Origin of the sequence: Amycolatopsis sp. FBCC-B4732 (assembly GCF_023008405.1) — a bacterium.
Classification (GTDB): Bacteria; Actinomycetota; Actinomycetes; order Mycobacteriales; family Pseudonocardiaceae; genus Amycolatopsis; species Amycolatopsis pretoriensis_A.
Genome location: NZ_CP095376.1, coordinates 1,379,308 through 1,436,978 on the forward strand (window position 1 = coordinate 1,379,308; position 57,671 = coordinate 1,436,978).

Genomic DNA, 57,671 nt, shown 5'->3' on the forward strand with positions numbered 1-57,671 from the left:
AGCGCGAGCTCGTCCGACGGCTTCGACGTCACCTGCGCCCAGGCCCGCAGTGCCGGGCGGAACGACTCGACGCCGTCGATGCGCGGGTGGTCGCCGAGCGGGGAGATCTCGCGGTAGAAGCCGTCGTCGTGGGTGAGGTAGGCGCCGCTGCGCAGCACCGGCAGCACGTCGAGGCCGGCCGGCCACGGCTTGGTCAGCTCGTTCGCCACCTGGTCGAAGTACGCGCTGCCGCCGGCGGTGACGATGATCTGTCCGTCGAGGAGTCCCTTGTCCGCGAAGGCGATCGCGAGGTCGCGCAGACCGTCCACATAGGAGCTGATCTTGGCGAGCGCGGCATCGTCGGTGCCGTGCGAGAGCGCGCCCTCGTAGCCGCCGGTGCCGCGCAGCCGCAGCACCGGGCTGGCGTCGACCGCTTCGGCGACGGCCCAGGCGGTCGCGGAGTCGCGAACGCCGGTGCGGCCGCCGTCGGCGCCGAGTTCGAGGAGCACGTCCACCGGCCGCTCGGTGCCTTCGAGGGCTGCGGTCATCAGCTCGACGCCGCGGACCGAGTCGACCCAGCAGACGAACTCGAAGCCCGGGTCCGCGGCCAGCTCGGCGGCCAGCCAGCGCAGGCCGGCCGGGTCGAGGAGCTGGTTGGCCAGCAGGATCCGCGAGACGCCGAAGGCGCGGTAGATCCGGAGGTGCCCGGCGTTCGCGCAGGTCACGCCCCACGCGCCGTGCTCGATCTGGCGCGCGAACAGCTGCGGTGCCATGGTCGTCTTGCCGTGCGGGGCGAGCACGACGCCGCGCGCGGCGCACCAGGCGGCCATCGTCCGCAGGTTGTGCTCGAGAGCGTCGTCGTCGAGCACGACGAAGGGCGCGAAGAACCCGTCGGCGAAGAGGTTGAGCCTGCGTTCCGCGGCTTCTTCCAGGGTCAGCCCGGTCAGGGCGGGGGCGGCGGAGCGGAACCGCCAGTCGACGCGCTCCTGGCGGAGGGCGTCGAGCGCGGCGGTGTTCATGGTGCAGGCGGCGGGTGTGTTCATCGGCGGCGACCTCTGTTGCGTATGTTGCAACGACTGTTGCGCATTTTGAGTGCCATAGGTGTAGCATCCGGGTCGCCACAGGTCAACGGGGTGAAGGGCAGGGAGACGGACAGTGACGAGCGGGCCCGAGGTGTTGTGTGTCGGCGAGTCGATGGCGCTGTTCGTGCCCGCCGAGCCCGGCCCGCCGGACGAGGTCAAGCAGTGGGTGCGCACCATCGGTGGCGCCGAATCGAACGTGGCCTGCAACCTGCCGACGCTGGGGGTGCGCAGCGGCTGGGTGAGTGCCGTCGGTGACGACCCGTTCGGCCGGGCACTGCTGCGCGAGGTCGAATCCCACGGCGTCGACGTCAGCGCGTGCACGGTCGACCCGGCGCGCCCGACCGGGCTGTACATCAAGGAAAGCGGCGCCGGCGGCAGCCCGGTGCGCTACTACCGCTCCGGCTCGGCCGCGTCCGGGATGGGCCCGTCGCTGCTGGAGCGGCTCGACCTCGGCGGCGTCCGCGTGCTCCACCTGTCCGGCATCACGCCGGCGCTGTCCGACAGCTGCCTCGCGCTCGTGCGCGCGCTGCTGGACATGCCCCGCGGCGACCGGCTGATCTCGTTCGACGTCAACTTCCGCCCCGCGCTCTGGACCGGCCGCGACCCGAGCCTGCTCGCGGAGCTGGCCGCGCGGGCCGACATCGTGCTGACCGGCGACGACGAAGCCCAGCGCGTGTGGGGGACCGGCGACCCGGCCGAGCTGCGCGCCCTCCTGCCGGGCCCGCGCACGCTCGTCGTCAAGCACGGCGAGCGCGGCGCGACCCTGGTCGAAGGCGAACCGCTGTTCTCGCCGGCGCTGCGGGTCGACGTCGTCGAGCCGGTCGGCGCCGGGGACGCGTTCGCCGCCGGCTTCCTCGCCGCGACCCTGCGCGGCGCCGCTCCGCTGCACCGGCTCCGCCAGGGGCACCTGCAGGCCGCCGCGACGCTGCTCACCCACGACGACGTCGGGGTGCCGCTGCCGCGCGAGGTGGTGGATAGCCTGCTCCAGGCGGATCCGGACGCGTGGAGTTCGGCCCGGCTGACCGGAGAGGGCGTGGTGCGCACGTGAGCCAGAGCTTGGACCGCGCGTTGACCCTGCTGGGGTCGATCGCGAAAGATGCGCGCACCCTCGACGACCTCGCCGACGAGATCGGCGTGCACAAGTCGACGGTGCTGCGGCTGCTGCGCACCCTCGAACAGCACCACTTCGTCCGCCGCGAAGGCGCCCGGTACTACCGGCTGGGCAGCGCGATGTTCGACCTGGCCAACCAGGCGCTCGACTCGATCGACGTCCGGCGCAGCGCCCAGCCCGCGCTCGCCGCGCTCAACGCGCGCACCGGCCACACCGTGCACCTGGCCAGCTACGACGACGGCGAAGTCGTCTACATCGACAAGTACGAGGGCCGCCACTCGGTGCGGATGTACTCGCGCGTCGGCAAGCGAGCGCCGCTGCACTGCACGGCGGTGGGGAAGGTGCTGGTCGCCGCGATGCCCGCGGCCCGGCGCGAGGAGATCGCGAGGTCGATCGAGTACCGGGTGCTGACCCCGAACACGATCACCACGCCGTCGGACTTCCTGGCGGAGCTGGAGCGCGTGGCGCACCTCGGTTACGCCGTCGACAACGCCGAGCACGAAGACTTCATCCACTGCATCGCCGCCCCGGTCCGCGGCGCCGACGGCGAGGTGCTCGCCGCGGCGTCGATGTCGGTGCCGAAGGTGCTGCTCGACTACGAAGGCCTGCTCGCCCTGGTCCCGGACCTGCGGGCGGCGACGCACGAAGCTTCCGTCCACAGTGGATGGACGGGGAACGGAAAGGGGCACTGATGAGCAAGACGGCAGTTTCCACCGAGAACGCGCCGAAGCCGCCGGCGAGGTTCTCGCAGGCCGTCCGCAAGGGGAACCTGCTGCAGGTCGCCGGTCAGGTCGCGTTCGACCCGGCCACCAACGAGATCGTCGGCGACGACGTCGTGGGCCAGACCCGGCAGACGTTCAAGAACATCGAGGCCGTGCTGGCGGAGGCGGGCTCGAGCCTGGCCGACGCGATCATGGTCCGCGTGTACCTGACCGACACGGCGCACTTCGCGCCGTTCAACGAGGTCTACAACGAGCTGATCGGCGACGCCCCGCACGCCGCGCGCACGACGGTGTACGTCGGCCTCCCGGGCGAGCTGCTCGTCGAGATCGACGTGCTCTGCGTGCTGGACTGAGCCTTCGGTGGGCCGGGATCGCTCCCGGCCCACCGGTTCAGCCGAGGACGCTCGTGTAGCCGTTGAGCGCGGGCTGCCCGCCGAGGTGCGCGTAGAGGACGTTGGAGTCGCTCCCGATCTCGCCGCGGCCGACGAGGTCGATGAGTCCCGCCATGGACTTGCCTTCGTACACCGGGTCGGTGATCATGCCTTCCAGCCGGGCGCACGTCTCGATCGCGTCCACAGTGGACTTGTCGGGGATGCCGTAGATCCCGGCGTGGTAGCGGTCGTCCAGCTCGACGTCGGCGATCTCGCCGGCGCCGATCAGGTCCGCGGTGTTCCGCGCGATCCGGGTGATCTGCTCGCGGGTCTCGGCCGGCTTCGCCGAGCCGTCGATGCCGAGGATCCGCCGCGGCTTGCCGCTCAGCGCCGTCCCCGCGACCATCCCGCCCTGCGTGCTGCCGGTGACCGAGCAGACGATCACCGTGTCGAAGAAGACGCCGAGTTCTTCTTCCTGCTCCTCGAGTTCGACGATCCAGTTCGCGAAGCCCAGCCCGCCGAGCCGGTGGTCCGAGGCACCCGCCGGGATGGCGTAGGGCTTCCCGCCGTGCTCTTCGATCTCGGCGACCGCGTCTTCCCACGCCTCCTTGAAGCCGATGCCGAAGCCGGCCTGCACGAGCCGGACGTCCGCGCCGAGGATGCGCGAGAGCTGGATGTTGCCGACCTTGTCGTACAGCGGGTCGTGCCAGTCGACCCAGCTTTCCTGCACCAGCACGGCCTTGAGCCCGGCCCGCGCCGCGGCGGCCGCGACCTGCCGCGTGTGGTTGGACTGGACGCCGCCGATCGAGACGAGGGTGTCGGCGCCTTCTTTCAGGGCGTCCGCGACGAGGTATTCGAGCTTGCGGGTCTTGTTGCCGCCGTAGGCGAGACCGGAGTTCACGTCCTCACGCTTCGCCCAGACCTTCGCGCCGCCGAGGTGGGCGGTGAGGCGTTCGAGCGGGTGCACCGGCGACGGGCCGAACAGCAGCGGGTAGCGGGGGAAGTCGGCGAGGGTCATCGGTCCTCCAGCAGATCGGTCCAGATGGTCGAGATCACGGAAACGGCGGTGGCGGGGTCGCGGGCTTCGAGCGCGTCGATGAGCTTCGTGTGGCGCAGGACGGAGTTCCAGGCGAGCGCCGAGCTGAACCGCGCGTGTTCGAGCCGGCGCAGCAGGGGGGTGTAGCGGTCGAGGGTCGCGGCGACGGCGGCATTGCCGGCCAGCCGAACGGGGACGTCGTGGAGTTCGTCGTCCGCCTTGACCGCCGCTTTGACGTCACCGGCCTCGATGGCTTTCGCGAAGCGATCGTTGGCGGCGCGCATGGCGGCGACGTCTTCCGGACGGCACTTCGCGGCGGCCTGCCGGACGGCGAACTCGTGCAGCACCCGGACGATCTCCCTCGCGTCGAGGACGTCGGGGGACATGACCTCGGAGACGCGGGTGTAGCTCTGCGGCTTCGAGTCGACGAGACCTTCTTCGGCCAGGCGGCGGAGGGCTTCGCGGACGGGTGCCTTGGAGAGCCCGAGCTGCTCGGCGAGGTCGCCGTCGCGCAGGGGGGCGCCCGGTGGGAGGGACCCGTCCACGATGGCTTGCCGGATGTGGTCGTACGCCTCGTCGCGCAGGAGTGGGCGGGTGACCTTCGGAAGACTCACATCTAACATGTTAGATGTCAGAGACGGGGTGGGGAAGACCTGGTCGGGTGAACTGCGAGCTGTCTTACTTCTTTAGGGCGCTGTGGGCGCGCCAATGGCGTTGTTTCGCTTCGACGTTCGCGGGCGCCCGGCGGCACGGCCAGCTGGAAGGGTTACGGATCCGCGTTGCGGACGGTGATCCCGACTCCGTGGGGGAGGAGGGTGGCGCCCGCTCAGTCCGCGGGCGGGTCCGGCTCGTACGGCGAGCAGGCCGGCGTGGCGCAACTCCGGCTGGAGGCGGAACCCGGCGCTCCTTCTCGCCGCGGGCGGCTCTGGCCCGCTCTCCAGGGGTTGGTGCGGCAAGGCCTCGAGCGTGCCCGGCGGCGAGCAGGGCCGGCGCGGTTCGGCTGGAGGCAGGGTCCGGCGCATCTTCTCGCCGCGGGCGGGTCCGGCCTGTGCTTCGGGGGTTGGTGCGGCAAGGCCTCGAGCGCGGGCCGTGGCGCAGCCCTGGCTGCGGGAAGCGCGCGGGACCTGTTCGGTCCGGGCCGTGACCCCCAGCCGGTGCCGGAAACGCCCGACCGGGCCCGGCGACGGCCGGCGTGCCCACCCCGTAGCGCCCGGCCGGCGCACCGCACCGGCCGGGCCGTCGGCTCAGTAAACGGGGCCGGTGTACTTTTCCCCAGGACCCTGACCAGGGGGATCGGGCACGACCGAAGCCTCCCGGAAGGCCTTCTGCAGCGACTGCAGGCCGTCCCGCAACGGGCCGGCGTGCAGGCCCAGGTATTCGGCGGACGCCGTCACCAGTCCGGCGAGCGCGGTGATCAGCCGGCGGGCCTCGTCGAGGTCGCGGTGCGGGGAGGTCTCCGGGTCGGCGTCGGCGAGGCCGAGCCGCTCGGCGCCGGCCGACAGCAGCATCACGGCCGCGCGGCTGATCACCTCCACGCTCGGGATCTCCTCGAGCTGCCGTTCGGAATAGGGGGGCTGTTCGGGGGGTTGTTCTGACACGTCTGGTACCCTTCCACGAGCGACCAGCCCCTGAGCGATCGGGGGCGGCAAGTGGAGCCCCGCTCCCACCCGCGTCACCGTTCAGGTGGCCGGGTCCGGTCTCGCCCGGACGTCAGTCCAGGGTGAAGAAGTGTCCTCCGGGGCACGATCGGAAACAGAGTGGGCCCCGCGCACCGAAAGGTGACCGGGGCCTTCGCTATGTGGGCACCAGGTCGAACGAGAACAGGAAACATTCCTCGGACCAAGGAGGCCCCATCAGCTCCGAGACACGCATCAACGACCGAATCCGGGTGCCGGAGGTCCGACTCGTCGGACCCGCCGGTGAACAGGTCGGCATCGTCCGGATAGAGGATGCGCTGCGCCTGGCGCAGGAGAACGATCTCGACCTCGTCGAGGTCGCGCCGCAGGCCCGCCCGCCGGTGTGCAAGCTCATGGACTTCGGCAAGTTCAAGTACGAGAGCGCGCAGAAGGCCCGCGAGTCGCGGCGCAACCAGCAGCTGACCGTTATCAAGGAACAGAAGCTGCGCCCCAAGATCGACCAGCACGACTACGAGACCAAGAAGGGTCACGTGTCGCGCTTCCTGGCGGCCGGCAACAAGGTCAAGGTCACGATCATGTTCCGCGGTCGCGAGCAGTCCCGGCCGGAGCTCGGCTACCGGCTGCTGCAGAAGCTCGCCGAAGACGTCACGGAGCTCGGCTTCGTCGAGTCGTCGGCCAAGCAGGACGGTCGCAACATGATCATGGTGCTGGCCCCGCACAAGAACGTGAAGCCGAAGGCGAAGGCCGAGGCGGTCCCCGAGCCGACTCCCGACGCGTAGGCGCCGACCAGCACGAGTCAGCGGCTCACCGGAATCTCCGGTGAGCCGCCGCACGAAAGAGGACTGAAATGCCGAAGATGAAGACCCACAGCGGTACGTCCAAGCGGATCCGCGTCACGGGCACGGGCAAGCTGCGCCGCCAGAAGGCCGGGCGCCGCCACCTCATGGAGAAGAAGTCGAACCGCCTCACCCGCCGGCTCGAGGGCACGACCGAGCTGGCGAAGACCGAGGCCGGCCGCGTCAAGCGCCTGCTCGGCATCTGATCCCGCAGAACTTGCTGTAAACCACCCGGGGCGTTTCCCCTCGCCCCCTGAGATCGACAGGATGGACCCGTGGCACGCGTCAAGCGGGCGGTCAACGCCCAGAAGAAGCGTCGCGCAACTCTCGAACTGGCCAGCGGCTACCGCGGCCAGCGTTCGCGGCTGTACCGCAAGGCCAAGGAGCAGACGCTTCACTCGCTCAACTACGCCTACCGGGACCGCCGTGCCCGCAAGGGTGACTTCCGCCGCCTGTGGGTCACCCGCATCAACGCGGCCGCCCGCGAGAACGGCGTGACCTACAACCGGTTCATCCAGGGCATCAAGGCCGCGGGTGTCGAGGTCGACCGCAAGATCCTCGCGGACCTCGCCGTCAACGACGCCGCCGCCTTCACCGCGCTGGCCGAGCTCGCCAAGGCCAACGTGAACACCGAAGCGAAGTCGGCCTGACCGGCAGCTTTCCCCGGCCCGGGGCGGATCCGTTCACCGAACGGACCCCCCGGGTCGTTGCTGCGCGCAAGCTGACGCGGCGTGCGGAACGCGACAAGACCGGCCGCTTCCTGGCCGAAGGCGCCAACGCCGTCGAGGCCGCGCTCGAGCACGGCACCGTGCACGAGCTGTTCGTCACCGCCCGCGCGGCGGAGCAACACGCGGACCTGGTCGAGACGGCCCGCGCGGCCGGCGTCGGGGTCTCGCCGATCACCGACCGCGCCGCCGACGGGCTGTCGGAAACCGTGACGCCCCAGGGCATCGTGGCCGTCTGCGCGCTGCTCGACCGTCCGCTCGAAGCGGCCGTGACGCCGGGCGCCCGGCTCGTCGTGGTGCTCGTGGACGTCGCCGACCCCGGCAACGCGGGCACGGTCATCCGCGTCGCCGACGCCGCGGGCGCCGACGCGGTCGTCCTGGCCGGCGACACCGTCGACCCGCACAACGGCAAGTGCGTCCGCGCCGCCGCCGGCAGCCTCTTCCACCTGCCGATCACGCGGGTCCGGGACGTGCCGGCCGCGCTGGCCGCCTGCTCGGCCGCGGGCCTGCGGACGTTCGCCGCCCACGGCTACGCCGACGCCGAACTCGATCGGGTGGATCTCACCGCCCCGACCGCCTGGGTCTTCGGCAACGAGGCCCACGGCCTGCCCGCCGACGTCCTCGAGCGCACCGACCTCGCGGTCCGGATCCCGCTGTACGGCAAGGCGGAGAGCCTCAACCTCGCCACCGCGGCGGCGGTCTGCGTCTACACGAGTGCGCTGGCGGCACACCGCTGACCAGCCGCTAGGCTCCGCCCGACCAGATCGTTCCGGGGGATTCATGGGCAAGCTCGCTCGTTCGTACGCGTTGTTCACCGCTTCGGTGCGGGTGTTGCGCGCCCACCGGGGCCTGGCCTGGTTCCCGGTGCTGGCCGGTCTCGCCGGGCTGTTCGTCGCCGGGGTGTTCCTGACACCGGCGTTCTTCCTCTCCCACGTCGAGATCGCCGACGGCGGCCGCCCCACGGCCGGGTCGTGGGTGCTGCTCGCCGTGTTCTACGTCGCTTCGGCGTTCGTCGCGATCTTCTTCAACGCGGCGCTGATCTCCCAGGCCGACGTCGCGCTCCGCGGCGGCGTCCCGGCGGTCGGGGCGGGCCTGGCCGCGGCCGCGCGCCGGTGGCCGGCGCTGCTCGGCTGGGCCGCCGTCTCCGCGACGGTCAGCCTGGTCCTGCGCGCGATCGAGGAGCGCCTCGGCTTCCTCGGCCAGTTCGTCGCCGGCTTGATCGGCCTGGCCTGGCGGCTCACGACGTTCCTCGTGCTGCCCGTCGTCGTGCTCGAGGGCGCGGGCGTGAAAGCCGGCGTCCGGCGGTCGGTGGAGCTGTTCCGCCGGACGTGGGGCGAGAACGTCGCCGGCGGCGTCGGGATCGGCCTGATCGGCTTCATCCTGAGCCTGGCGGGCTACGCCGTGCTCGTGCTGGCCGGCTTCCTGCTCGGCGGCGGCCCGGCCACCGTCTTCGTCTGCCTCGGCCTCGCACTCGTCTGGTCGGTGCTGGTGGCCGTCTTCACCTCGACGTTGTCCGGCATCTACCAGACCGCGCTGTACCGCTATGCCGCCGAGGGCGTGGTGGCCGGCGAGTTCGCGGACGCCGACTTCGCGGGGGTTTTCCCCGCGCGGTGAGCGGGTGGCCGCGCGGCCACGGGGCGACCGGGGGCGCGCGGACCCGATCCCATAGACTTTTCCCGCCTTTGACCTCTCGTGCGCCGCGTGTCCGGCGGCGCCCGAACGAACCAGTCCCAGCGGACGCCGAGGAGTTATGTCCGGAGCCAAGGAGAAGGAAGCCCAGGGCGCGGTTTTGGCCCCCGAAACGCTGCAGGAGGCGGTCAAGGCCGCCGAAGCGGCGTTCGCCGCCGCGACCGGGCTCGAGGCGCTGGCCGAGGTCAAGCCCGCGCACCTCGGTGACCAGGCCCCGGTGGGCCTGGCCCGCCGCGAGATCGGCGCCCTGCCCAAGCAAGAGAAGGCCGAGGCGGGCAAGCGCGTCAACGAGGCCCGGCAGGCCGTCCAGGCGGCCTTCGACGCCCGCCGCGCCGAGCTCCAGGTGGAGCGCGACGAGCGTGTCCTGCGCGAAGAAGCCGTCGACGTCACGCTGCCGTGGGACCGCGTCCCGCGCGGCGCCCGCCACCCGATCAGCACGATCTCCGAGCGCGTCGCCGACGCGTTCGTCGCGATGGGCTACGAGGTCGCCGAGGGCCCGGAGCTCGAAGCCGAGTGGTTCAACTTCGACGCGCTGAACTTCGGCAAGGACCACCCGGCCCGCCAGCTGCAGGACACGTTCTACGTCGGCGAGGAGGACTCCGGCCTGGTGCTGCGCACGCACACCTCGCCGGTGCAGGCCCGCACGCTGCTGCACCGCGACCTGCCGGTGTACGTCGTCTGCCCGGGCCGCACGTACCGGACCGACGAACTCGACTCGACGCACACCCCGGTGTTCACCCAGGTCGAAGGCCTCGCGGTGGACAAGGGCATCACCATGGCGCACCTCAAGGGCACCCTGGACGCCTTCGCCCGCGCGATGTTCGGCGAGAGCTCCAAGACCCGCCTGCGCCCGCACTTCTTCCCGTTCACCGAGCCGTCCGCCGAGGTGGACGTCTGGTTCGAGGAGAAGAAGGGCGGCCCCGGCTGGGTCGAGTGGGGCGGCTGCGGCATGGTCAACCCGAACGTGCTGCGCGCCTGCGGCGTCGACCCGGACGTGTACTCCGGCTTCGCCTTCGGCATGGGCATCGAGCGCACCCTGCAGTTCCGCAACGGGATCCCGGACATGCGCGACATGGTGGAGGGCGACGTCCGCTTCACCCTTCCCTTCGGAACGGAGGCGTAGTGCGAGTTCCAGTCAGCTGGCTGACCGAACACCTCGATCTCACCGAGGAGATCACGCCGCAGGACCTCGCCGACGCCTTCGTGCGGATCGGTGTCGAGGTCGACGACCTGAGCGAGCTCGGCCCGGTGACCGGGCCGCTGGTCGTCGGCCGGGTGGCCGAGATCGAAGAGCTCACCGAGTTCAAGAAGCCGGTCCGGTTCTGCCGCGTCGACGTCGGCGAGCCCGCCGACGAGGACGAGGCGCTGGACGACGAGGAAGACGAAGACGAGGAAGACGAAGCCGGCGAGTTCGACGAGGGCCCGCACGGCATCAAGACCCGAGGCATCGTCTGCGGCGCCCGCAACTTCACCGAGGGCGACCTGGTCGTCGTCGCGCTGCCGGGCAGCGTCCTGCCCGGCGACTTCGCCATCGCGTCCCGCAAGACGTACGGCCGCGTCAGCGACGGCATGATCTGCTCGGCCCGCGAGCTCGGCCTCGGCGACGACCACACCGGCATCCTCGTGCTGCCCTCGGGCACGGCGAGCCCGGGCGACGACGCCCAGGAACTCCTCGGCCTGAACGACACGGTCATCGAGCTGACCCCGACCCCGGACCGCGGCTACGCGCTCTCGATCCGCGGCCTCGCACGCGAGCTGTCGAACGCGCTGGACGTCCCCTTCGGCGACCCGGCGCTGCTGGAGGTCCCGGCGGCCGAGGGCGACGCCTGGCCGGTCCGCGTCGAAGACCCGGAAGGCTGCCCGCGGTTCGTGCTGCGCCGGGTCACCGGCCTGGACGCGACCGCGCCGACCCCGTGGTGGATGCGCCGACGGCTGATGCTGGCCGGCATCCGGTCGATTTCGCTGGCCGTCGACGTCACCAACTACGTGATGCTCGAGCTCGGCCACCCGCTGCACGCGTTCGCCACCAAGGCCATCCAGGGCGACCTGGTGGTCCGGCGCGCGAAGCCGGGCGAGAAGCTGACCACTTTGGACGACGTCGAGCGCGCGCTCGACCCGGACGACATCGTCATCGCCGACGACAGCGGCGTCATCTCGCTGGCGGGCACGATGGGTGGTGCGAGCACGGAGATCACGACGGAAAGCACCGACGTGCTCCTCGAGGCGGCGCACTGGAACCCGGCCGCGATCAGCCGCACCGCGCGGCGGCACAAGCTGTTCTCCGAGGCCGCCAAGCGCTTCGAGCGGTTCACCGACCCGCAGCTGTGCCCGGCCGCCGTCGAGCTGGCCGCCCGCCTGCTGCGCCAGTACGGCGACGCGTCGATCCGCCCCGGCCGCACCGACGAGGGCTCGGTCGAGCCGAACCCGCCGGTCGTCATGCCGATCAACCTGCCGGACAAGGTCGCGGGCGTGAACTACCAGCGCGGCGTCACGGTCCGCCGCCTCACCCAGATCGGCTGCAAGGTCGCGGTGAGCACGGGCGACGACGGCACCGGCCTGGTCACGGCGGTCCCCCCGAGCTGGCGCGGCGACCTGCGCCAGCCCGCGGACCTCGTCGAAGAGGTCCTGCGGCTGGAGGGCTACGACAGCATCCCGTCGACGCTGCCTGCCGCCCCGGCGGGCCGCGGCCTGACCGACGCCCAGCGGCGCGTCCGGAGCGTTTCCCGTGCGCTCGCCGAGGCGGGCTACATCGAGGTGCGCCCGTTCCCGTTCGTCGGCGACTCGGTGTGGGACGCCTTCGGCCTGCCAGAAGACGACGTCCGCCGCAACGCGGTCGTGGTCCGCAACCCGCTGGAGGCCGACCGCAACCGGCTGGCCACCACACTGCTGCCGGGCCTGCTGGACACGCTGCAACGCAACGTGTCCCGCGGGATGAAGGACGTCTCGCTGTACCACATCGGCCAGGTCGTGCTGCCCGCGCCGAACCCGCTGAAGGTCCCGGACCTCGGCGTCGACCAGCGCCCGAGCGACGAGGAGCTGGCCCTCCTCGAAGCCGCTGTCCCGCAGCAGCCCCTGCACGTCGCGGTGGTCCTCGCCGGCCACCGCCACCGCGCGGGCTGGTGGGGTGCCGGCGAGCCGGCGAGCTGGGCCGACGCGGTCCAGGCCGCCCGCACGATCGCGGAGGCCGCCGGCGTCGAGCTGACGGTCCAGGCAACGGACCTCCCGCCGTGGCACCCGGGCCGCTGCGCCCAGCTGCGCGTCGGCGACTGGCCGATCGGCCACGCCGGCGAGCTGCACCCGAAGGTGGTCGAGGCCCTCGGCCTGCCGCCGCGGACGGTCGCGATGGAGCTGGACCTCGACGCCATCCCGCTCCCGGACGACCGCCCCGCCCCGAGCGTGTCGGGTTACCCGCCGGTGCTCCTCGACGTCGCCCTGGTGGCGAAGTCGGACGTGCCGTCGGCGGACCTCGCGGCGGTGCTGCGCGAGGGAGCGGGCGAGCTCCTCGAGGACATCACGCTGTTCGACGTGTACGCGGGCGAGCAGGTCGGCGAGGGCAAACGTTCCCTGGCGTACAAGCTCCGCTTCCGGGCAGCCGACCGCACCCTGACGGTCGACGAGGCCACGAAGGCCCGCGACGCGGCGGTGGCCGCGGCCAGCGAGCGCTTCGAGGCGGCTCTGCGCGCCTGACGGAACGCACGACGCTGAAGGAGAGGGGCCGGGCAGCCGGCCCTTCTTCGCGTTCCGGCCCAGTCGTGCGCAGGCGCGGCTTGCGTGCTTGCGTTCCGCCGCGGTCGCGCGTGTCGGCTGCTTGGGTGCCCGCATCCAGGCGCGTGGTCGCCGGGCCGCGTCCCGCGGCGATCGCATCGGGCTGCCAGCCGTGCCAACGCGTTCTGGCTCGCGAGGAGCGGTCGCGCGTGGGGGCGCGGCTTGCGTGCTCACGTTCCGCCGCGGTCGCGCGCGTGTCGGCAGCCCGTCGCTTCGCGTTCTGTGCGCGCGGGATTCGCCCCCGCCGGTCAGCCGATGTGCTTGAGCGCCTCCCTCCTCGACAGTCCGGACAGCCCCGGGTGATCGTCCACGAAGGACCGCACCCAGTCCGGCGCCGTCTTCGCGTACTCCCGCAGCGCCCAGCCGATTCCCTTGCGCAGGAAGAACTCCGGCTCGGCGATCGCCGGCTCGATCGCCCGGGTCAGCAGGTCCGTGTCCGTCTCCTCCTTCGCGCCGACCTGGCAGATGATCGCCGTCCGGCGGCGCCAGAGGTCGGGGTCGGCCGCCCACCTCAGCAGCACCGGCGTCAGCCGGGGGCGGTCGGCACGCAGGATCGGGCCGATCCGGCGGATCGCGAGCTCGTCCACGTGGTCCCACCAGGCCCCGCTGACGATCATTTCCTCGTACATCGGCACCAGTTCGGCGTCCTGCCAGCCGCGGTACGCCCGATAGCCGGAAAGATCGATGGCCGCGTAGCGCTCTTCGCGGAATTCGGCAGTCCGCCACAACTCCAGGACGGTCGCTGAATATGTCACTCGATCGGGCAGTATGTGGTCGGCGAGCACCCGCTTGATCAGCACGCTGCGCTGCGGTTTCGCGACCCCGCGGAACGGCATCGCCGACTTCATGTACGCCTGCATCGCGGGCGCTTTCGCCGGGTCGGCCAGCTCCGCCAGCCCGGTGCGGAGCGCCTTGACCAGCCGATCGTCGACGTTCATCCGTCCTCCCTGCGCCTTCCGGCGACCCGCAGCGTACTTCCGGCCACCGACAGTTCCGGGACTCGACGGCGGGCGCAGGTCCCGACGAAAGGCGGATGGCGGAAGTCGCGTCGGTCGACGAGATTGTCCAAGGTTGCCGGTAGTTTCGTCGAAATACGGCGAACTCTGTCGAATGCGGACGAAAAGGACGACTGTGAAAAGAATCGTTGCCGCCGTCGCCGCCGCGGGGCTCGCGGCCGGGCTGATGGCCGCCGCGCCCGCCGCCTCGGCGGATCCCGGGGTGCAGTTCACCCCCGCGCCGATCGCCTGGGGGCCCTGCGCGTCGGCGAGCCTCAAGGCCAACGGCGCCGAGTGCGGCTTCCTCGAGGTGCCGATGGACTACGCGAAGCCGGGCGGGACGAAGGTCTCCGTCGCGGTGTCGCGGATCAAGCACAAGACCGCGCAGTCCCAGGGCATCATGCTGGTGAACCCGGGCGGCCCGGGCGGCTCCGGCCTCGGCCTCTCGGTGCTCGGCAAGTACGTGCCGAACCACGCGGGTGACAACTACGACTGGATCGGCTTCGACCCGCGGGGCGTCGGGTCCAGCAAGCCGTCGATCAGCTGCGACGGGAACTACTTCAGCTACAACCGGCCGGCGTACGTGCCGTCCACGCCGCAGCTGGAGAAGACGTGGCTCGCCCGCTCGAAGGGGTACGCCGACGCGTGCCGCAAGAACGGCGAGATCCTCGACCACATCAAGACGACCGACGTCGCGCAGGACATGGACAGCCTGCGCAAGGCGCTGGGCGAGAAGCAGATCAACTACTACGGCTTCTCCTACGGCACCTACCTCGGCCAGGTGTACAGCACGCTGTACCCGAAGAACGTCCGCCGGATGGTGCTCGACGGCAACGTCGACCCGCGCAAGGTCTGGTACGAGGCCAACCTCGACCAGGACGTCGCGTTCGGCAAGAACATCAAGATCTACTTCGACTGGCTGGCGTCCTACGACAACGTCTACCACCTCGGCAAGACCGGTGGCGCCGTCGAGAAGCTCTGGTACGACACGCAGCGCAAGCTCACCAAGAACCCCGCGGGCGGCGTCATCGGCGGCGACGAGTGGACCGACGTCTTCCTGCAGGCCGGCTACTACGTCTTCGGCTGGGTCGACATGGCCAAGGCCTTCGACGGCTACGTGCACAAGGGTGACTGGCAGACGCTCAAGGCGCTCTACGACAACTCGAACCCGCCGGGCGACGACAACGGCTTCGCCGTCTACCTCGGCGTGCAGTGCACCGACGTGCAGTGGCCGACCAACTGGAACAAGTGGCGCGCCGACAACTGGATCACCTACTTCAAGGCCCCGTTCGAGACCTGGGGCAACGCCTGGTTCAACGCGCCTTGCGTGTTCTGGCCGGCGAAGGCGGGCAAGCCGGTGAACATCGACGGCAGCAAGGTGTCCGGTGCGCTGCTGATCAGCGAAGAGCTCGACGCCGCCACGCCGTACGCCGGCAGCCTCGAGGTCCGCAAGCGGTTCCCGAAGTCGAGCCTGATCAGCGCGCCGGGCGGCACCACGCACGCCGGTTCGCTGTCCGGGGTGTCCTGTGTGGACGACAAGATCGCCGACTACCTGGCCACCGGCACCCTGCCGAAGCGCCAGCCCGGCAACCACTCGGACGTCCAGTGCAGCCCGGTCCCGCCGCCGGTGCCCGACGGTGCCGCCGCGCAGAAGTCGGACAGCTCCGCGAAGGCCGCCCAGGAGAAGCAGAGCACGCTGGCCCAGCTGCTGCACTTCTGAGCGCAAGTCCCACCCGGTGCCCCGGTCCGGCTCGTCCGGACCGGGGCACCGTCTTGTCCGCCGGTGTCTCATCGTCGCCTCCTCGTGACGCGGTGTGGTCGCCTAGCGACGCTAGAGGAGGGGTCCGACAATTTCGGAGCGAAGTCGGCCGTGAGCAGCGCGTGGCCGAAAATTGTCGGGGGTGCGCGCTAGCTTCGGGGCATGTCGATCATCGAAGAGCGCCGGACCGAGATCCGGGCACAGGAAACCACCTACCAGATCGTGGTCGCGACCAGGACGGACCTCGACCGCGCCGAACCGACCCCCAAGGTCATGATCACGCTCGAAGCCGGCGGCCCCGGCGGCGAACCGGTCGCCGAGGGCAGCCTCGACCTGGACGTCGCGGTGGCGGCCACGGTCGCCGACCTGGTCGCCGAGGAGTTGCTCTCCGCGACCGGCGCGGCCCGGCCCCCTCGGCGAAGATCCGCCGGCCGCCCCGCCCAGCAAGGCCGCCCGTGGAACGAGGAGATGGACGCGGAACTGGAGAGCCGCTGGATCGCGGGCGAGAGCGTCGCCGAAATCGCGACGTCGTTCGAGCGCACCCCCGGTGGCATCCGCGCGCGGCTGCCCCGCGTCGGCTGCGACCCGGAGAACCCGGGCTGCTACCTCCCCGTGCCGCCGAGCAGGCGCACGGACCTGGAGGGAGGTGAGCCGAGCTGAACAGCGGCGGCGGGCCGGTCCGCGGTGGGCCGGCCCACCGCCCCGAGCAGGGGAGGAAATCCCGTGCACAGACCATCGAAGAACCGGCGAACCGCGCCGGCGGTCATCGCCTGCCGCGCCCGGCCGCCGCGAGCACAGCACCCGGCCCCTCGCGGTCGGACGGCGTCCCGGTCGGTCCGGGGAGGTGACGCCTGCCGGGGCGAGTGGCCGCGCTCCCCTCGCGGCCGCGCGACATCCCCCTCAACGCGGCAGAGGCTCACCGGCCGCCGCGTGGGCGCGGGCGCCCAGCACCTTCAGGTGCCCGACCAGTTCCGCCGGTTCCTCGACCGTGAACTCACAGCCCAGGCCCAGCAGCCGGAACGCGAGCCAGTCCAGCGTGTCCGCGTGGGTCCGCCACCGGCACCGGCCGTCGCCGAGGTCGGTCAGCTCGCCGGCCGCCACGCCGAGCCGGGCCGCGATCTGCGCCGCCGGTTCGGCCAACACGGCCACCGCGCGGTACGTCGGCGCGAGGTCGTAGAGCCGGTCGAGGACGTAGGCCGCAAGGTCCGCCGCCGGTGGCGGGCGCGGGGTGGTGCGGCCGCCGGTCGCCTGGGCGTCGCGGACGCGGTCGGCGCGGAAGACGCGCCAGTCCGCCCGGTCGAGGTCGTAGGCGACCAGGTACCAGCGGCGCCCCGCCGCGACCAGCCGGAGCGGTTCGGCCCGGCGCCGGGTCTCGGCTCCGTCGTTCGCCCGGTAGCGGAAGCGGACCGTCTCGTGGTTGGTGATCGCACCGGCGAACACGGTCAGCTGCGCGGGGTCGACGACGGGCCCGGTGGCGGGCGCGGCGACCGTCGCCGTGCCGAGCGTGCCCACCCGGCGGCGCAACCGGGCGGGCAGCACCTGCTCCAGCTTGGCCAGCGCCCGCACCGACGCCTCCTCGATCCCGGAAACGGACTGCCCCGCGGCGGTCCGCAGCCCGACGGCGATCGCGACGGCTTCGTCGTCGTCGAGCACCAGTGGCGGCATCGCGGTGCCGGCGACCAGCCGGTACCCGCCCGCGACGCCACGGCTGGCCTCGACCGGGTAGCCGAGCTCGCGCAGCCGGTCGATGTCGCGGCGGATCGTGCGCGGGCTGACCCCGAGCCGGCCGGCGAGTTCGCTGCCCGGCCATTCCCGTGGCGTCTGGAGCAGCGAGAGCAGTCCGAGCAGCCGGGCCGGGGTGTCCGTCATGCGCTCAGCATCCCAAGGTGGCGGGCACCACTTCCCGGTAAACCTGTTTGTTTAGCCTTGCAAGGGCGTGCATAATCATGCGTATGACGGTGAACATCGCGGTGGCCGGAGCCAGCGGGTACGCGGGCGGCGAGCTGCTGCGCCTGCTCCTGACCCATCCCGAGGTGCGGATCGGCGCGCTCACGGCCGCCAGCAGCGCGGGCACCAGACTCGGCGTCCACCAGCCGCACCTCGTCCCGCTCGCCGACCGCGTCCTCGCCGAGACGACGCCGGAAACCCTCGCCGGCCACGACGTCGTCTTCCTGGCGCTGCCCCACGGCCACTCCGCCGAGATCGCGGCGCAGCTCGGCCCGGACGTCCTGGTCGTCGACCTCGGCGCCGACCACCGCTTGGCCGACCCGGCCGACTGGCAGCGCTGGTACGGCGGCGAGCACGCCGGCCAGTGGCCGTACGGCCTGCCGGAACTGCCCGGCGCCCGCGAGCGGCTCACCGGCACCAAGCGCGTCGCCGTGCCCGGCTGCTTCCCGACCGGCGGCTCGCTGGCCCTCGCGCCCGCCTTCACCGACGGGCTGATCGAGCCGGACGTCACGGTCGTCGCGGTCACCGGCACCTCCGGCGCGGGCAAGAGCCTGAAACCGAACCTGCTCGGCTCCGAGGTGATGGGCTCGGCGAGCGCGTACGGCGTCGGCGGCGCCCACCGCCACACCCCGGAGTTCGCGCAGAACCTCTCGGCCGTCGCGGGGGAGCGGGTCACCGTGTCCTTCACCCCGGTCCTCGCGCCGATGCCCCGCGGCATCCTCACCACGGCGAGCGCGCCGCTGAAGGGTGACGTCGGCGAAGCCGCGGTCCGCGAGGCCTACGAGAAGGCCTACGACGCCGAACCGTTCGTCCAGCTGCTGCCCGCCGGCGCCTGGCCGACCACCGCGTCGACGCTCGGCTCGAACAACGTCCAGCTGCAGGTCGCGGTCGACACCGGCGCCCGGCGGCTGGTCGTCGTCGCCGCGATCGACAACCTGACCAAGGGCACCGCGGGCGGTGCCGTCCAGTCGATGAACCTGGCCCTCGGCCTCCCGGAAACCACCGGGCTTCCCACCGTAGGAGTGGCACCGTGACCGTCACCGGCCCCCAGGGCTTCCGCGCCGCCGGCGTCGCCGCCGGGATCAAGGCTTCCGGCGCGCTCGACCTCACGCTGGTCGTCAACGACGGCCCGCTGGACGTCGCGGCCGGCGTGTTCACCCGCAACGTCATCAAGGCCGCACCGGTGCTGTGGTCGCAGGAAGTGCTCAAGCAGCAGCGGCTCAAGGCCGTCGTGCTCAACTCGGGCGGCGCCAACGCGGCCACCGGGCCCGGCGGCTTCCAGGACACCCACGCCACCGCCGAAAAAGTCGCCGAAGTCCTGCAGGCCGGCGCGATCGAAGTGGCTGTCTGCTCGACCGGCCTGATCGGCGAACGGCTGCCGATGCCCGCGGTCCTGTCCGGCGTGGAGTCCGCGTTCAAGGCACTCGACGCGAGCGCCGAAGCGAGCCTGAACGCCGCCACCGGCGTGATGACCACCGACTCGAAACCGAAGCAGGCCTTCGCGAAGCACGACGGCGGCTGGAGCGTCGGCGGCTTCGCCAAGGGCGCCGGCATGCTCGCGCCGAACCTCGCCACCATGCTCTCGGTTCTGACCACCGATGCCGTGGTGGACAAGGAAACCCTCGACCGGGCCCTGCGCGCGGCGACCCGCGTGACCTTCGACCGGCTCGACGTCGACGGCGGCACGTCCACCAACGACACCGTGCTGGTGCTGGCGTCCGGCGCGAGCGGGGTCGAGCCCACCGAGCTGGAGCTCACCGAACTGCTCACCAAGGTCGGCCTCGACCTCGTGCTGCAGCTGCGCGCGGATTCCGAGGGCGCGACGAAGGACGTCAACATCACCGTCCAGGGCGCGGACTCCGAGACCGACGCGATCGCGGTCGCCCGCACGATCGCCGAGGACAACCTGGTCAAGACCGCGCTCTTCGGCTCCGACCCGAACTGGGGCCGGATCGCCATGGCGCTGGGCCGCGTCCCGGCCCGGATCGACCCGGAGACGGTGTCGATCACGATCAACGGTGTCACCCTGTTCGCCCAGGGCATGCCGGCCGCCGACCGGACGGCGGCGGACCTCACCGCACGGGAGATCGAAATCGTCGTCGACCTCGGCGTCGGCACCGAAGCGGCCACCATCTACACCACGGATCTTTCGCACGGTTACGTCGAAGAGAACAGCGCGTACTCCTCATGAACCAGGAGGCTCTGATTTCCGCGGACGAGAGGTTGGCGACGGCGGCCGAGAAGGCCGGGGTCCTCATCGAAGCACTGCCCTGGCTGCAACGCTTCCACGGTGCCACCGTCGTGGTGAAGTACGGCGGCAACGCCATGATCGACGACCAGCTGAAGGCGGCCTTCGCCGAGGACATGGTGTTCCTGCGCCTGGCCGGCCTGCGCCCGGTCGTCGTCCACGGCGGCGGGCCGCAGATCACCGCGATGCTCACCCGCCTCGGCGTCGAAGGCGAGTTCAAGGGCGGCCTCCGGGTCACCACGCCGGAAACGATGGACATCGTCCGGATGGTGCTCACCGGCCAGGTCAGCCGCGAGCTCGTCGGGCTGATCAACGCGCACGGGCCGTACGCGGTCGGCATCTCCGGCGAAGACGCGCGGCTGTTCACCGCCGAGCGCAAACAGGCCACTGTGGACGGTGAGCAGGTCGACATCGGGCTCGTCGGCGAGGTCGCCGAGGTCAACCCGGACGCGGTGCTCGACATCGTCAACGCCGGGCGCATCCCGGTGGTCTCCACGGTGGCCCCGGACGTCGACGGCGTCGTGCACAACGTCAACGCCGACACCGCGGCGGGCGCGCTCGCGGCGGCGCTGGGTGCCGAAAAGCTGGTGGTGCTCACCGACGTCGAAGGCCTGTACGCGAACTGGCCCGACCGGTCGTCGCTGATCGACCGCATCCGCGTCGACCACCTCGAACCGATGCTGCCCGGCCTGGCCAGCGGGATGATCCCGAAGATGGAGGCGTGCGTGCGCGCCATCCGCGGCGGCGTGCGCCGGGCGCACGTGATCGACGGCAGGCTCGCCCACTCGGTGCTGCTCGAGGTCTTCACCTCGCGGGGCATCGGCACCATGGTCTTCCCCGAAACGGAGCTCCCGTGACCGACATCGAGTCCAACGCCGACGGCCGGCAGCACTGGCAGTCCGCCCTGATGGACAACTACGGCACCCCGGCGCTGACGCTCGTCCGCGGCGAAGGCGCGAAGGTGTGGGACGCCGACGGCAAGGAGTACGTCGACCTGCTCGGCGGCATCGCCGTCAACGCGCTCGGGCACGCCCACCCGGCGGTCGTCGAAGCCGTCACCGCGCAGATCAAGCAGCTCGGCCACACCTCGAACCTGTACGTCAACCCGGTCGCCGTCGAACTCGCCGAAGCGCTGCTCGACGTCGCCGGCCTCGCGGGCAACGGCCGGGTGCTGTTCGTGAACTCCGGCGCCGAGGCCAACGAAGCCGCGTTGAAGATCAGCCGGCTGACCGGGCGCACCAAGGTGATCGCCGCCGAAGGTGCGTTCCACGGCCGGACCATGGGCGCGCTGACGCTCACCGGCCAGCCCGGCAAGCGCGACCCGTTCAAGCCGCTGGTGCCCGGGGTGGAGCACGTCCCGTACGGCGACGTCGCGGCGCTCAAAGCGGCGGTGGACACCGACACCGCGGCCGTCTTCCTGGAACCGGTGCTGGGCGAGGCCGGCGTCTTCCCGGCGCCGGACGGCTACCTGCAGGCCGCCCGCGAGATCACCAAGGCCACCGGCACGCTGCTGGTGCTCGACGAGGTGCAGACCGGCGTCGGCCGGCTCGGCAGCTGGTTCGGCTACCAGCAGGCCGGCGTTGTCCCGGACGTGATCACCCTGGCCAAGGGCCTCGGCGGCGGGCTGCCGCTGGGCGCGGTCATCGGCGTCGGCGCGGCGGCCGACCTGCTCAAGCCGGGCCACCACGGCACCACCTTCGGCGGCAACCCGGTGTGCTGCGCGGCCGGCCTGGCCGTGCTGAAGACCATCGCCTCCGACGGCCTCCTCGACCACGTCTCCGCGCTGGGCAAGGACATCGCGGCGGGCGTCGAGGCGCTGGGCCACCCGCTGGTCGCCGGGGTGCGCGGAGCCGGCCTGCTGCTCGGCATCGCGCTGAAGCAGCCCGTTTCGGCGGGGGTCGCGAAGGCCCTCCAGGACGCCGGCTACCTCGTCAACCCGATCGCCCCGGAGACCGTCCGGCTCGCGCCGCCGCTCGTGCTCGACGGCGAGCAGGTCGAACGGTTCCTCGCCGCACTCCCGAACGCGCTCGACTCCACCACGAAGGACTCCGACTGATGCTCCGCCACTTCCTCCGCGACGACGACGTCAGTCCGGCCGAACAGAAGGCCATCCTGGACATCGCCGACGCGCTGAAGGCCGACCCGCTCGGCACCAAGACGCTCGCCGGCAAGTCGATCACGGCGATCTTCGAGAAGAACTCGACGCGCACCCGGTTCTCGTTCGAGGTCGGCATCAGCCAGCTGGGCGGGCACCCGGTGATCGTCGACGGCCGGTCGATGCAGCTCGGCCGCGAGGAGACCATCGAAGACACTTCGCGGGTGCTGTCCCGCTACGTCGACGGGATCGTGTGGCGGACCTTCGCGCAGAAGCGCATCGAGGCGATGGCCTCGGCGGCGTCGATCCCGGTGGTCAACGCGCTCACCGACGAGTTCCACCCGTGCCAGGCGCTCACCGACCTGATGACGATCCGGGAGCGCAAGGGCGAGCTCGCCGGGCTGACGCTCGTCTACCTCGGCGACGGCGCCAACAACATGGCGCACTCGCTGCTGCTCGCCGGGGTCACCGCCGGCATGCACGTCCGCGTGGTCTCGCCGCTCGGCTTCCAGCCCGACCAGCAGGTCATGCTCGACGCCAAGAAGCGCGGCGAGGAGACCGGCGGGACGGCCTCTGTCTTCACCGACCCGTACGAGGCGGTCGCGGGCGCGGACGTGCTCGTCACCGACACGTGGACGTCGATGGGGCAGGAGAACGACGGTCTCGACCGGGTGGGCCCGTTCCGCGCGCTCCAGGTCAACGCCGAGCTGCTGAAGAAGGCGGCGGACGACGCGATCGTGCTGCACTGCCTGCCGGCGCACCGCGGCTGGGAGATCACCGACGAGGTGCTCGACGGCCCGGCCAGCGCGGTGTGGGACGAGGCGGAGAACCGGCTCCACGCGCAGAAGGCGTTGCTGGTCTGGCTCTTCGAGGAGAGCCGGCGATGACCAGCAGCCGGGTGGGGCGGCAGGCGCGGATCACCGAGCTGGTGTCCACCATGACGATCCGCAGCCAGACCGAGCTGGCCAAGCTGCTGGCCGCCGAGGGCATCGAGGTCACCCAGGCCACGCTGTCGCGCGACCTCGACGAGCTCGGCGCGGTCAAGCTGCGCGGTCCGGACTCGGGAGCGCCGGTCTACGTGATCCCCGAGGACGGCAGCCCCGTTCGCGGAGTCCAGGGCGGGACGTCGCGGCTCTCCCGGCTGCTGGCCGAGCTCATGGTCTCGGCGGACTCGTCCGGCAACCTGATGGTGCTGCGGACGCCGCCGGGCGCGGCGCAGTTCCTCGCCAGCGCGATCGACCGGGCGGCCCTGGAGGAGGTCGTCGGCTCGATCGCGGGGGACGACACCGTCGCCGTGATCGCCCGGGAACCGTTGACGGGCAAGGAACTGGCGGAGCGCTTCGCGGCGCTCGCCCAGCGCTCGGCGCACGAGCAAGGAGACGACGGACCACCATGATCCCGATCGGCGACATCTTCCCGGCCGAGGGCGAGTTCCTCGCGCCGGACGAGGTCGTGATCACCTTCGACCGCGGAGTCCCGGTGGCGGTCGACGGCGAGACCGTCTCGGTCGCCGAAGCGCGCCGGATGCTGAGCGCGCGCGGCGAAGCGCAGCGGATCGGTCGCGGCGAGGCGTGCGCCGCGCTCGACCGGCGGGCCGGCCGCGGATGCGCCAGGCTGGCCGACGCCGTGTCGGGCGAAGTCCGCCTGGTCCTGCACGACGGCCGGATCACGGTCGCCTGAACACCCGAACGAACGACGAGGAGAAGCGAGAACAGTGAGCGGGAACGAGCAGCCGGTGCAGCTCTGGGGCGGCCGGTTCGCCAGCGGTCCGGCGGAGGCCATGGCCGCGCTGAGCGCGTCGACGCACTTCGACTGGCGCCTGGCGCCCTACGACATCGCCGGTTCCCGCGCGCACGCCCGCGTGCTGCGCAAGGCGGGCCTGCTCACCGACGACGAGCTGACGGGCATGCTGACCGCGCTGGACGCGCTCGCCCAGGACGTCGCGTCGGGGGAGTTCACGCCGACGATCGCGGACGAGGACGTGCACACCGCGCTCGAACGCGGCCTGCTCGAGCGGGCGGGCACCGACCTCGGCGGCAAGCTGCGGGCCGGCCGGTCGCGCAACGACCAGGTGGCCACGCTGTTCCGGATGTGGCTGCGCGACGCCGCCCGCCGGGTCGTCGCCGGCACCCTGGAGGTCGTCGACGCGCTGGTCTCGCAGGCCAAGCGCCACCCGGACGCGATCCTGCCCGGCCGCACGCACCTGCAGCACGCCCAGCCGGTGCTGCTCGCGCACCACCTGATGGCCCACGGCCAGGCGCTGCTCCGCGACGTCTCGCGGCTGCAGGACTGGGACGCCCGCACGGCCGAGTCGCCGTACGGCTCGGGTGCGCTCGCCGGCTCGTCGCTGGGGCTCGACCCCGAGGCCGTCGCCGAGGAGCTGGGCTTCGCGACCAGCGTCGAGAACTCGATCGACGGCACGGCCTCGCGGGACTTCGTCGCCGAATTCGCCTTCGCCGTCGCCATGCTCTCGGTGAACCTGTCCCGGATCGCCGAAGAGGTGATCATCTGGAACACGGCCGAGTTCGGCTACGTGACACTGGACGACGCCTGGGCCACCGGCAGCTCGATCATGCCGCAGAAGAAGAACCCGGACGTCGCCGAGCTGACCCGCGGCAAGGCGGGCCGGCTGATCGGCAACCTCACCGGCCTGCTGGCCACGCTGAAGGCGCAGCCGCTGGCCTACAACCGCGACCTGCAGGAGGACAAGGAGCCGGTGTTCGACTCGGTCGAGCAGCTCGAGCTCCTGTTCCCGGCGATCGCGGGCATGCTCGCCACGCTGACCTTCCACACCGACCGGCTCGCCGAGCTCGCCCCGGCCGGGTTCACGCTGGCCACCGACATCGCCGAGTGGCTGGTGCGCCAGGGCGTGTCGTTCCGCGTCGCGCACGAAGCGGCGGGCGAAAGCGTTCGCGTCGCCGAAACCCGCGGCGTCGGCTTGGACGAGCTGACCGACGAGGAGTTCGAGAAGATCAACCCGGCGCTCACCCCCGAGGTGCGCGCGGTCCTCACCGTCGAAGGCTCGGTGAAGTCCCGCAACGCCCGGGGCGGGACGGCGCCGGAACGCGTGGCCGAGCAGCGCGACCGGCTGGAAGAGCGCGTCACCGCGGCCCGTCAGTGGCTCAACTAGCCCGCTGGCTACGCTCGGCCGGGTCACCAGGACGAGGGGAGCGGCGTTGAACGACCGGCTGTTCACGCGCGAAGAGCTGGCACTCGATCCCGTCGACCTGGCCCGGCTGCTGCTCGGCTCGGTCCTGGAGGCCGACGGTCCCGACGGCACCGTCGGCGTCCGGCTGGTCGAGGTGGAGGCCTACCGCGGCGAGGACGACCCGGCGTCGCACTGCTACCGCGGTCAGACCCCGCGCAACGCCGTGATGTGGGGGCCCGCGGGTCACCTGTACGTGTACTTCGTCTACGGGATGCACTTCTGCGCGAACATCGTCGGCTCCCACGACGGCGTGGCGGGCGCGGTGCTGCTGCGGGCGGGCGAGGTCGTCACCGGCCTCGACGTCGTCCGCAAGCGGCGCCCGGCCGCGCGGGGGACCGGCGAACTGGCCAAGGGGCCGGCCATCCTGACGTCGGTGCTCCGCGTCGACCGAGAGCAGAACGGCGTCGACCTGACCGATCCGGCGTCACCCGTCCGGATCTACCAGGGCGAACGCGTGCCGGACGAGCTGATCCGCACCGGCCCCCGCGTCGGCGTCGCGATGGCGATGGAGACGCCGTGGCGGTTCTGGGTCGACGGGTCACCGGCCGTGTCCACCTACCGGCGCGGCGGGAAGCGGCGGGTCCGACCCGCCAGTTAGTCGGTTGACCTGGTGCGGGAGGATCTACAGGCGTGAGCGAACACATCCTCGACGAGCTGTCCTGGCGCGGCCTGATCGCGCAGTCCACCGACATCGACGCCCTCCGGCGCGAGCTCGACCAGGGTCCCGTCACGCTCTATTGCGGGTTCGACCCGACCGCGCCCAGCCTGCACGCCGGCAACCTGGTCCCGCTGCTCATGCTCAAGCGCTTCCAGCGCGCGGGGCACCGGCCCATCGTGCTGGCCGGCGGCGCGACCGGGATGATCGGCGACCCGCGCGACACCGGTGAGCGCACGCTGAACACGCTCGACGTCGTCGCCGAGTGGGCCGGGCGCATCCGCGGCCAGCTCGAGCGGTTCGTCGACTTCGACGACTCGCCGACCGGCGCGATCGTCGAGAACAACCTCAACTGGACCGGGCAGCAGAGCGCCCTGGAGTTCCTGCGCGACGTCGGGAAGCACTTCTCGATCAACGTCATGCTCAACCGGGAGACGGTGAAGCGGCGGCTCGAGGGCGACGGCATGTCGTACACCGAGTTCAGCTACCTGCTCCTGCAGTCGCAGGACTACCTGCAGCTGCACCGCCAGTACGGCTGCAAGCTGCAGGTCGGCGGCTCCGACCAGTGGGGCAACCTCGTCGGCGGGGTCGACCTGATCCGCCGGACCGACGGGGCGAGCGCGCACGCGCTGACCGCGCCGCTGGTCACCGACGCCGAGGGCCGCAAGTTCGGCAAGTCGACCGGCGGCGGGAACCTCTGGCTCGACCCGGAGATGACCTCCCCCTACGCCTGGTACCAGTACTTCGTGAACGTGGGCGACGCCGACGTCATCCGCTACCTGCGGATGTTCTCCTTCCTCGAGCAGGAGGAGATCGCTTCGCTGGCCGAGGACACCGAACAGCGCCCCCACCTGCGCGCCGCGCAGAAGCGCCTGGCGGAGGAGTTCACCGTTCTCGTGCACGGCGAGGAGCAGACCCGGCAGGTCATCGCCGCGAGCCAGGCCCTGTTCGGCCGCGGCGAGCTCGGCGACCTGGACGAACGCACCCTCGACGCCGCGATGGCCGAGGTGCCGAACGGCAAGGTCGACCCGTCGGGCGAGCCGACGATCGTCGACCTGCTGCTCGCCGGGGGACTGGTGGACAGCAAGGGCGCCGCGCGCCGCACGCTCAAGGAGGGCGGCGCGTACGTCAACAACGTGAAGATCGCGGACGAGGAGTGGAAGCCGGCGCCGGGCGACGCCCTGCACGGCAAGTGGCTCGTGGTCCGCAAGGGCAAGCGCAACGTCGCCGGCGTCGCGCTCGGCGGCTGAACGTCCTCCGGAGGCCCGAAACAGGGACCTGACCTGCGGGAACGCGGTTAAGGTACCCCCCTGTTTCGGGGCCTCTGACGGGGTGTAAAGTTCTCCAAGTCGCCAGGGAAACCGGGTGGCCACCGGGACACGAACCAAGCTCTCGCAGAAAGCGATTGAGTGGGTGTCCCACCAAAAACTGCTAGGAATACTCGCTTCGAGTAAGGCCGCTTGACGGCGGTGCGACTCGGGGTGTGTTGCTTGAGAACTCAACAGTGTGCTAGTGAACTAAGCCAGTAGAGCTTATGTATTGAACCTCGTATGAGGTTCCTTTGAGAGCAATTGAATTGCCTCGATTAAACTGTTCATTGTTGGAGAGTTTGATCCTGGCTCAGGACGAACGCTGGCGGCGTGCTTAACACATGCAAGTCGAACGCTGAACCACTTTCGGGTGGGGATGAGTGGCGAACGGGTGAGTAACACGTGGGTAATCTGCCCTGCACTCTGGGATAAGCCTTGGAAACGAGGTCTAATACCGGATATCACAACTTTTCGCATGGAAGGTTGTTGAAAGTTCTGGCGGTGCAGGATGAACCCGCGGCCTATCAGCTTGTTGGTGGGGTAGTGGCCTACCAAGGCGACGACGGGTAGCCGGCCTGAGAGGGTGACCGGCCACACTGGGACTGAGACACGGCCCAGACTCCTACGGGAGGCAGCAGTGGGGAATATTGCACAATGGGCGCAAGCCTGATGCAGCGACGCCGCGTGAGGGATGACGGCCTTCGGGTTGTAAACCTCTTTCGCCAGGGACGAAGCGCAAGTGACGGTACCTGGATAAGAAGCACCGGCTAACTACGTGCCAGCAGCCGCGGTAATACGTAGGGTGCGAGCGTTGTCCGGATTTATTGGGCGTAAAGAGCTCGTAGGCGGTTTGTCGCGTCGGCCGTGAAATCTCCACGCTTAACGTGGAGCGTGCGGTCGATACGGGCAGACTTGAGTTCGGTAGGGGAGACTGGAATTCCTGGTGTAGCGGTGAAATGCGCAGATATCAGGAGGAACACCGGTGGCGAAGGCGGGTCTCTGGGCCGATACTGACGCTGAGGAGCGAAAGCGTGGGGAGCGAACAGGATTAGATACCCTGGTAGTCCACGCTGTAAACGTTGGGCGCTAGGTGTGGGCGACATCCACGTTGTCCGTGCCGTAGCTAACGCATTAAGCGCCCCGCCTGGGGAGTACGGCCGCAAGGCTAAAACTCAAAGGAATTGACGGGGGCCCGCACAAGCGGCGGAGCATGTGGATTAATTCGATGCAACGCGAAGAACCTTACCTGGGCTTGACATGCGCCAGACATCCCCAGAGATGGGGCTTCCCTTGTGGTTGGTGTACAGGTGGTGCATGGCTGTCGTCAGCTCGTGTCGTGAGATGTTGGGTTAAGTCCCGCAACGAGCGCAACCCTTATCCTACGTTGCCAGCGCGTTATGGCGGGGACTCGTGGGAGACTGCCGGGGTCAACTCGGAGGAAGGTGGGGATGACGTCAAGTCATCATGCCCCTTATGTCCAGGGCTTCACACATGCTACAATGGCTGGTACAGAGGGCTGCGATACCGCGAGGTGGAGCGAATCCCTTAAAGCCGGTCTCAGTTCGGATCGCAGTCTGCAACTCGACTGCGTGAAGTCGGAGTCGCTAGTAATCGCAGATCAGCAACGCTGCGGTGAATACGTTCCCGGGCCTTGTACACACCGCCCGTCACGTCATGAAAGTCGGTAACACCCGAAGCCCATGGCCCAACCCTTCGGGGAGGGAGTGGTCGAAGGTGGGACTGGCGATTGGGACGAAGTCGTAACAAGGTAGCCGTACCGGAAGGTGCGGCTGGATCACCTCCTTTCTAAGGAGCACAACACATCCACGTTCCCGGGATACCCGGATCAAGAGCGTGGGGTGGCCAGGGTTTAACACCCGACTGTGGTGTTGCTGTGGTTGCTCAAGGAATTGTGGAACTATTGGTTATGGTCACTCTTGGTTGGCAATGCCTTGCCTAGTACTGGTCGTCTTCGGATGGTCGTGGAACGGGGGGCCGGCGCCTTGGAGGGTGGTTGTTCACTGTGCACACTGTTGGGTCCTGAGGCAACACGCCTCAGGGCGTCACAGCCCTGGAACGCTGTTTGTTTCTGGTGTGGTGTTTGAGAACTGTAGAGTGGATGCGAGCATCTTTGTGGTCAAGTTGTTAAGGGCACATGGTGGATGTCTTGGCTTCAGGAGCCGATGAAGGACGTAGGAGGCTGCGATAAGCCTCGGGGAGCTGTCAACCGAGCTGTGATCCGAGGATTTCCGAATGGGGAAACCCAGCACCAGTGATGTGGTGTTACCCGCACCTGAATATATAGGGTGTGTGGAGGGAACGCGGGGAAGTGAAACATCTCAGTACCCGTAGGAAGAGAAAACAACCGTGATTCCGTGAGTAGTGGCGAGCGAAAGCGGAAGAGGCTAAACCGTGCATATGTCAAGCTGTCAGGCGTTGTATGTGCGGTGTTGTGGGACCCAGCGTCGAGGATCTGACAGTCCTCGGAATGATCGCGCGTGTTAGTGGAACGCCTTGGGATGGGCGGCCGGAGTGGGTGAGAGCCCCGTACGCGAAAACATGTCGTTGATTGTTTGTTTGGTGTTCCCGAGTAGCAGCGAGCTCGTGGAATTTGCTGTGAATCTGCCGGGACCACCCGGTAAGCCTAAATACTTCCTGAAGACCGATAGCGGACGAGTACCGTGAGGGAAAGATGAAAAGTACCCCGGGAGGGGAGTGAAAGAGTACCTGAAACCGTGTGCCTACAAGCCGTCAGAGCCTTTGGGTGATGGCGTGCCTTTTGAAGAATGAGCCTGCGAGTTAGTGCTGCGTGGCGAGGTTAACCCGTGTGGGGTAGCCGTAGCGAAAGCGAGTCTGAATAGGGCGATTGAGTCGCGTGGTCTAGACCCGAAGCGGAGTGATCTACCCATGGCCAGGGTGAAGCGACGGTAAGACGTCGTGGAGGCCCGAACCCACTTAGGTTGAAAACTGAGGGGATGAGCTGTGGGTAGGGGTGAAAGGCCAATCAAACTCCGTGATAGCTGGTTCTCCCCGAAATGCATTTAGGTGCAGCGTCACGTGTTTCTCTGCGGGGGTAGAGCTACTGGATGGTCTAGGGGCCTTACCGGGTTACCGAAATCAACCAAACTCCGAATACCGTAGTGTGAGAGCGTGGCAGTGAGACGGCGGGGGATAAGCTTCGTCGTCGAGAGGGAAACAGCCCAGAACACCAGCTAAGGCCCCTAAGTGTGTGCTCAGTGGGAAAGGATGTGGGATTGCCCAGACAACCAGGAGGTTGGCTTAGAAGCAGCCACCCTTGAAAGAGTGCGTAATAGCTCACTGGTCAAGTGGTCCTGCGCCGACAATGTAGCGGGGCTTAAGCACACCGCCGAAGCTGTGTCATTCATGCAATACATCGGCTTCACTCCTTGAGGGTGTTGTCTAGTGGTGTGGATGGGTAGGGGAGCGTCCTGCATCCAGGGAAGCGGCGGCGGAAGCCAGTCGTGGAGGGTGTGGGAGTGAGAATGCAGGCATGAGTAGCGAATGCAGAGTGAGAAACTCTGCCGCCGGATGACCAAGGGTTCCTGGGCCAGGCTAATCCGCCCAGGGTAAGTCGGGACCTAAGGCGAGGCCGACAGGCGTAGTCGATGGACAACGGGTTGATATTCCCGTACCCGAGCATGTGCGCCCATGACGAGGCGTTTGATACTAACCACCCAAAGCCATTGCTTGAAGCCTTCGGGTGGATGGTGGTGTGTGGAGCGTGGGACCTGATTTCGTAGTAGTCAAGCGATGGGGTGACGCAGGAAGGTAGCTCCGCCAGGCGATGGTTGTCCTGGTGTAAGCGTGTAGGAGAAAGCATAGGCAAATCCGTGCTTTATATACTCTGAGACGTGATGCGTAGCCGTTTGAGGCGAAGTAGAGTGATCCTATGCTGCCGAGAAAAGCCTCTAGTGAGTGCATGCACGGCCCGTACCCCAAACCAACACAGGTGGTCAGGTAGAGAATACCAAGGCGATCGGGTGAACTGTGGTTAAGGAACTCGGCAAAATGCCCCCGTAACTTCGGGAGAAGGGGGGCCAAACATCCTGAAGCTTCTTGCAGGCTAGGGGTGGGTGGCCGCAGAGACCAGCGGAAAGCGACTGTTTACTAAAAACACAGGTCCATGCGAAGTCGCAAGACGATGTATATGGACTGACGCCTGCCCGGTGCTGGAACGTTAAGAGGACCGGTTAGCCAGTAATGGCGAAGCTGAGAATTTAAGCGCCAGTAAACGGCGGTGGTAACTATAACCATCCTAAGGTAGCGAAATTCCTTGTCGGGTAAGTTCCGACCTGCACGAATGGCGTAACGACTTTCCGGCTGTCTCAACCACAGGCCCGGCGAAATTGCACTACGAGTAAAGATGCTCGTTACGCGCGGCAGGACGGAAAGACCCCGGGACCTTTACTATAGTTTGGTATTGGTTTTCGGTTCGGCTTGTGTAGGATAGGTGGGAGACTGTGAAGCGGTGACGCTAGTTACTGTGGAGTCGTTGTTGAAATACCACTCTGGTCGAATTGGGAATCTGAACCTCGGGCCATGATCTGGTTCAGGGACAGTGCCTGATGGGTAGTTTAACTGGGGCGGTTGCCTCCTAAAGAGTAACGGAGGCGCCCAAAGGTTCCCTCAGCCTGGTTGGCAATCAGGTGTTGAGTGCAAGTGCACAAGGGAGCTTGACTGTGAGACAGACATGTCGAGCAGGGACGAAAGTCGGGACTAGTGATCCGGCACCTCCTGGTGGAAGGGGTGTCGCTCAACGGATAAAAGGTACCCCGGGGATAACAGGCTGATCTTGCCCAAGAGTCCATATCGACGGCATGGTTTGGCACCTCGATGTCGGCTCGTCGCATCCTGGGGCCGGAGTAGGTCCCAAGGGTTGGGCTGTTCGCCCATTAAAGCGGCACGCGAGCTGGGTTTAGAACGTCGTGAGACAGTTCGGTCCCTATCCGCCGCGCGCGTAGGATACTTGAGGAAGGCTGTCCCTAGTACGAGAGGACCGGGACGGACGAACCTCTGGTGTGCCAGTTGTTCTGCCAAGGGCATGGCTGGTTGGCCACGTTCGGAAGGGATAACCGCTGAAGGCATCTAAGCGGGAAGCCTGTTCCAAGATGAGGTATCCCACCCCTTTTTGTGGGTTAAGGCTCCCAAGAGACCATTGGGTTGATAGGCCAGAAATGGAAGCACAGTAATGTGTTGTCGAGTTGACTGGTACTAATAGGCCGAGGACTTGTCTACGAAGATGTTGCGCATCCACTCTACGGTTCTGAAGCACCACGCCGGTGACGGTGTGTGTTGTTTCGGAGTGTTTCGGTGGTTTTAGCGTCAGGGAAACGCCCGGTCCCATTCCGAACCCGGAAGCTAAGCTTGACAGCGCCGATGGTACTGCAACCGAAGGGTTGTGGGAGAGTAGGACACCGCCGAACTTACCTTCCGTACGGCCCGTTAGGATAGCCAGTTGGCTGCCCTAGCGGGCCGTACGTGTATGTCCAGAACAAGATTTTTTCCACGGCAGGAGGCCAGGTGTCCGAGTTCGGTCGACGAGACTCAAGCGATGATGGGTCCGGCCGATCGGCACGCCGGGACGAAGGCTCCCGGGACCGGTCGGACGCACCCCGGGGAGACCGGCGCGGTGCGCGCCAGGACCGCGGCGGCCGCGACGGCGGACACCAGGGCCGGCCTCGCCGCGACGACCACGGAGTCCGCGGCGGCGGGAAGCCCTTCCGCGGCGGCGACGGTCCCCGTGACCGCGACCAGCGCGGAAGCGGCGCAGGTCAGAGCCGCGAGGGCGGCCGCAACTTCAGCGACCGCGACGACCGCCGCGGTAGCAGCTCTGGCAACCGACCGAGCAGCAGCGGTGGCTACGGCGGCCGCAGCGCCGGTGACCGTGATGACCGTCGGGGCAGCTCCGGCAACCGACCGAACGGTGGCGGCTACGGCGGCCGGGGCGCCGGTGACCGTGACGACCGCCGTGGCGGTAGCGGCCGGGATTCCGGTCGGCCGAGCGGCGGTGGGTACGGCAACCGCGACTCCGGAAGCCGGCAGGGCAGCGGCGGTGGCGGGTACAAGGGCAGCGGCGGTGGTGGGTACAGCGGCCGCAGCACGGGTGACCGCGATGACCGGCGCAGTGGTGGCTACGGCAACCGCGACTCCGGTGGCCGCGATGATCGTCGCGGTGGTGGGTACGAGAGCCGCGACTCCGGTAGCCGGCAAGGCGGCAGCGGCGGCTACAGCAATCGTGACTCCGGTAGCCGGCAAGGCGGTGGCTACGGCGGCCGCGACTCGGGCAGTCGGCAAGGCGGCGGTGGCTACGGCAACCGTGACTCGGGTAGCCGGCAGGGCAGCAGTGGCGGCTACGGCGGCCGGGATTCCGGTCGGCCGAGCGGTGGCGGGTACGGCAACCGCGACTCCGGAAGCCGGCAGAGCAGCGGCGGTGGCTACAGCGGCCGCAGCGGCGGTGACCGTGACGACCGGCGCAGCGGTAGCTATGGCGACCGTGACTCGGGCAGCCGCGGTGGGTACGGCAACCGGGACTCCGGTGGCCGTGACGACCGTCGTGGTGGGTTTAAGGACCGTGACTCCGGTAGCCGGCCGGGCAGCAGCAGTGGTGGCTACGGCGGCCGCAGCGGCGGCGACCGTGACGACCGGCGCAGCGGTGGCTACAGCGGCCGTGACTCGGGGAGCCGCGATGATCGTCGCGGTGGTGGGTACGGGAGCCGCGACTCCGGTCGGCCGAATGGCGGCAGCTATGGCGACCGTGACTCGGGCAGCCGCGGTGGGTCCGGCAACCGGGACTCCGGCAGCCGGCCGGGCGGTAGCGGTGGCTTCAGCGGCCGCAGCAGCGGTGACCGCTACGAGAACCGTGGTGCCGACAGCCGCAGCGAAGGCAACCGCAGCGAAAGCAACCGTGGCTCCGACGACCGTGCCGGGCGGCCGCAGGGCAAGGCTTCCTACGGTGACCGCAAGCCGCGGTGGGAAGACCGTGGGGCTCGGTCCGGTGGGGACTTCAAGCGTCGGGACGACGAGCGCGGCTCCGGCAAGCGCTTCGACTCGCGGCCCAAGGTCGGCGCCGCGCTCGATGACGAAGCTCTCGCCAAGGAGCTGCTCGAGGCTCCCGAGCTTCCCGAAGACATCGAGTTCTCCGACCTCGACGAAGACGCCCGTCGCGAGCTGAGGACCTTGCCGAAGGGCCTCGCCGAGACCGTCGGGAAGCACCTCGTCGCCGCCGGTGGGCTGCTCGACAGCGATCCCGAGGCCGCGCTCGAACACGCCAAGTACGCCAAGGCCAAGGCCTCGCGCGTGCCGATCGTGCGCGAGGCGCTCGGCCTGGTCGCCTACCACATCGGCAACTGGTCCGAAGCCCTCTCCGAGCTGCGGGCCGTCCGGCGGATGACGCGGACGGACGACCACATCGCCATCATCGCCGACGCCGAACGGGCGCTCGGGCGGCCGGAGCGTGCGCTGGACCTGGCGAAGGAGGTCGACACCGCGAAGCTGGCGAAGGCCACTCAGGTCGAGCTCGCGATCGTCGCCGCCGGGGCGCGGCGGGATCTCGGGCAGCTCGACGCCGCCGTCGTCTCGCTGCAGGGCGACGACCTCAAGGCCGAGAAGCGCGAGCCGTGGAGCGCTCGCCTCTTCTACGCCTACGCCGACAACCTCGCGGCCGCCGGGCGTGAGGAAGAAGCCGTGCGGTGGTTCCTCAACTCGGCCGAGGCCGATGAGAACGACGAGACCGACGCCGCCGAGCGGGCCGCCGACCTGGCGAACGGGCCGAAGGACAGGGCCGCGGCGGAAAAGGTCACCGAGGAAAAGGACACCGAAGACACCGATGAGTGACGCCTTGCTCGCGGCGTACGACGCCGTCCTGTTCGACCTCGACGGCACCGTCTACCACGGCGCCCGGGTGATCCCGGGCGCCCCGGAGACGGTCCGCGCGGCCCGCGAGCACGGCACACCCGTCCGGTTCGTCACGAACAACGCCTCCAAGGCGCCCGACGAGGTCGTCGCGCACCTCACCGGCCTCGGCATGCCCGCCGGCGTCGACGAGGTGCACACCAGCGCCCAGGCCGGCGTCGTCCTGCTCAAGGACCGGCTCGAGCCCGGTGCCGAGGTCCTGGTCGTCGGCACCGGGTCGCTGGCCGCCGAGGTCGCCGGGGCGGGGCTCGAGCCGGTGCGGGAGAACGGGGACGACGTCAAGGCGGTCGTCCAGGGACACTCGCCCGACAACACCTGGGCCGCGCTCGCCGAGGCCTGCCTGGCCATCCGCGCGGGTGCGCTGTGGGTCGCCTGCAACGTCGACGCGACGCTGCCCAGCGAACGCGGCCTGCTGCCCGGCAACGGCTCGATGGTCGCCGCGCTGCGCACCGCCACCGACGTCGAGCCGCTGGTCGCCGGGAAGCCGCAGCCGCTGCTGTTCGAGACCGCGGCGCGGTCGGCGGGCGCGGAGCGGCCCCTGGTCGTCGGCGACCGGCTCGACACCGACATCGCCGGTGCGGTCGCCGCGGGCATCGACTCGCTCGTCGTGCTCTCCGGGGTCGCGACGCCGCGGCAGCTGATCGAGGCCGTCCCCGCCGAACGCGGGACGTACCTGGCGAAGGACCTCACCGCGCTCACCGAGTCGCCCGAGGACCTCAAGATCGGGCCGCGCCCGGGCTGGTCGGTCACCACGGAGAACGGTGTCCTTCACGCGACCGGCGACGGCGACGACCTCGACCTGCTCCGCGCGCTCTGCCACGCGGCCTGGGAGACCGGTGTCACCGAACTCGGCGAGGACACGAAGGCCCGGCTCGGCTGACTGCTACCGTTCGTAACGTGCAGGATCATCCCTACCCCGTCCCGGGCCCGCCGCCCGGTTCGTTCTCGCCGCAGACCGACCCGCGCGCCGGCATCGACGAAGCCGTCGCCGGGCTGGACGACCTGGACGCGTTGCCGCTCGCCGAGCACGTCGAGCGTTTCGACGCCGTGCACACCGAGCTGACCGTCGCCCTGTCCAGCATCGACAAGGTCTGAGCCCGTGCCCAAGCGGGCCCGCCTCGATGCGGAACTGGTTCGGCGCGGCCTCGCCCGGTCGCGCGAACAGGCGTCGGCCCTGATCACCGGCGGCAAGGTCACCGTCCGCGGCATGGTCGCGAGCAAGCCCGCCACCGGCGTCGAGACCGACGCGCCCATCGTCGTCAAGGACGAGGACGACCCCGGCTGGGCCTCGCGCGGCGCGCACAAGCTGCTCGGCGCGCTGGAAGCCTTCACGGAGCTGAGCGTCGAAGGCAAGCGCTGCCTCGACGCCGGCGCGTCCACGGGCGGCTTCACCGACGTCCTGCTGCGCAACGGCGCGGCGACCGTGATCGCCGCCGACGTGGGCCGCGGCCTGCTCGACTGGCGGATCCGCACCGACGAACGTGTAGTGGTCATGGACCGCACCAATGTTCGCAACCTCTCTCCCGACGACCTCGGCGGCCAGGTCGACGTCGTCGTCGGTGACCTCTCGTTCATCTCGCTCAAGCTCGTGCTGCCCGCGCTCGCCGCCTGCGCGCGCGAAGGCGCCGACCTGGTGCCGATGGTGAAGCCGCAGTTCGAAGTGGGCAAGGACCGGCTCGGCAGCGGCGGGGTGGTCCGCGACCCGGACCTGCGTGCCGAATCCGTGCTGACGGTGATCGACGAAGCCGCGAAGCTCGGGCTCGCGCTGCGTGGGGTGACCGCGAGCCCGCTGCCGGGGCCGTCCGGGAACGTCGAGTACTTCGTGTGGCTGAAGAAAGATCACGTGGCCGAGTCCACTGTGGACGCGGTAGACAGGTCTGAGGCCGAGCGGCTCGTCCGAACCGCCGTCGAGGAAGGGCCCGCATGACCACGGAACGTGAAGTGCTCCTCATGGTGCACCCCGATCGCGAGGCGACGGGCGAGGCCGCGCGCGAGGTTTCGGCGCGCTTCGCCAAGGCAGGCATCCGGATCCGGGTGATCGAGCACGACGTCTGCGCGCTGATCAACCCGGACGAGCACGGCGTCGGCGCGACCTGCACCGTCGTCGACCCGGACGACAACCCGGCCGCCGGCGTGGAGCTGGTCTTCGTCCTTGGCGGCGACGGCACGCTGCTGCGCGCGGCCGAGCTGGCCCGCACCGCCGGGGTGCCGGTGCTGGGCGTGAACCTCGGGCGCGTCGGCTTCCTCGCCGAGGCGGACTCCGACGCGCTGGCCGACACCGTGCAGCGCGTCGTCGACGGCGACTACCAGGTCGAAGAGCGGATGACCATCGACGTCACGGTCACCCACGCCGGCGAAGAGGTCGCCCGCACCTGGGCGCTCAACGAAGCCAGCGTCGAGAAGAGCACCCGGGAGCGGGTCCTCGACGCGCTGATCGAGGTCGACGGACGGCCGGTGTCGGCCTTCGGCTGCGACGGTGTGCTCTGCGCCACACCGACCGGTTCGACGGCGTACGCGTTTTCGGCGGGCGGCCCGATCATCTGGCCCGACGTCCAGGCGCTGCTGGTCGTGCCGAGCAACGCGCACGCGATGTTCGCGCGGCCGCTGGTCGTCTCACGGAACTCGGTGATCACGGTCGGGATCGACCCGGACGGCTCGCCCGCGGTCCTGACCTGCGACGGCGGCCGGCTGATCGAACTGCCGCCGGGGGCCCGCGTGCGGGTCACGTGCGGCACCACCCCGGTGCGGCTGGTCCGGCTGTGGGACGGGCCGTTCACGGATCGGCTGGTGCAGAAGTTCTCGCTGCCGGTGAAGAGCTGGCGAGAGCGCCACGCCCGTCCGTGCGAATGACACCGCTCGACGCGTAATTCGAACATATCGGCGACTCGCCGGGGTCCCGGGCGCGCAGAGTGTCGGTGGTGGCCGCTACGGTAGGCGGCGTGCTGGCCGAGATGCGCATCCAGGGCCTCGGAGTCATCGAGGACGCCCTGCTGGAACTGCACGCGGGCTTCACCGTCGTGACCGGTGAGACGGGTGCCGGGAAGACCATGGTCGTCACCGGGCTGCACCTGCTGTCCGGGGGCCGCGCCGAGGTGTCCAAGGTCCGGACGGGAATGCTCAAGGCGTTCGTGGAAGGGCGGTTCACCTACGCCGGCGTCGAAGGCGCCGAGCGGATCGTCACCGATTCGGGTGCCGACGTGGACGAGGACGGCAGCGTGATCGCGCTGCGGGCGGTCGCTGTCGACGGGCGTTCGCGCGCCCACCTCGGCGGGCGGTCCGTGCCGGTCGGCGTGCTCGCGGAGCTGTCCGAACAGCTGATCGCGGTGCACGGGCAGAACGACCAGCTCCGGCTGCTGCGCCCGGCCGAACAGCGCGCGGTGATCGACCGGTTCGCCGGGGACGCCGTGACCAAGCCGTTGACCGCCTACCAGGAGGTCCGGGCGGAGTGGCTGGCGGTGATCGCCGAGCTGACCGAGCGGTCGACGCGCTCGCGGGAGATGGCCCAGCAGGCCGACCTGCTCAAGCACGGGCTCACCGAGATCGACGCCGTCGCGCCCGAGCCGGGCGAGGACGTCGAGCTCACCGAGCAGATCAAGCGGCTCGCGGCGGTCGACGAGCTGCGCGCGGCCGCGACCGAAGCGCACAGCGCGGTTTCCGGTTCCGCCGACGGCGATCCGGACGCCCCGGGCGCGGCCGGCCTGGTCTCCGAAGCGCTGCGGCGGCTCTCGACGTCCGAAGACGCCGTGCTGCGCGACCTGGCGCCGCGGCTCGAGGAGGCGTCGGTGCTACTCGCCGACGTCGGGGCCGAGCTGGGCAGCTACGTCGAGACGCTGGACGCCGACCCGGCGCTGCTGGAAAAGGTCCTGGCCCGCCAGGCCGACCTCAAGCGGCTGACCCGCAAGTACGCGGCGGACGTCGACGGCGTGCTCGCCTGGGCCGACGACGCCCGGCGCCGGCTGGAGTCGATGGACACCTCGGAAGAGGCACTGTCCGGGCTGGCGCTGCGGCGTGACCAGCTCGGGGTGCAGCTGGCCGCGCACGCCGCCGAGGTGTCGGCGGCTCGCGAAAAGGCCGCGGCCGAGCTGGCCGCGGAGATCACCCGGGAGCTGTCCGGCCTCGCGATGGGGCAGGCGGCGATCGAGGTGACGGTCGAGCAGCGCCCCGCCGAACACGGTGACACGCACGCGCTGACCATCGACGGCCGCGCGGTGCACGCGGGCGCGGACGGCGTCGATGATGTCGAGCTGCTGCTGCGGGCGCACGACGGCGCCCCGCCGCTGCCGGTGCACAAGGCGGCGTCGGGCGGCGAGCTGTCGCGGGTGATGCTGGCGATCGAGGTGGTCCTGGCGCACGCGGACACGGTGCAGACGCTGGTGTTCGACGAGGTCGACGCGGGTGTCGGCGGCCGTGCGGCGGTCGAAATCGGGCGGCGGCTGGCGCGGCTGGCGCGCACCCACCAGGTCCTGGTGGTGACGCACCTGCCGCAGGTGGCGGCCTTCGCCGACCAGCACCTGGTGGTGGACAAGGGCCACAGCGGCGGCGTGACGCGCAGCGGCGTGAAGAACCTGAAGCAGGCCGAGCGGGTCAGCGAACTGGCCCGGATGCTGGCCGGGATGGACAACGAGACCGGGCGGGCGCACGCGGAGGAGCTGCTGGCCACCGCGGAGAAGGACAAGACCGAGTTCGCGCCGAAGCGCAAGCGGGCGGCGAAGAAGAAGTAGCAGCGGTCAGTCCAGGTCCGCGGTGATGCCGCGGAACACCTCCGCCAGCACGTGTGCCTGCTCGCGGTCGACGTGGTCCGCGAAGTGCCGCTGCACCCCTCGCACGTGCGTGGGCCACGCCGCCTCCAACGCCGCGAGGCCCGCCGGAGTCAGCACCACCAGCGTGGACCGGCGGTTCGCCGGGTCCGGCTCGCGGCGCGCGTACCCCGAGGACTCGAGGCCGTCCACGATCCGGGTCAGGCCGCTCGCGCTGTGCACGAGCGCGCCGGCCAGGTCCTTCATGCGCAGCCGCCGGTCCGGGGCCTCCGAAAGCTGGACCAGTGCGTCGTACGTGCGGTGCGACATCCCGTGCTCCGCCCGCAGTTCGGCGTCGAGCACGCGCAGCAGCAGCGCCGACGAACGGAGAAACCCCCGCCAGGCCGCGTCGTGGTCTCGGGACAGGCTCACCCGGGGAATACTACTCGCACGGACAGTTGTTGTGCGGACTGTTCGCTTGCGAAGAAAGGACCCAGGATGCGCGCGGTGGTACTCCGAGAACCCGGCCCGGTCGAGAACCTCGAGCTCGAGGACCTCCCGCTGCCCGAGGTGAAACCCGGCTGGGTCCGGATCGCGGTGAAGGCGTTCGGGCTCAACCGCTCCGAGCTGCACACCCGGCTCGGGCTGGCCGACGGCGTCACGTTCCCGCGCGTGCCCGGGATCGAAGCCGTCGGCGTCGTCGACGCCGGGGACGGGTTCGAACCGGGGCAGCAGGTCGCCACGATGATGGGTGGGATGGGCCGCACCTTCGACGGCGGCTACGCCGAATACACCCTCGTCCCGCGCGGGCAGGTCATCCCGTTCCGCTCGGACCTGCCGTGGGAAGTCCTCGGCCAGGTCCCGGAGACGCTCCAGACCGCGTACGGCTCCCTGACCACCGGACTCGACCTCCGGGCCGGGCAGACGCTGCTGATCCGCGGCGGCACCTCGGCGCTCGGGTTCGCCACCGCCGCACTGGCGAAGGACCTCGGCGCCACCGTCTTCGCCACGACGCGGCAGCGGGACCGTCTCGAAACCCTGCGCGAACACGGCGTCGCCCACCCGCTCCTCGACGACGGCGACATCGCGCGCCAGGTCCGCGAGATCGTCCCCGGCGGCGTCGACGCGGCCCTCGAACTCGTCGGGACGCCGACCCTGCCGGACACCCTGAACGCCACCCGCGTGCACGGGACCGTCTGCTTCACCGGCATGCTGTCGAACCAGTGGACGATCAAAGATTTCTATCCGATCGGTTACCTTCCCGCCGGCGTGCGGTTGACCGCTTATGGTGGTGAGGCGGACGACCTGCCCGCCCCCGTCCTCCAGCGCCACCTCGACCGGATCGCCGACGGCGAAACCAGCCTCGGCCCGGCCAAGGTGTACGCCATGGACGAGATCCGGCAGGCGCACGACGACCTGGAGCACAACCGGACGGCGGGCAAGCTCGTCGTGCTGACCGGCCGATCGGAGGGAGCCGCCCCGTGATCCTGCCGCCGCCCGCCGATGTCGAAGCCCAGCTCGCCGCCGCGCGGCGGGACGGCGACCTCGACCGCTACCTGGGGCTCCTCGCCGGCGAGGAGCTGTTCGTGCCGATCCGGCGGGTGGACGCGCGCAGCATCCTCGACGAGCGGGCGGAGACGTTCCCGAACGTCTACTTCGAGACCGGCGGCGACGAGTTCCTGCAGGTCTTCACGCGCGGCGCGCTGCCCGACTTCGGGCCGGACGTCGTGGCCATGAGCGGCGCGCTGGACTGGGCGGTCGACGGCGTCGGGCGGCACGAGCGGGTCGTGTTCAACCGCGGCACCCGCGGCGAGTGGCGGCTGCCCGGAGCGACGCTGCAGCCGTGGCTCGACGCGCACCTCGACGACGTCACGCCGCTGGAGGAGCAGGTCGAACGGCTGATCACGGCGCCGTACGGGCACCTGGAGGGGCCGATCGCGCACGCGCTCGCCTGCGGCGCCCACCTGGCGGTGCTCGAAGCGACGCCGTGGAACGTCCTCGACGCGCGCTTCCACGACTACGTCGCCGAGGTCCGGAGCCTGCGGGACTGGTGGGGCGTGGCCGACCCGCCCGGCTGGCGCGCGGAGATGACCCGGCTGATCGGCGACGGCTACGCGCTGACGCCCGGCAACCTCGTGCTCATGCTGCGGCTGCGGTTCGCCGCCGAATACGGGCTGCCGGGCGGCGAGTTCGACCCGCTGACCTGGGCCGGGCTGGTGGACCGGTGGTGCGCGGAGAACGACGCCGCCGACCAGGCCGACGAGTTGCGCCACACCGTCCGGCGCGTGTCCCGCTACGAGCAGCGGTTCCGCGCCGACGGGCTGATCGACGCGGACGGCTTCGTCACGACGGCGTTGTCCTGGGACGTCGGCCGGGCGGTCGCCATCGCGCGTGCCGGGCTGGCGGCCGGCTACTGCGACGCGCTCACGGCCGAGCTGATGGTGCTCGAAGCCGGTTCGCTGGCTCGCCGCTACCACCAGTCATGGGCCGACCTGTCGGCCGGGTACGTCATGGGCCGGGTGCTGCACGCCGACGGCGACGACTTCGGCGACTGGTACCCGGCGACCGTGCGGGTCCACCACCAGCTCCTTCAGGACCCCGCGAGCCCCTGGCTGAACCTCGATTTCGGCTCGCTGTCGGAGGAGTCCGAGGCCTGACCCGCGCGGGGGAGGGCGACGGGGCTCACCACAACGAGTCACAGCGGCTACGGCGTGGCGTACCTCGTCCCACGAGCAAATTTGTCACCATCGGCCACATGAAGCTCACCGGCCTGCTCACGCGGAACCAAGAACCCCTCCCGGGGATCACCGGGGTCGCGCGGGTCGACCGCCGCACGCGGGAGCTCCTGCGTCGGCTCAGTCCGGGCGACATCGTCGTGCTCGACCAGCTGGACCTCGACCGCGCGACGGCCGACGCGCTGGTCGAGGCGGAGGTCGCCGGCGTGGTCAACGCGTCGCCGTCGATCTCCGGCCGGTTCCCGAACATGGGCCCGGAAATCCTCGTCGCGGCCGGCATCCCGCTCGTCGACTCGGTCGGCGGCGAGCTGCTGCGCACGATCAAGGACGGCACGAAGCTGCGGTTGCACGACGGCGTCGTGTTCGTCGGCGAGCGGCAGGTCGCGTCGGGCATCGAGCAGAGCGCCGACAGCGTCGCCGACCAGATGATCGAGGCCAAGGCCGGGATGTCGACGCAGCTCGAGGCGTTCTCGGCCAACACCATCGAGTTCCTGCGGCGCGAGCGCACGCTGATCCTCGACGGCGTCGGCGTGCCGGAGCTGAAGGTGTCGATCCGCGACCGGCACGTCCTCGTCGTGGCGGGCGGCAACGGGCACGCCGAAGACCTCAAGAAGCTCAAGAAGTACATCGCCGAGCACCGCCCGGTGCTGGTCGGCGTCGACGCCGGCGCGGACACCCTGCACGTGCAGGGCTACAAGCCCGACGTCATGGTCGGCGACCCCACCGGCATCGGCACCGCCACGCTGCGCGGCGGCGGCGAGGTCGTGGTGCCCGCCGCTCCGGACGGGCACGCCCCCGGTGTCGAGCGGATCCAGGACCTCGGCATCGGCGCGGTGACGTTCCCCGCGTCCGGCAACGCCGAAGACCTCGCGCTGCTGCTGGCCGACGCGCACGGCGCGAGCCTGGTCGTCACCGTCGGGTTCCAGGCGACCCTGCGCGAATTCCTCGACCACGGCCGGTCCGGCTCGAATCCCTCGACGTTCCTGACCCGGCTGAAGCTCGGCACGAAGCTCGTGGACGGGAAGGCGGTGGCGACGCTGCACCGCAGCCGGGTGTCGATCGGCGCGGTGGTGCTGCTCGTGCTCGCCGCGGTCGTGGTGGTCGCCGCGGCCCTGCTGGTGTCCGACGTCGGCTCGGTCTACCTGGACTGGCTCCGGCACACCTGGAATTCGCTCGCTGCCTGGGTCAAGGGATTGTTCACGTGATTTCGCTGCGCTACCACGTCGTTTCCATCGCCGCCTGCTTCCTCGCGCTGGCCGTCGGCGTCGTGCTCGGCTCGACCGCGCTGAACGGCACGCTGCTGTCCGGGCTGGCGGGGGAGAAGAAGGACCTCGGCAGCCAGGTTTCCGACCTCGAGGCGCAGCGCAACGCGCTCAACGCCCGGCTCGCCGACGCCGACGCGTTCGCCGGCTCGATGGGCCCGAAGGTCGTCGCCGGCGCGCTGGACAAGCGGACCGTGGTGCTGGTGACCACCGACGACGCGCGCCCGGCCGACCGGGATGCGCTCAAGCAGCTGATCGGCCAGGCCGGCGCTACGGTGACCGGCGAGGTCCAGCTGACGCCGGCGTTCGCCGACCCCGACAAGGCCGACCAGCTCCGCGACGTCGTCACGCGGCTGCAGCCGGCCGGCTCGAAGTTCCCGACCGCGGGCGACTCCGGCACCCTCGCCGGCGCGCTGCTCGGTTCGGTGCTGCTGCTGGACAAGACCACCGCGAAGCCGCAGTCCTCGGGCGAGGAGCTCGCGGCCGCGGTCGGCGGGCTCACCGACGGCGGGTTCGTCAAGGCGGGCGGCGACGTCAAGCCGGCCCAGCTGGCGATCGTGCTGACCGGCGCCCAGTCGACCGGCGACGGCGCGGGCGACCGCGCGGCGACGATCGGCCGCTTCGCCACCCAGCTCGACCGCTCCGGCGCCGGCACGGTGCTCGCGGGCGACGCCGGTTCGGCCGAAGGCACCGGCGCGCTCGGCGTCGTCCGGGCGGACACGGCGGCGACGTCCATCCTGTCCACTGTGGACAACGTCGACTCCTCGGCCGGCCGGGTCAGCACGATCCTGGCCCTGAAGGAACAACTCGACGGCGGGGCCGGCCGGTACGGCATCGCCGGCAACGCCCAGGCCCCGGCGCCGGGGGTCACCAACCCCGCCGGCAACTGACCTCACGACCAGCCGCGGCAGACCCCTCAGCCGGCCAGCCAGAGGGCGGGGACGTTGGGCGGTTCCCAGCCCACCAGTGAGGTGTGGCCCTGGCGGCACGTGTACGTGATGCCGTTGTAAGTCACCTTCGCGCCCGTGGCGTAAGCCGTGTTCGGGGCCCAGGCGGGGATCGACGGCGGTGTGGTGGGCGTGGTCGTCGTCGGCGGTGTGGTGGGCGTGGTCGGGGTCGTGGGGGTGGTGGTCGGAGTGGTGGGGGTGGTGGTCGGCGGGGGCGTCGAGCAGTTCGGCGTCGACGCCGCGAGGCCGTTGACCACCGCGTGGAACAGCGTCGAGCCCGGGTCCAGGTCGTAGAGCGAGAACATCATCGCGCCGCCCAGGCCGGTGCAGTGGATGTAGTCCGTGCGGGCCTTGACCGACTGCGCCGACGAGCCGCCGTAGAAGCTGGTGCCGTCATAGAACCAGGCCGACTGCGTGACCGGGTCCCAGTACGTGTCCGCCGGGTTGTCGACGACGCCGGAGAGCTCCTTGTACATCGCGACGCCGGGGACGTTGCCGCTCGACGGGTGGCCGGGCGACGGGCCCGAAGCCGGCTGGTAGAGGCCGTGGTTCGAGCCGGACGGCACGCCCGTCCAGCCGCGGTAGTAGAACGGGATGCCGAGTGTCAGCTTGGCCGCCGGGAAGCCGCCCGGGATGCCGTAGGTGCTGTTGCCGTTCAGGTAGTCCTTGACCACCGAGTCGATCGTGTACTTCTCGGTGCCCGGCGGGATCGTACCGGACGGGTCGTTCGGCGACGAGTACAGCGGGTCCTGGAAGTTCGTCGGGCCGGTCGCGTCCCACGCGCCGTGCATGTCGTAGGTCATCGCGTTGCCGAAGTCCAGGTACTGGCCGATCTTGTCGGTCTGGATCTTCGCGATCTTGTCCTGGCCGCCGGGCAGGGCGGCCGAGAGCGCGTAGTGCTTGCCGCCCAAGGCGTCCAGCTCGCCGCGGAACTCCGCCATCAGCGCGGTGTAGTTCGCCGTGTCGGCGGCGCTGTAGTGGTTGCCGAGGTGCCCGGTCGGCGAACCCGGGTACTCCCAGTCGATGTCGACGCCGTCGAAGATGCCCGCCGCGGTGCCCGGGCCGCCGTAGCCGCCGGACGCCGGGATGTTGCCCTTGATGAACATGTCCAGGCACGAGCCGACGAACTTCTTGCGCGACGCGTCGGTCGCGGCGGCGTCGGAGAAGTACTTCGAGTACGTCCAGCCGCCGATCGACAGCAGCACCTTGAGGTTCGGGTGCTTGGCCTTGAGCTCCTGGAGCTGGTGGAAGTTGCCGGCGATCGGCTGGTTCCAGGTGTCGGCGGTGCCGTCGACGCTGATGTCGGAGCCGAACGTCTTCTGGTAGTCGGCGAACTGGTCCTCGGCGCCGTCGCCGGCGTTCGGGTCGTTCTCGCCGCCCGGGTCCGGCGTCGTCGCCTTCGTGGTTTCGAAGCAGGTGAGGGTGGCGGGGTCGATGTTCTCGAAGTCGTAGAGCAGGTAGTCGAGGTTGCCGGCGATCGCGTCGACGTTCTTCAGGTAGTAGGCGTTCTGGTAGATGGACCACTGGTCGTAGTAGGCGATCCGGACCCCGCCGGAGCCGGCGGCGGCCGCCGGGGGTGCGGCGGGGCCGGCGGCGGTGAACGCGCCGACGACGAGCGCGGCCGCGGCGGCGGCGAACACGGCGGATCTTCGCTGCATGGGTGTCTCCTCGCGCAGGCGGACGGCCCTCTCCCAGGCCGCGACGGCGCGGGAGAGGGCGTCCACGACGGTTCCTTCACGAGCGGGTCCGGCCCCGGTCATGAATGTGCGCGCGCGGGCACCGAGTGTCAATGCTTTGGACTAGACCAATCATGGAAACGGTGCGCTATGCGCTGTTGTGTCCGGATTTACTTCAGCGGCGGGTCCAGCGGGAAGCAGGAAACGCGCGCCGGCCACGTGTCCCCGCCCGCGGGCAGCGGCATCTGCTTCACCGCCGCGGCCGCGTCGGTGTCGTGCGCTTCCTCGGCCGCCGCGTGGAAGATGTCCGCCGCGATCGACTGGTCGAACACGCCGATCTGCTGGTGCGGCCAGGCTTCCGCGCCGTGCAGGGCGCCCGGGATCAGCTGGTCGACGACCTTCCGCAGCGTGACGCCGTTCGAGGCCCGGTACTTCCAGACGTCGACGCCGAGGTTCTTGCCCACCTCGGCCATTCGGCCCCACGCCGTGAGGTTGAAGTTGACGTAGTGCCACGACATCGTGCGCGAGAGCTCGAGCGGCTGGCTGCCGTCGGCGGCGAACTGCACCGGGAACCGCTTCTTCTCGGCGTCCAGAACGATCTTCCGAGCTGCGTCCTTCTGGCCCAGGTACGCCGAGATCGCCGCGTTCTGCATGTCGAGGAACGTGCCGTGGTTGTTGGTGGCGGCCAGTTCCAGCTTCGCCTGCGGGCTGGTCTGCATCCACGTCAGGTACTGGCCCAGCCACGCCTTGATCCCCGCGCGGTCCTGGCCGGTCCAGCCCGGCGCGCCGCCGTCGAGCAGCGCGAACGCGTCCATCAGCTGGCTGAACGACTGCGTCGAGTCGATGATCCCGGTGCCGCTGACCGTGTCCTTGCACGGGATGATCTGGGAGTACGTCATGTTCGGGTTCATCCGCGTCGCCGGGTCGAGGAACCACGTCCGGATGTCCAGCGCCGCCCGGTTCGCGTACTTCGCGTCGCCGGTGTAGTACCAGGCGAGCGAGAGGTGGTACATCGCGTCCCACGCCCACATCCGGTACGTGTGGTCGGTGATCGCGTCGGCCTCCGGGTTGCGCTGGCCGTCCTTGCTGACGTACGGGCAGCCCTGCGGGTTTTCCGGCGTCTTCGGCCGGCTCGCCCACCAGTAGGGCGCCTGGCTCGTGTAATCGTGCTTGTTCCCGCTCGGCGGCGCGGACGGCTTGTTCATGACCGACCACGGCCCGGCGGTCAGAGCCGTGTTCGCTTTGTCCAGCACGGCTTTCAGCGCGTCCCGCTGGGCTTGGGACGCGTGGCCGGTGCGGATCGCCTGCTTGATCCCGGCGAGCTTGACGCCGTCGGTGACGATCGTGTGGGGTGGCGCCGCGGCGGCCGCCGTCCCGCTGACCGGGACCAGGAGGAGGCTCGCGGAAACCGCCAGCGCGCCTAGGGCTTTTCGCACGTCGACCGCCTTCCGGGGACGTCGGAATCCCCATGTCGTCACCGGGCGGCGGTACGGCTGGGGAGGATTCTGACGTCCCCGTGCGGCGGGTGTCAATCGGGCCAGGTGCGGCGCTTGTCCAGCGGGCGCGCGTACGAACCCGCGCGGCTCGTCTTCAACCCCAGCGCCACCAGGGATTCCGCGAGCCGGACCGCGGCCGCGACGCCGTCGATGACCGGGATGTCCAGCATCGTCGCGATCTTCCGGTCCAGCCCGGTCATCCCGGCGCAGCCGAGCACGAGCACCTCCGCGCCGGCGTCCCGCGCGCGGCGGCCGGCGGTGAGCAACGCCGATTCCGTGCGGCGTTCGTCCGTCAGCTCAAGCACGCCGAGCCCGGCGCCGGTGACCGTGACGCAGTTCTGCGCGACGCCGGCTGAGTGCAGGCTGTCCTCGATCAGCCCGCACGTCCGGTCCAAAGTGGTCACCACGCCGTAGCGCCGGCCGAGCAGGCAGGCCAGGTGCGCGGCGGCTTCGGTGATGTCGACGACCGGGACGTCCAGCAGCTCGCGGGCGCCCTCGCGGCCGTGCTCGCCGAACCCGGCGAGCACGACGGCGTCGAACGGCTCGTCCAGGCCCCGCAACAGGTCCAGCACGGCCGCAGCGGACAGGAAGCTGTCCAGCCAGCCCTCGGCCGACTCCGGGCCCCAGCGCGGCGTCCTGGCGAGGATCTCGGTGCCGGGACTCGCGGCGGCGCGGGCCCCGGCTTCGATCTCCTTCGTCATCGCTTCGGTGGTGTTGCAGTTGGTGACGACGATCCTCATCGGTGCTTCCTCGAGACCGCGAAGTACAGCAGCGCCGACGACGCCGTGCCGATGAACCACGAGTACGGCGCGGCCGGGGCGAAGAACGGCACCAGCGCGATCACCGCCGCCAGCGCGGCGGTCGGGAAGAACGTCACCAGCGCACGCGGGTTCACCCGCGGGTAGATCCCGTCGGCGACGAAGAGCTGGGCGACGTCGACCTTGCCGCGCCGGATCAGGTAGTAGTCGACGATCATGATCCCGAACAGCGGGCCGAGGAACGCGCCGAGGCCGCCGAGGAAGTAGTTGACCACCGTGGGCGAGGAGTACAGCTTCCACGGCAGCACGCACAACGCGGCCACCGCGCTGATCAGCCCGCCGACGGTGAACGAGATCCGCTTCGGCCAGATGTTGGCCAGGTCGTAGGCGGGGGAGACGAAGTTGGCGACGATGTTGACGCCCATCGTGGCGATGGCGAAGGTCAGCGCGCCGACGATCAGCACCGGCGTGTTGTGCACCTTCGACAGCAGCTCGGCCGGGTCGGTGATGGCCTCGCCGAACACCTGCATGCTGCCGGCGGTGACGATCACCGACAGCAGCGCGAACGCCGTCGAGTTGATCGGCAGGCCCCAGAAGTTGCCGCGCTTCACCGTCTTCTGGTCCGGGGCGTTGCGGGAGAAGTCGCAGAAGTTCAGCATCAGCGTGCCGTAGGTGGCCAAGATCAGGCCGGCGGCGCCGAACCACTGCCGGATCTGCTCGCCGGTCGAGAGCTGCTTCGGGCTGCTGGTCAGGGAAATGTGCCAGTTGCCCGCGGCGAGGATCCAGACGGCTAGGGCGATCATCACGACCCAGATCGCCGGGCCGCACCAGTCCTGGAACTTGCGCACCGACTCCATGCCGCGGGTGAGGATCAGCGCCTGGACCGCCCACAGCGCGACGAAGCAGATCCAGCCGAGCGCGTGCAGGCCGAGGAAACCGTGCTCGGTCAGCGGTTTCAGGCCCGGGTCGATGGCGAGCACGAGCAGCGTGATGGCGACGCTGGCGAGGTAGGTCTGGATGCCGTACCAGAAGATCGCGATGATCGCGCGGATCAGGGCGGGCAGGTTGGCGCCGAACGTGCCGAAGCTGATCCGCGCGACGACCGGGAACGGCACGCCGGTGCGCTGGCCGATCCGGCCCATCAGGTTCATGCCGATGTAGATGATCACGAAGCCGAACAGCAGGGCGGTGAACACCTGCCAGGCCGAAAGGCCGAGCACGAACAGGCCGGCGGCGAAGGTGTAGTTGCCGAGGTTGTGCACGTCGGACATCCACAGCGCGAAGATGTCGTAGACCTTCCAGCGGCGTTCCTTCGCGGGGGCGAGGTCTTCGTTCCAGAGCCGGGGGTCCGGGGGTGGGCTCGTCTGTTGCTGGGTTTCGGTGAGCGGGGCGGCGGTCATGCGGGCCTCCGATCGACGTGCAGCGACGGCGATTTGGGATACCAAAATTTGGCATCCCAAATATCACCCTCGGGTTCGCCGCCGTCAACCCTCCGGTCCGTAAACTCGTGTTACGAGCTTGTTGAAGAGAGGGGACCGGTGACGACGGCGAGCGAGCGGCAGCCCCTGGCGGCCACCCGCCAGCGGGTGCGCGACGAGCTGCGCGAACGGATCCTGACCGGCCGGCTCCGCCCGGGTGACCGGCTGGTCGAGCGCGAGCTGGCCGAAGACCTCGGCGTCTCCCGCGTGCCGGTTCGCGAGGCCATCCGCGCGCTCGAGGCCGAGGGGTTCCTCGTCGAGCAGTCGGCGCGCCGGATCGTCGTCCGGCAGCTGGCGCGCGTCGACGTCGAGGAGCTGTTCGACGTCCGGGAGGCGCTCGAAGGGCTGGCGGCCGGGCTGGCGGCGTCGCGCGCGGGTGCGGCGGAGCTGAAGCGCCTCGGCCGCGTCCTCGCCGACGCGGCCCGCGCGACGGCTCGCGGGGACGCCGCCCGGATCACCGTGCTCAACTCGCGCTTCCACGACGAGATCGTCGCCATCGCGGGCAACGCGCTGCTCACCACGATGCTCCAGCCGCTGGAGGGCAGGCTCCGCTGGCTCACGAGCCAGAACGAGCACTGGGCCGACCTGCTCGACGAGCACCGGCGGCTGTACGAGGCGATCGCGTCGGGCGACGCCGAGCGGGCGAAGGCGTCCGCGGTCGAGCACGTGCGCGTCAACCGGGACGTGACGCTGCGCTCGCTCTTTCCGCAGGTCACAGCTTGATGACGAAGGTCACGCTGCGTACCGGAGAACTCACGCGATAACATGATCGCCGGGAGATCGCTCCCTGAGTGGAAGTGGCATATCCGACACGCCCCAGGAGCCCGCTCAACAGGCGCTTCCCAGTGGCTTCATGGGAAATTCACAGAATGGGTGGCAAGTCTGACAACGTGAACCACGCCGACGATGGTGCCGGAACGGCGGCACGATGACGACTGCCCAGGCCACTCTCGAAGCCCCCGCCCGCCTCGCGAGACAGCGCGGGAAAGCGCCGTACCTGCACCAGATCGACCTCTTCCGGTTGATCACGTTCGCGTGCGTGATCCTCATCCACGTGGTCGGCGCCACGAACTTCGCGCAGGACGTCGGCGCCAACGCCGTCGAGACGCCGCTGCACTTCACCCGTGAGGCGTTCTTCGCGCTGACCGGCTTCGTGCTGGTGTTCCAGAACCGCGGCCGCGAAATCACCCCCGGCGACTTCTGGCGCAAGCGCCTGCCGCTGGTCGCGACGCCCTACCTGGCGTGGACGATGTTCTTCTGGGCCTTCTCGCTGGTCACCGGGACGCAGCAGCCGGACTCGCTCGAGGCGTCGATGCGCTTGCTGCTCAAGGACCTCGTCACCGGCGGTGCCTGGTACCACCTGTACTTCCTGCTCGTGACGATGCAGGTGTACCTGCTGTTCCCGGTGCTGATCAAGCTGCTGCGGGCGACCGCGGGCAAGCACAAGTGGCTGCTGCTCGGCAGCGGCGCCGTGCAGGTCGGCGTCACGCTGTTCATGACGTACCAGCCGTTCGGCGTGAGCTACGAGACGATCACGCACCTGTACGCCACGATCCTGCCGTACCAGTTCTACACGCTGTTCGGGGCCGTGGTGGCCTTCCACTTCGAGACCGTGCACGCCTGGGTCGGCCGGCACCGGCTGCTGCTCGGCGGCGCGCTCCTCGCCGTGCTCGCCGGCACCGAGTGGTACTACCTCCGCACCGTCCACAGTGGAACGTTCCCGCAGGTGGCCAGCGACCCGTTCCAGCCGTACCTGATCCCGTGGTTCCTCACGGTGATCGCGGCGATCTACGCGTTCACCACGTGGTGGGCCGCACGCCGCCGTGAAGGCAGCCGGGGCGCCCGGGTGGTGTCGTGGGCGGCGAACCGGTCGTTCGGCATCTTCCTCGTCCACCCGCTCGCGCTGGCCCTGCTCGGGCCGGTGATCCCGCACGTGGCCGAGCGCTTCGGCGCGCCGTGGCTGAGCGCGGTCATCTACCTCGCGACGATCGCGCTGACGATCGTCATGGTGGAGGTGCTCCGGCGGCTGCCCGGTAGCCGCGCGCTCACCGGCCGTCCCCGGCTGAAGGTCGCCGCCTGAGTAGCCCGACAGGGTGGTCAGGAGCACAAAAGACAGTTCGGGCATGTCACAACGAGCGGATCCGCAGGGTTGGGATATGCTGGCGGCCCGTGGGACTTCAGTCACGGGCTACCAAGTACGTTTTTGTCACCGGAGGCGTCGCCTCCTCTCTGGGTAAGGGACTCACGGCTTCGAGCCTGGGACAACTCCTTACCGCGCGCGGGCTTCGCGTCACGATGCAGAAGCTCGATCCGTACCTCAACGTCGACCCCGGGACGATGAACCCGTTCCAGCACGGTGAGGTCTTCGTCACCGACGACGGTGCGGAGACCGACCTCGACATCGGGCACTACGAGCGCTTCCTCGACCGCGACCTCGACGGCAAGGCCAACGTCACTACCGGTCAGGTCTACTCCGAGGTGATCGCCAAGGAGCGCCGCGGCGAATACCTCGGCGACACGGTGCAGGTCATCCCGCACATCACCGACGAGATCAAGGCCCGCATCACCGCGGCCGCCGAGCCGGACGAGTCCGGCCAGGCTCCCGACGTCGTCATCACCGAGGTGGGCGGCACGGTCGGCGACATCGAGTCGCTGCCGTTCCTGGAGGCGTGCCGCCAGGTCCGCCACGACGTCGGCCGCGACCACTGCTTCTTCCTGCACGTCTCGCTGGTGCCGTACCTGGCGCCCTCGGGCGAGCTGAAGACGAAGCCGACCCAGCACTCGGTCGCCGCGCTGCGCAACATCGGCATCCAGCCCGATGCGCTGGTCTGCCGGGCCGACCGGGAGATCCCCGAGGACCTCAAGCGCAAGATCGGCCTGATGTGCGACGTCGACACCGAGGCCGTCATCGCCTGCCCCGACGCGCGGTCGATCTACGACATCCCGAAGGTGCTGCACGGCGAGGCGCTCGACGCCTACGTCGTCCGCCGCCTCGGGCTGCCGTTCCGCGACGTCGACTGGACGGTGTGGGGCGACCTGCTCGACCGGGTGCACAACCCGAACGAGGTCGTGCGGGTCGCGGTCGTCGGCAAGTACATCGACCTGCCGGACGCCTACCTGTCGGTCACCGAGGCCCTGCGCGCGGGCGGGTTCGCCCACCGCGCCAAGGTCGAGATCGTCTGGGTCGCCTCCGACGACGCGCAGACCGCGTCCGGCGCGGCATCGGTGCTGTCCGATGTGGACGGTGTGCTGATCCCGGGCGGGTTCGGCATCCGCGGCATCGAGGGCAAGGTCGGCGCGATCGAGTACGCCCGCACCCGCGGCGTGCCGCTGCTCGGCCTGTGCCTCGGCCTGCAGTGCATGGTCATCGAGGCCGCGCGGAACCTGGCCGGCATCGAGGACGCGGGCTCGTCGGAGTTCGACGAGAACACCGAGCACCCGGTGATCTCGACCATGGCCGACCAGCGCGACGTCGTCGCGGGGGAGCGGGACATGGGCGGCACCATGCGCCTGGGCGCCTACCCGGCGAAGCTCAAGCCGGGTTCGCAGGCCGCGAAGGCCTACGGCAGCACCGAGGTGTCCGAGCGGCACCGGCACCGCTACGAGGTGAACAACGCCTACCGCAAGCAGCTCTCGGACGCGGGCCTGGTCTTCTCCGGCACCTCGCCGGACGACCACCTCGTCGAGTTCGTCGAGCTGCCCGCCGAGAAGCACCCGTTCTTCGTCGGCACGCAGGCGCACCCCGAGCTCAAGAGCCGCCCGACCCGGCCGCACCCGCTGTTCAGCGCGTTCGTCAAGGCCGTGGTGGACCGCAAGGTCGCCGAGCGGCTCCCGGTCGAGCTGCCCGAGGCCCCGGTGGCGGCCCGGTGACCGCGCCCGGCGAGCACGAGTTCAGCGTCGCGGCCAGCCGCGACATCCACATCGGCCGGGTCGTCGGCCTCCGGATCGACGAGGTCGTCATGCCCGGCGGCGGCACCGCGACCCGCGAGGTGATCGAGCACCTCGGCGCGGTGGCGATCGTCGCGCTGGACGACGAGCAGCAGGTCACGCTCATCCACCAGTACCGGCACCCGATCGGGCACCGGCTCTGGGAGCTGCCCGCCGGCCTGATCGACCACCTCGGCGAGGACCCGGTCGGCACGGCGAAGCGCGAGCTCGTCGAGGAGGTCGGGCTGGCGGCTTCGGACTGGGTGACCCTGGTCGACGTCGCGGCGTCGCCCGGCTTCACCGACGAGGTCGTGCGGGTGTTCCTGGCCCGCGGACTGTCCGATGTGGAGCGTGACGTGCTCGGCGAGGAGGAGGCGGACCTGGTGATCCGCAAGTTCCCCCTCGCCGAGGCCGTGCGGATGGCCCTGGCGGGCGAGCTGGTCAACGGCGCCACGGTGTCCGGGGTACTGGCCGCGCACGCGGTGCTCACCGGCGCGGGCGCGGCCCGGCCGGCGGACGCCCCGTGGGAAGACCGCCCGACGGCGTTCGCCAAGCGCAAGGAAGCCTGAGCTGCCCGGCTGCGCCCCGGTTCAGGGGCGCAGCCGGCGGCCTTCGGCGTCCGTGCCGCCGTTGACCAGCAGCACGATGCCGTCGATGATCGGCCACAGGATGCCGACCCCGGTGCAGAAGGTGGCGAAGAGCTGGGCGATGCCGAGGCCGGTCTGGCCGGTGTAGAACCGGCCGACGCCGAAGGGCAGCACGATCTGCAGCACTCCGGCCACCGTCTTCGACCGGTGCGAGTACACCGCGGGCGGCGGCCCGTACGGCATCGCCACGGGCATCGAGGGCGGCGCGTACACCGGCATCGGCATCGGTCCCGGTGGCGGCCCGAAGAAGCCCGGGTGCGGATGCGGCAGGTCGCGGAACAGCGGCCGCAGCTCGCCCAGCGTCGTCGCCGCGTAGGCGTCCGTCACCCGCGTCTCGTACTCGACCGGCGTGATGCGGCCCATGCCGAAGTGATCGGCGAGCAACCTCGCCGCCTCCTCACGCTCGGCGGTGCCGATGCGGAGTTCGTCGGACCCCATGGCTCCAAGGTAACCGAACGGGGTTTCTGCCGGGTCACGAGCGCCGCGCGGCCTAAGGTGACGGCGTGGCAGCCCCGGGCAGCACGGACGGCGTGATCGCCGCGTACCTCGACCACCTGGTCGTCGAACGCGGGACCGCGCGCAACACCCTGGACAGCTACGCCCGCGACCTGCGCCGGTACGCCGCGCACCTCGACGGCGCGGGCATCGGGAAGATCGCCGACGTCACCTCGGCGCACGTGACGTCGTTCGGCGCGGCGCTGCGCGAAGGCGACGAGGACCACAAGCCGCTGGCCGCGTCGTCGGCCGCGCGGGCCCTGGTCGCCGTGCGGGGCCTGCACAAGTTCGCCCACGCCGAGGGGCTCACCGAGCACAACCCGGCCCGCGAGGTCCGCCCGCCGACGCCGGCGAAGCGGCTGCCCAAGGCACTGCCCGTCGACGACGTCCTCCGGCTGCTGGAGACTCCGCCGCCGGACGGCGAACGCCCGCTGCGCGACCGGGCGCTGCTGGAGCTGCTCTACTCGACCGGGGCCCGGATCTCCGAAGCGGTCGGCCTCGACCTCGACGACGTCGACGACGCCGAGCGCACGGTGCTGCTCGACGGCAAGGGCGGCAAGCAGCGGCTGGTCCCGATCGGGCGGCCCGCGCTCGCCGCGGTGCACGCCTACACCGTGCGCGCGCGGCCGGCGCTCGCCGCGCGCGGCCGGGGCACCGCGGCGCTGTTCCTCAACGCCCGCGGCAGCCGGCTCTCGCGGCAGAGCGCGTGGCAGGTCCTCAAGGACACCGCCGGCCGCGCCGGGATCGCGGCCGTCGTCTCGCCGCACACGCTCCGCCACTCCTTCGCCACGCATCTGCTCGAGGGCGGCGCCGACGTCCGCGTCGTCCAGGAACTGCTCGGCCACGCCTCGGTGACGACGACGCAGGTGTACACGCTGGTCACGGTCAACACCCTGCGCGAGGTGTACGCCACGGCGCACCCGCGGGCGTTGGGCTAGACGGCCCTATAGAGCGCGAACAGCCTTCATACGCTGGACCGACGGTCGAGTGACATTGCCCCGTCGAGTCCGGCGCGTTGCTTTGCCGGGGCTCCGACTCCGCGCATAGGCTGCGGCGGACGCTGACGAACAAGGAGCTTTCGCGCCATGTCGACACCGAACCAGCCGGCCGCAACGGCCGAGTCCGCCGGGTCGGCGGCGGCGAACCTCAGCCAGGTCACCATCGCCACGCCCGCGATCCACGAAGGCGACGAACCACAGCAGCCGGAACGCAACGGCAAGAAGGTCAAGCTCGAGGGTATCGGGCCGACCGGCCGCCCGATCCGCGAGCACCCCGATCCGGCGCCGCTGGACCGGCACGGCCCGGCCAAGATCATGGCGATGTGCAACCAGAAGGGCGGCGTCGGCAAGACGACGTCGACCATCAACCTGGGTGCCGCCCTCGCCGAGTACGGCCGCAAGGTGCTCCTCGTCGACTTCGACCCGCAGGGCGCGCTCGCGGTCGGCCTCGGCATCCAGCCGCACGAACTGGACCACACGGTCTACAACGCCATCATGGAGCGGTCGGTCAGTGCCACCGACGTGCTCATGAAAACCCGCGTGGACGGCGTTGACCTGCTGCCGAGCAACATCGACCTGTCCGCGGCGGAGGTCCAGCTCGTCGCTGAGGTAGGGCGCGAGCACACGTTGTTACGGGTCCTGCGTCCGGTCATGAACGACTACGACTATGTTCTTGTGGACTGCCAGCCCTCGCTCGGCCTGCTCACGGTGAACGCGCTGACCGCCGCGGACGGCGTGATCATCCCGCTGGAGTGCGAGTTCTTCAGTCTGCGAGGCGTCGCCCTCCTGATCGACACCATCGAGAAGGTCCAGGAACGCCTCAACCCCAAACTGGACATAGTCGGGATTCTCGCCACCATGTACGACCCGAGAACCCTGCATTCGAAGGAGGTCATGGCTCGCGTGGTGGAGGCATTCGGCGAGACCGTGTTCGACACGGTCATCAACCGCACGGTGCGGTTCCCCGAGACGACGGTCGCGGGTGAGCCGATCACGACCTGGGCGCCCAAGTCGGCCGGCGCGGCGGCGTACCGCCAGCTGGCCCGCGAGGTGATCGCTCGGTGAGCAGGCGCGCTTCCCTGCCCGGAGCGTCGGAACTCTTCAGGATCACCTCCAGTCCCGCCCTCGATCTCCCGCCCCAGGCGCCGCCCGCGCCCGCCGAGCCCGCCGAGAAGGCCAAGCCCGCGGGCAACGGCCGGACCGAACAGCTGGCCCGCAGCGCGGCTCCGCACGGGTCGGGACGGACGAAGCACGACGCGAAGATCACGGTGTACGTCTCCGGCGACGAGCTCGTGGCCATGGAGCAGGCCCGGTTGACGCTGCGCGCCAAGCACGAGCTGGTCGTCGACCGCGGCCGGCTGGTCCGCGAGGCGGTGGCGGTGCTGCTGGCCGACTTCGACGCCAACGGCGAAGA

Annotated in this window: 51 protein-coding genes and 3 rRNA genes (2 of these 54 only partly in view); 42 read left to right on the forward strand and 12 right to left on the reverse strand. The window is 70.1% G+C overall.

Annotated elements, in window-relative coordinates; all coding sequences use genetic code 11:
- A protein-coding gene (locus MUY14_RS05580; RefSeq protein WP_247021485.1) for an amino acid deaminase crosses the window boundary here: on the reverse strand, positions 1-1,022 show its 5' portion. Its footprint begins 286 nt before the window's first position; only the first 1,022 of its 1,308 coding nucleotides appear in the window; it begins with the start codon at positions 1,020-1,022; the stop codon falls past the left edge of the window.
- 151 nt (positions 1,023-1,173) lie between these two features.
- Between MUY14_RS05580 and MUY14_RS05585 the strand changes: the two genes are divergently transcribed.
- Genes MUY14_RS05585 through MUY14_RS05595 form a run of 3 tightly spaced genes read left to right on the forward strand, consistent with a single transcriptional unit; the run spans position 1,174 to position 3,247 of the window.
- The gene (locus tag MUY14_RS05585) at positions 1,174-2,109 is read left to right on the forward strand and encodes a sugar kinase (RefSeq protein ID WP_247025064.1); all 936 of its coding nucleotides are present in this window, start codon (positions 1,174-1,176) and stop codon (positions 2,107-2,109) included.
- Positions 2,106-2,864, forward strand: coding sequence for an IclR family transcriptional regulator (locus MUY14_RS05590; RefSeq protein ID WP_247021487.1), 759 nt, complete (start codon positions 2,106-2,108; stop codon positions 2,862-2,864). The genes MUY14_RS05585 and MUY14_RS05590 overlap by 4 nt, the downstream gene beginning before the upstream one ends.
- Positions 2,864-3,247, forward strand: coding sequence for a RidA family protein (locus MUY14_RS05595; RefSeq protein WP_247021489.1), 384 nt, complete (start codon positions 2,864-2,866; stop codon positions 3,245-3,247). Before MUY14_RS05590 ends, MUY14_RS05595 begins: the two co-directional genes overlap by 1 nt.
- A 37-nt stretch (positions 3,248-3,284) precedes the next feature.
- On the opposite strand, the gene MUY14_RS05600 is transcribed toward MUY14_RS05595, so the two are convergent.
- The 3 genes from MUY14_RS05600 to MUY14_RS05610 all read right to left on the reverse strand — a co-directional run bounded on the left by MUY14_RS05600 (position 3,285) and on the right by MUY14_RS05610 (position 5,899).
- Complete coding sequence (locus MUY14_RS05600; protein WP_247021491.1) at positions 3,285-4,283, reverse strand: 1-aminocyclopropane-1-carboxylate deaminase; 999 nt, start codon at positions 4,281-4,283, stop codon at positions 3,285-3,287.
- Entirely contained in the window at positions 4,280-4,915 is a 636-nt protein-coding gene (locus MUY14_RS05605; protein WP_396126753.1) for a GntR family transcriptional regulator, read from the reverse strand. Before MUY14_RS05605 ends, MUY14_RS05600 begins: the two co-directional genes overlap by 4 nt.
- Before the next feature lie 630 nt (positions 4,916-5,545).
- Positions 5,546-5,899, reverse strand: coding sequence for a DUF1844 domain-containing protein (locus tag MUY14_RS05610; protein ID WP_247021495.1), 354 nt, complete (start codon positions 5,897-5,899; stop codon positions 5,546-5,548).
- A gap of 200 nt (positions 5,900-6,099) precedes the next feature.
- Between MUY14_RS05610 and infC the strand changes: the two genes are divergently transcribed.
- The 7 genes from infC to pheT all read left to right on the forward strand — a co-directional run bounded on the left by infC (position 6,100) and on the right by pheT (position 12,875).
- Positions 6,100-6,717, forward strand: coding sequence for a translation initiation factor IF-3 (infC, locus tag MUY14_RS05615; protein WP_247021497.1), 618 nt, complete (start codon positions 6,100-6,102; stop codon positions 6,715-6,717).
- Positions 6,718-6,785: 68 nt separating this feature from the next.
- Complete coding sequence (gene rpmI, locus MUY14_RS05620; protein ID WP_086672342.1) at positions 6,786-6,980, forward strand: 50S ribosomal protein L35; 195 nt, start codon at positions 6,786-6,788, stop codon at positions 6,978-6,980.
- 69 nt (positions 6,981-7,049) lie between these two features.
- A complete protein-coding gene (gene rplT / locus MUY14_RS05625) occupies positions 7,050-7,424 on the forward strand; it encodes a 50S ribosomal protein L20 (RefSeq protein ID WP_247021499.1) in 375 nt (124 codons plus the stop codon).
- Positions 7,421-8,236, forward strand: a complete 816-nt coding sequence (locus MUY14_RS05630; RefSeq protein ID WP_281506324.1) for an RNA methyltransferase — start codon at positions 7,421-7,423, stop codon at positions 8,234-8,236. Before rplT ends, MUY14_RS05630 begins: the two co-directional genes overlap by 4 nt.
- Before the next feature lie 43 nt (positions 8,237-8,279).
- On the forward strand, positions 8,280-9,113 hold the full coding sequence (locus MUY14_RS05635) for a DUF6159 family protein (RefSeq protein ID WP_247021503.1): 834 nt from the start codon (positions 8,280-8,282) through the stop codon (positions 9,111-9,113).
- Between the two features lie 136 nt (positions 9,114-9,249).
- A complete protein-coding gene (gene pheS / locus MUY14_RS05640) occupies positions 9,250-10,311 on the forward strand; it encodes a phenylalanine--tRNA ligase subunit alpha (RefSeq protein ID WP_086856942.1) in 1,062 nt (353 codons plus the stop codon).
- Positions 10,311-12,875: a phenylalanine--tRNA ligase subunit beta gene (gene pheT, locus MUY14_RS05645; RefSeq protein ID WP_247021505.1), complete on the forward strand. Its 2,565-nt coding sequence runs from the start codon at positions 10,311-10,313 to the stop codon at positions 12,873-12,875. The genes pheS and pheT overlap by 1 nt, the downstream gene beginning before the upstream one ends.
- 326 nt (positions 12,876-13,201) lie before the next feature.
- On the opposite strand, the gene MUY14_RS05650 is transcribed toward pheT, so the two are convergent.
- Positions 13,202-13,891, reverse strand: coding sequence for a DNA alkylation repair protein (locus tag MUY14_RS05650; RefSeq protein WP_247021507.1), 690 nt, complete (start codon positions 13,889-13,891; stop codon positions 13,202-13,204).
- A 193-nt stretch (positions 13,892-14,084) separates the two neighbouring features.
- Here MUY14_RS05650 and MUY14_RS05655 point away from each other — a divergent pair, with 193 nt between their 5' ends.
- Together MUY14_RS05655 and MUY14_RS05660 are read left to right on the forward strand one after the other, a co-directional pair.
- Positions 14,085-15,668, forward strand: coding sequence for an alpha/beta hydrolase (locus MUY14_RS05655; RefSeq protein ID WP_247021510.1), 1,584 nt, complete (start codon positions 14,085-14,087; stop codon positions 15,666-15,668).
- Between the two features lie 201 nt (positions 15,669-15,869).
- Positions 15,870-16,367, forward strand: coding sequence for a helix-turn-helix domain containing protein (locus MUY14_RS05660; RefSeq protein ID WP_247021512.1), 498 nt, complete (start codon positions 15,870-15,872; stop codon positions 16,365-16,367).
- A 240-nt stretch (positions 16,368-16,607) separates the two neighbouring features.
- Here MUY14_RS05660 and MUY14_RS05665 read toward each other — a convergent pair whose 3' ends face one another.
- On the reverse strand, positions 16,608-17,576 hold the full coding sequence (locus MUY14_RS05665; protein WP_247021514.1) for a YafY family protein: 969 nt from the start codon (positions 17,574-17,576) through the stop codon (positions 16,608-16,610).
- A gap of 83 nt (positions 17,577-17,659) precedes the next feature.
- Between MUY14_RS05665 and argC the strand changes: the two genes are divergently transcribed.
- The 19 genes from argC to recN all read left to right on the forward strand — a co-directional run bounded on the left by argC (position 17,660) and on the right by recN (position 39,823).
- Positions 17,660-18,688, forward strand: coding sequence for an N-acetyl-gamma-glutamyl-phosphate reductase (argC, locus tag MUY14_RS05670; protein WP_247021516.1), 1,029 nt, complete (start codon positions 17,660-17,662; stop codon positions 18,686-18,688).
- A complete protein-coding gene (gene argJ / locus MUY14_RS05675) occupies positions 18,685-19,845 on the forward strand; it encodes a bifunctional glutamate N-acetyltransferase/amino-acid acetyltransferase ArgJ (RefSeq protein WP_247021518.1) in 1,161 nt (386 codons plus the stop codon). Before argC ends, argJ begins: the two co-directional genes overlap by 4 nt.
- The gene (gene argB / locus MUY14_RS05680; RefSeq protein WP_247021520.1) at positions 19,842-20,759 is read left to right on the forward strand and encodes an acetylglutamate kinase; all 918 of its coding nucleotides are present in this window, start codon (positions 19,842-19,844) and stop codon (positions 20,757-20,759) included. The genes argJ and argB overlap by 4 nt, the downstream gene beginning before the upstream one ends.
- The gene (locus tag MUY14_RS05685; RefSeq protein ID WP_247021522.1) at positions 20,756-21,958 is read left to right on the forward strand and encodes an acetylornithine transaminase; all 1,203 of its coding nucleotides are present in this window, start codon (positions 20,756-20,758) and stop codon (positions 21,956-21,958) included. Before argB ends, MUY14_RS05685 begins: the two co-directional genes overlap by 4 nt.
- Entirely contained in the window at positions 21,958-22,884 is a 927-nt protein-coding gene (gene argF, locus MUY14_RS05690) for an ornithine carbamoyltransferase (RefSeq protein ID WP_247021524.1), read from the forward strand. Before MUY14_RS05685 ends, argF begins: the two co-directional genes overlap by 1 nt.
- Positions 22,881-23,393 carry an arginine repressor gene (locus tag MUY14_RS05695; protein ID WP_247021526.1) on the forward strand — a complete coding sequence of 171 codons (513 nt, stop codon included), beginning with the start codon at positions 22,881-22,883 and terminating at the stop codon, positions 23,391-23,393. The genes argF and MUY14_RS05695 overlap by 4 nt, the downstream gene beginning before the upstream one ends.
- The gene (locus MUY14_RS05700; protein WP_247021529.1) at positions 23,390-23,677 is read left to right on the forward strand and encodes an argininosuccinate synthase; all 288 of its coding nucleotides are present in this window, start codon (positions 23,390-23,392) and stop codon (positions 23,675-23,677) included. The genes MUY14_RS05695 and MUY14_RS05700 overlap by 4 nt, the downstream gene beginning before the upstream one ends.
- Positions 23,678-23,711: 34 nt before the next feature.
- The gene (gene argH / locus MUY14_RS05705; protein WP_247021531.1) at positions 23,712-25,127 is read left to right on the forward strand and encodes an argininosuccinate lyase; all 1,416 of its coding nucleotides are present in this window, start codon (positions 23,712-23,714) and stop codon (positions 25,125-25,127) included.
- Positions 25,128-25,173: 46 nt separating this feature from the next.
- Positions 25,174-25,803 (forward strand): DNA-3-methyladenine glycosylase, encoded by a 630-nt coding sequence (locus MUY14_RS05710; RefSeq protein WP_247021533.1) that lies wholly within the window; start codon positions 25,174-25,176, stop codon positions 25,801-25,803.
- Positions 25,804-25,835: 32 nt separating this feature from the next.
- Positions 25,836-27,110 carry a tyrosine--tRNA ligase gene (gene tyrS, locus MUY14_RS05715; protein WP_247021535.1) on the forward strand — a complete coding sequence of 425 codons (1,275 nt, stop codon included), beginning with the start codon at positions 25,836-25,838 and terminating at the stop codon, positions 27,108-27,110.
- Between the two features lie 347 nt (positions 27,111-27,457).
- Positions 27,458-28,976: ribosomal RNA gene (locus MUY14_RS05720) — 16S ribosomal RNA — on the forward strand.
- Between the two features lie 329 nt (positions 28,977-29,305).
- Positions 29,306-32,426 (forward strand): 23S ribosomal RNA (locus MUY14_RS05725).
- A 71-nt stretch (positions 32,427-32,497) separates the two neighbouring features.
- A 5S ribosomal RNA gene (gene rrf, locus MUY14_RS05730) occupies positions 32,498-32,614 on the forward strand.
- The 16S, 23S and 5S rRNA genes sit together here, the layout of an rRNA operon.
- 55 nt (positions 32,615-32,669) lie before the next feature.
- Positions 32,670-35,024 (forward strand): hypothetical protein, encoded by a 2,355-nt coding sequence (locus MUY14_RS05735; protein WP_247021538.1) that lies wholly within the window; start codon positions 32,670-32,672, stop codon positions 35,022-35,024.
- Positions 35,017-35,982: an HAD-IIA family hydrolase gene (locus tag MUY14_RS05740; RefSeq protein WP_247021540.1), complete on the forward strand. Its 966-nt coding sequence runs from the start codon at positions 35,017-35,019 to the stop codon at positions 35,980-35,982. The genes MUY14_RS05735 and MUY14_RS05740 overlap by 8 nt, the downstream gene beginning before the upstream one ends.
- 17 nt (positions 35,983-35,999) lie before the next feature.
- A complete protein-coding gene (locus MUY14_RS05745) occupies positions 36,000-36,197 on the forward strand; it encodes a hypothetical protein (RefSeq protein WP_247021542.1) in 198 nt (65 codons plus the stop codon).
- A gap of 4 nt (positions 36,198-36,201) precedes the next feature.
- The gene (locus MUY14_RS05750) at positions 36,202-37,029 is read left to right on the forward strand and encodes a TlyA family RNA methyltransferase (protein ID WP_247021544.1); all 828 of its coding nucleotides are present in this window, start codon (positions 36,202-36,204) and stop codon (positions 37,027-37,029) included.
- Positions 37,026-37,952, forward strand: a complete 927-nt coding sequence (locus tag MUY14_RS05755; protein ID WP_247021546.1) for an NAD kinase — start codon at positions 37,026-37,028, stop codon at positions 37,950-37,952. The genes MUY14_RS05750 and MUY14_RS05755 overlap by 4 nt, the downstream gene beginning before the upstream one ends.
- 89 nt (positions 37,953-38,041) lie before the next feature.
- The gene (gene recN / locus MUY14_RS05760) at positions 38,042-39,823 is read left to right on the forward strand and encodes a DNA repair protein RecN (RefSeq protein ID WP_247025065.1); all 1,782 of its coding nucleotides are present in this window, start codon (positions 38,042-38,044) and stop codon (positions 39,821-39,823) included.
- 6 nt (positions 39,824-39,829) lie between these two features.
- Here the strand turns inward: recN and MUY14_RS05765 are convergent, their stop codons facing one another.
- Complete coding sequence (locus MUY14_RS05765) at positions 39,830-40,270, reverse strand: MarR family winged helix-turn-helix transcriptional regulator (RefSeq protein ID WP_247021548.1); 441 nt, start codon at positions 40,268-40,270, stop codon at positions 39,830-39,832.
- A 66-nt stretch (positions 40,271-40,336) separates the two neighbouring features.
- Between MUY14_RS05765 and MUY14_RS05770 the strand changes: the two genes are divergently transcribed.
- The 4 genes from MUY14_RS05770 (at position 40,337) to MUY14_RS05785 (ending at position 44,725) form a co-directional block, all read left to right on the forward strand.
- Complete coding sequence (locus MUY14_RS05770; protein WP_247021550.1) at positions 40,337-41,323, forward strand: zinc-binding alcohol dehydrogenase family protein; 987 nt, start codon at positions 40,337-40,339, stop codon at positions 41,321-41,323.
- Positions 41,320-42,495 carry a DUF1266 domain-containing protein gene (locus tag MUY14_RS05775; protein ID WP_247021552.1) on the forward strand — a complete coding sequence of 392 codons (1,176 nt, stop codon included), beginning with the start codon at positions 41,320-41,322 and terminating at the stop codon, positions 42,493-42,495. Before MUY14_RS05770 ends, MUY14_RS05775 begins: the two co-directional genes overlap by 4 nt.
- Before the next feature lie 98 nt (positions 42,496-42,593).
- On the forward strand, positions 42,594-43,778 hold the full coding sequence (gene steA / locus MUY14_RS05780) for a putative cytokinetic ring protein SteA (protein ID WP_247021554.1): 1,185 nt from the start codon (positions 42,594-42,596) through the stop codon (positions 43,776-43,778).
- Positions 43,775-44,725, forward strand: coding sequence for a copper transporter (locus tag MUY14_RS05785; protein ID WP_247021556.1), 951 nt, complete (start codon positions 43,775-43,777; stop codon positions 44,723-44,725). Before steA ends, MUY14_RS05785 begins: the two co-directional genes overlap by 4 nt.
- Before the next feature lie 26 nt (positions 44,726-44,751).
- On the opposite strand, the gene MUY14_RS05790 is transcribed toward MUY14_RS05785, so the two are convergent.
- The 4 genes from MUY14_RS05790 to MUY14_RS05805 all read right to left on the reverse strand — a co-directional run bounded on the left by MUY14_RS05790 (position 44,752) and on the right by MUY14_RS05805 (position 50,112).
- Entirely contained in the window at positions 44,752-46,506 is a 1,755-nt protein-coding gene (locus MUY14_RS05790) for a glycosyl hydrolase family 18 protein (protein ID WP_396126754.1), read from the reverse strand.
- A 122-nt stretch (positions 46,507-46,628) separates the two neighbouring features.
- Positions 46,629-47,894 (reverse strand): alginate lyase family protein, encoded by a 1,266-nt coding sequence (locus MUY14_RS05795; RefSeq protein ID WP_247021558.1) that lies wholly within the window; start codon positions 47,892-47,894, stop codon positions 46,629-46,631.
- A gap of 92 nt (positions 47,895-47,986) precedes the next feature.
- Complete coding sequence (locus tag MUY14_RS05800; protein WP_247021560.1) at positions 47,987-48,694, reverse strand: aspartate/glutamate racemase family protein; 708 nt, start codon at positions 48,692-48,694, stop codon at positions 47,987-47,989.
- Positions 48,691-50,112, reverse strand: a complete 1,422-nt coding sequence (locus MUY14_RS05805) for an NCS1 family nucleobase:cation symporter-1 (protein ID WP_247021562.1) — start codon at positions 50,110-50,112, stop codon at positions 48,691-48,693. The genes MUY14_RS05800 and MUY14_RS05805 overlap by 4 nt, the downstream gene beginning before the upstream one ends.
- A 138-nt stretch (positions 50,113-50,250) precedes the next feature.
- On the opposite strand from MUY14_RS05805, the gene MUY14_RS05810 reads away from it, so the two are divergent.
- The 4 genes from MUY14_RS05810 (at position 50,251) to MUY14_RS05825 (ending at position 54,686) form a co-directional block, all read left to right on the forward strand.
- A complete protein-coding gene (locus MUY14_RS05810; RefSeq protein ID WP_247021564.1) occupies positions 50,251-50,913 on the forward strand; it encodes a GntR family transcriptional regulator in 663 nt (220 codons plus the stop codon).
- 205 nt (positions 50,914-51,118) lie between these two features.
- Complete coding sequence (locus MUY14_RS05815; protein WP_247021565.1) at positions 51,119-52,270, forward strand: acyltransferase; 1,152 nt, start codon at positions 51,119-51,121, stop codon at positions 52,268-52,270.
- Between the two features lie 89 nt (positions 52,271-52,359).
- A complete protein-coding gene (locus tag MUY14_RS05820; protein ID WP_247021567.1) occupies positions 52,360-54,060 on the forward strand; it encodes a CTP synthase in 1,701 nt (566 codons plus the stop codon).
- Positions 54,057-54,686 carry an NUDIX hydrolase gene (locus MUY14_RS05825; protein WP_247021569.1) on the forward strand — a complete coding sequence of 210 codons (630 nt, stop codon included), beginning with the start codon at positions 54,057-54,059 and terminating at the stop codon, positions 54,684-54,686. The genes MUY14_RS05820 and MUY14_RS05825 overlap by 4 nt, the downstream gene beginning before the upstream one ends.
- 21 nt (positions 54,687-54,707) lie before the next feature.
- Here MUY14_RS05825 and MUY14_RS05830 read toward each other — a convergent pair whose 3' ends face one another.
- The gene (locus MUY14_RS05830) at positions 54,708-55,202 is read right to left on the reverse strand and encodes a DUF1707 domain-containing protein (protein WP_247021570.1); all 495 of its coding nucleotides are present in this window, start codon (positions 55,200-55,202) and stop codon (positions 54,708-54,710) included.
- A gap of 92 nt (positions 55,203-55,294) precedes the next feature.
- On the opposite strand from MUY14_RS05830, the gene xerD reads away from it, so the two are divergent.
- From xerD to MUY14_RS05845, 3 genes are all read left to right on the forward strand, one after another.
- Entirely contained in the window at positions 55,295-56,197 is a 903-nt protein-coding gene (xerD, locus tag MUY14_RS05835) for a site-specific tyrosine recombinase XerD (protein ID WP_247025067.1), read from the forward strand.
- A 147-nt stretch (positions 56,198-56,344) separates the two neighbouring features.
- A complete protein-coding gene (locus MUY14_RS05840) occupies positions 56,345-57,322 on the forward strand; it encodes a ParA family protein (protein ID WP_247021572.1) in 978 nt (325 codons plus the stop codon).
- On the forward strand, positions 57,319-57,671 hold the 5' portion of the coding sequence (locus MUY14_RS05845; RefSeq protein ID WP_247021574.1) for a cobyrinic acid a,c-diamide synthase. Its footprint extends 61 nt past the window's final position; 353 of the gene's 414 nt are visible here — the first part of the coding sequence; its start codon is at positions 57,319-57,321; its stop codon lies off the right edge, out of view. Before MUY14_RS05840 ends, MUY14_RS05845 begins: the two co-directional genes overlap by 4 nt.

What these genes read in the sequence shown, in the direction of transcription:
- MUY14_RS05585 (WP_247025064.1), top strand. Translation starts at nt 1,174, where the DNA reads ATGGCGCTGTTCGTGCCCGCCGAGCCCGGCCCGCCGGACGAGGTCAAG.
- MUY14_RS05595 (WP_247021489.1), top strand. Translation starts at nt 2,864, where the DNA reads ATGAGCAAGACGGCAGTTTCCACCGAGAACGCGCCGAAGCCGCCGGCG.
- MUY14_RS05600 (WP_247021491.1), bottom strand. Translation starts at nt 4,283, where the DNA reads ATGACCCTCGCCGACTTCCCCCGCTACCCGCTGCTGTTCGGCCCGTCG.
- rpmI (WP_086672342.1), top strand. Translation starts at nt 6,786, where the DNA reads ATGCCGAAGATGAAGACCCACAGCGGTACGTCCAAGCGGATCCGCGTC.
- MUY14_RS05635 (WP_247021503.1), top strand. Translation starts at nt 8,280, where the DNA reads ATGGGCAAGCTCGCTCGTTCGTACGCGTTGTTCACCGCTTCGGTGCGG.
- pheS (WP_086856942.1), top strand. Translation starts at nt 9,250, where the DNA reads ATGTCCGGAGCCAAGGAGAAGGAAGCCCAGGGCGCGGTTTTGGCCCCC.
- MUY14_RS05650 (WP_247021507.1), bottom strand. Translation starts at nt 13,891, where the DNA reads ATGAACGTCGACGATCGGCTGGTCAAGGCGCTCCGCACCGGGCTGGCG.
- MUY14_RS05660 (WP_247021512.1), top strand. Translation starts at nt 15,870, where the DNA reads ATGTCGATCATCGAAGAGCGCCGGACCGAGATCCGGGCACAGGAAACC.
- MUY14_RS05665 (WP_247021514.1), bottom strand. Translation starts at nt 17,576, where the DNA reads ATGACGGACACCCCGGCCCGGCTGCTCGGACTGCTCTCGCTGCTCCAG.
- argC (WP_247021516.1), top strand. Translation starts at nt 17,660, where the DNA reads ATGACGGTGAACATCGCGGTGGCCGGAGCCAGCGGGTACGCGGGCGGC.
- argB (WP_247021520.1), top strand. Translation starts at nt 19,842, where the DNA reads ATGAACCAGGAGGCTCTGATTTCCGCGGACGAGAGGTTGGCGACGGCG.
- argF (WP_247021524.1), top strand. Translation starts at nt 21,958, where the DNA reads ATGCTCCGCCACTTCCTCCGCGACGACGACGTCAGTCCGGCCGAACAG.
- MUY14_RS05695 (WP_247021526.1), top strand. Translation starts at nt 22,881, where the DNA reads ATGACCAGCAGCCGGGTGGGGCGGCAGGCGCGGATCACCGAGCTGGTG.
- MUY14_RS05700 (WP_247021529.1), top strand. Translation starts at nt 23,390, where the DNA reads ATGATCCCGATCGGCGACATCTTCCCGGCCGAGGGCGAGTTCCTCGCG.
- MUY14_RS05740 (WP_247021540.1), top strand. Translation starts at nt 35,017, where the DNA reads ATGAGTGACGCCTTGCTCGCGGCGTACGACGCCGTCCTGTTCGACCTC.
- MUY14_RS05755 (WP_247021546.1), top strand. Translation starts at nt 37,026, where the DNA reads ATGACCACGGAACGTGAAGTGCTCCTCATGGTGCACCCCGATCGCGAG.
- MUY14_RS05770 (WP_247021550.1), top strand. Translation starts at nt 40,337, where the DNA reads ATGCGCGCGGTGGTACTCCGAGAACCCGGCCCGGTCGAGAACCTCGAG.
- steA (WP_247021554.1), top strand. Translation starts at nt 42,594, where the DNA reads ATGAAGCTCACCGGCCTGCTCACGCGGAACCAAGAACCCCTCCCGGGG.
- MUY14_RS05800 (WP_247021560.1), bottom strand. Translation starts at nt 48,694, where the DNA reads ATGAGGATCGTCGTCACCAACTGCAACACCACCGAAGCGATGACGAAG.
- MUY14_RS05805 (WP_247021562.1), bottom strand. Translation starts at nt 50,112, where the DNA reads ATGACCGCCGCCCCGCTCACCGAAACCCAGCAACAGACGAGCCCACCC.
- MUY14_RS05815 (WP_247021565.1), top strand. Translation starts at nt 51,119, where the DNA reads ATGACGACTGCCCAGGCCACTCTCGAAGCCCCCGCCCGCCTCGCGAGA.
- MUY14_RS05830 (WP_247021570.1), bottom strand. Translation starts at nt 55,202, where the DNA reads ATGGGGTCCGACGAACTCCGCATCGGCACCGCCGAGCGTGAGGAGGCG.
- MUY14_RS05840 (WP_247021572.1), top strand. Translation starts at nt 56,345, where the DNA reads ATGTCGACACCGAACCAGCCGGCCGCAACGGCCGAGTCCGCCGGGTCG.